At 68.7% G+C, this 57,671-nt stretch carries 49 protein-coding genes, 2 tRNA genes, 1 other RNA gene and 1 pseudogene; 27 read left to right on the forward strand and 26 right to left on the reverse strand.

Annotation, left to right across the window (positions count from 1 at the left end; all coding sequences use genetic code 11):
• Positions 1 to 124: 124 nt before the first annotated feature.
• Positions 125 to 1,279 (reverse strand): hypothetical protein, encoded by a 1,155-nt coding sequence (locus tag KGA66_RS06690; RefSeq protein ID WP_211465711.1) that lies wholly within the window; start codon positions 1,277 to 1,279, stop codon positions 125 to 127.
• A gap of 32 nt (positions 1,280 to 1,311) precedes the next feature.
• Entirely contained in the window at positions 1,312 to 1,863 is a 552-nt protein-coding gene (locus KGA66_RS06695; RefSeq protein WP_211465713.1) for a DUF4365 domain-containing protein, read from the reverse strand.
• Positions 1,864 to 2,631: 768 nt separating this feature from the next.
• On the opposite strand from KGA66_RS06695, the gene KGA66_RS06700 reads away from it, so the two are divergent.
• Positions 2,632 to 3,942, forward strand: coding sequence for an ISAs1 family transposase (locus tag KGA66_RS06700; RefSeq protein ID WP_211465715.1), 1,311 nt, complete (start codon positions 2,632 to 2,634; stop codon positions 3,940 to 3,942).
• Between the two features lie 158 nt (positions 3,943 to 4,100).
• Here the strand turns inward: KGA66_RS06700 and KGA66_RS06705 are convergent, their stop codons facing one another.
• The 3 genes from KGA66_RS06705 to KGA66_RS06715 form a co-directional block, all read right to left on the reverse strand.
• On the reverse strand, positions 4,101 to 4,856 hold the full coding sequence (locus KGA66_RS06705) for a LytR C-terminal domain-containing protein (protein WP_211465717.1): 756 nt from the start codon (positions 4,854 to 4,856) through the stop codon (positions 4,101 to 4,103).
• 37 nt (positions 4,857 to 4,893) lie between these two features.
• The gene (locus KGA66_RS06710) at positions 4,894 to 5,187 is read right to left on the reverse strand and encodes a type II toxin-antitoxin system VapB family antitoxin (protein WP_211465719.1); all 294 of its coding nucleotides are present in this window, start codon (positions 5,185 to 5,187) and stop codon (positions 4,894 to 4,896) included.
• A gap of 441 nt (positions 5,188 to 5,628) precedes the next feature.
• Positions 5,629 to 5,713, reverse strand: a tRNA-Ser gene (locus tag KGA66_RS06715).
• A gap of 83 nt (positions 5,714 to 5,796) precedes the next feature.
• Here KGA66_RS06715 and ffs point away from each other — a divergent pair.
• The 13 genes and pseudogenes from ffs (at position 5,797) to KGA66_RS06780 (ending at position 21,305) form a co-directional block, all read left to right on the forward strand.
• Positions 5,797 to 5,893, forward strand: an RNA gene (ffs, locus tag KGA66_RS06720) — signal recognition particle sRNA small type.
• Positions 5,894 to 6,045: 152 nt separating this feature from the next.
• Positions 6,046 to 8,241: a DNA polymerase III subunit gamma and tau gene (locus KGA66_RS06725; RefSeq protein WP_211465721.1), complete on the forward strand. Its 2,196-nt coding sequence runs from the start codon at positions 6,046 to 6,048 to the stop codon at positions 8,239 to 8,241.
• 179 nt (positions 8,242 to 8,420) lie between these two features.
• The gene (locus KGA66_RS06730; RefSeq protein ID WP_211465851.1) at positions 8,421 to 8,747 is read left to right on the forward strand and encodes a YbaB/EbfC family nucleoid-associated protein; all 327 of its coding nucleotides are present in this window, start codon (positions 8,421 to 8,423) and stop codon (positions 8,745 to 8,747) included.
• 151 nt (positions 8,748 to 8,898) lie between these two features.
• The gene (gene recR / locus KGA66_RS06735) at positions 8,899 to 9,510 is read left to right on the forward strand and encodes a recombination mediator RecR (protein WP_211465853.1); all 612 of its coding nucleotides are present in this window, start codon (positions 8,899 to 8,901) and stop codon (positions 9,508 to 9,510) included.
• Positions 9,503 to 10,081 (forward strand): annotated as a pseudogene (locus tag KGA66_RS06740) (DUF5063 domain-containing protein); the annotation flags it as partial. The gene recR and the pseudogene KGA66_RS06740, both read left to right, overlap by 8 nt.
• Before the next feature lie 176 nt (positions 10,082 to 10,257).
• Positions 10,258 to 11,523 (forward strand): aspartate kinase, encoded by a 1,266-nt coding sequence (locus KGA66_RS06745; protein ID WP_211465725.1) that lies wholly within the window; start codon positions 10,258 to 10,260, stop codon positions 11,521 to 11,523.
• On the forward strand, positions 11,520 to 12,629 hold the full coding sequence (locus KGA66_RS06750; protein WP_211465733.1) for an aspartate-semialdehyde dehydrogenase: 1,110 nt from the start codon (positions 11,520 to 11,522) through the stop codon (positions 12,627 to 12,629). Before KGA66_RS06745 ends, KGA66_RS06750 begins: the two co-directional genes overlap by 4 nt.
• Positions 12,630 to 12,988: 359 nt before the next feature.
• Positions 12,989 to 13,522, forward strand: coding sequence for a SigE family RNA polymerase sigma factor (locus tag KGA66_RS06755; RefSeq protein WP_211465854.1), 534 nt, complete (start codon positions 12,989 to 12,991; stop codon positions 13,520 to 13,522).
• Positions 13,519 to 14,877, forward strand: coding sequence for a hypothetical protein (locus KGA66_RS06760; protein WP_211465735.1), 1,359 nt, complete (start codon positions 13,519 to 13,521; stop codon positions 14,875 to 14,877). Before KGA66_RS06755 ends, KGA66_RS06760 begins: the two co-directional genes overlap by 4 nt.
• Positions 14,878 to 15,032: 155 nt before the next feature.
• Positions 15,033 to 16,409, forward strand: coding sequence for a glycoside hydrolase family 125 protein (locus KGA66_RS06765; RefSeq protein ID WP_211465737.1), 1,377 nt, complete (start codon positions 15,033 to 15,035; stop codon positions 16,407 to 16,409).
• A gap of 145 nt (positions 16,410 to 16,554) precedes the next feature.
• Complete coding sequence (locus KGA66_RS06770) at positions 16,555 to 17,124, forward strand: hypothetical protein (protein WP_211465739.1); 570 nt, start codon at positions 16,555 to 16,557, stop codon at positions 17,122 to 17,124.
• Positions 17,125 to 17,378: 254 nt separating this feature from the next.
• A complete protein-coding gene (locus KGA66_RS06775) occupies positions 17,379 to 19,643 on the forward strand; it encodes a cellulose binding domain-containing protein (RefSeq protein WP_211465742.1) in 2,265 nt (754 codons plus the stop codon).
• A 390-nt stretch (positions 19,644 to 20,033) separates the two neighbouring features.
• Entirely contained in the window at positions 20,034 to 21,305 is a 1,272-nt protein-coding gene (locus tag KGA66_RS06780; RefSeq protein WP_211465744.1) for a glycoside hydrolase domain-containing protein, read from the forward strand.
• A gap of 97 nt (positions 21,306 to 21,402) precedes the next feature.
• On the opposite strand, the gene KGA66_RS06785 is transcribed toward KGA66_RS06780, so the two are convergent.
• From KGA66_RS06785 to KGA66_RS06830, 10 genes are all read right to left on the reverse strand, one after another.
• Entirely contained in the window at positions 21,403 to 22,824 is a 1,422-nt protein-coding gene (locus KGA66_RS06785) for a class I adenylate-forming enzyme family protein (RefSeq protein WP_211465746.1), read from the reverse strand.
• Positions 22,825 to 22,941: 117 nt separating this feature from the next.
• A complete protein-coding gene (locus KGA66_RS06790) occupies positions 22,942 to 24,240 on the reverse strand; it encodes a sensor histidine kinase (protein ID WP_211465748.1) in 1,299 nt (432 codons plus the stop codon).
• A 10-nt stretch (positions 24,241 to 24,250) separates the two neighbouring features.
• Complete coding sequence (locus KGA66_RS06795) at positions 24,251 to 24,931, reverse strand: response regulator transcription factor (protein WP_211465750.1); 681 nt, start codon at positions 24,929 to 24,931, stop codon at positions 24,251 to 24,253.
• 36 nt (positions 24,932 to 24,967) lie between these two features.
• Entirely contained in the window at positions 24,968 to 25,264 is a 297-nt protein-coding gene (locus KGA66_RS32435; protein WP_211465752.1) for a cation:proton antiporter, read from the reverse strand.
• Positions 25,261 to 26,649: a cytochrome P450 gene (locus KGA66_RS06805; RefSeq protein WP_211465754.1), complete on the reverse strand. Its 1,389-nt coding sequence runs from the start codon at positions 26,647 to 26,649 to the stop codon at positions 25,261 to 25,263. The genes KGA66_RS32435 and KGA66_RS06805 overlap by 4 nt, the downstream gene beginning before the upstream one ends.
• Entirely contained in the window at positions 26,646 to 27,725 is a 1,080-nt protein-coding gene (locus KGA66_RS06810; protein ID WP_246507139.1) for an alpha-hydroxy acid oxidase, read from the reverse strand. Before KGA66_RS06810 ends, KGA66_RS06805 begins: the two co-directional genes overlap by 4 nt.
• Positions 27,726 to 27,787: 62 nt before the next feature.
• A complete protein-coding gene (locus KGA66_RS06815) occupies positions 27,788 to 29,383 on the reverse strand; it encodes an NAD(P)-binding domain-containing protein (protein ID WP_211465756.1) in 1,596 nt (531 codons plus the stop codon).
• A gap of 462 nt (positions 29,384 to 29,845) precedes the next feature.
• Positions 29,846 to 30,025: a hypothetical protein gene (locus KGA66_RS06820; RefSeq protein WP_211465758.1), complete on the reverse strand. Its 180-nt coding sequence runs from the start codon at positions 30,023 to 30,025 to the stop codon at positions 29,846 to 29,848.
• A gap of 280 nt (positions 30,026 to 30,305) precedes the next feature.
• Positions 30,306 to 30,379, reverse strand: a tRNA-Pro gene (locus KGA66_RS06825).
• A gap of 84 nt (positions 30,380 to 30,463) precedes the next feature.
• Positions 30,464 to 31,528, reverse strand: coding sequence for a metallophosphoesterase (locus tag KGA66_RS06830; protein ID WP_312886789.1), 1,065 nt, complete (start codon positions 31,526 to 31,528; stop codon positions 30,464 to 30,466).
• 111 nt (positions 31,529 to 31,639) lie between these two features.
• On the opposite strand from KGA66_RS06830, the gene KGA66_RS06835 reads away from it, so the two are divergent.
• Positions 31,640 to 32,095, forward strand: a complete 456-nt coding sequence (locus KGA66_RS06835) for a GatB/YqeY domain-containing protein (RefSeq protein ID WP_211465760.1) — start codon at positions 31,640 to 31,642, stop codon at positions 32,093 to 32,095.
• Positions 32,096 to 32,210: 115 nt separating this feature from the next.
• On the opposite strand, the gene KGA66_RS06840 is transcribed toward KGA66_RS06835, so the two are convergent.
• Entirely contained in the window at positions 32,211 to 34,472 is a 2,262-nt protein-coding gene (locus tag KGA66_RS06840) for a transglycosylase domain-containing protein (RefSeq protein ID WP_211465762.1), read from the reverse strand.
• Between the two features lie 465 nt (positions 34,473 to 34,937).
• Here KGA66_RS06840 and KGA66_RS06845 point away from each other — a divergent pair, with 465 nt between their 5' ends.
• A complete protein-coding gene (locus KGA66_RS06845; protein ID WP_211465764.1) occupies positions 34,938 to 35,273 on the forward strand; it encodes a WhiB family transcriptional regulator in 336 nt (111 codons plus the stop codon).
• 144 nt (positions 35,274 to 35,417) lie between these two features.
• Here KGA66_RS06845 and bagB read toward each other — a convergent pair whose 3' ends face one another.
• Both bagB and KGA66_RS06855 read right to left on the reverse strand, forming a co-directional pair.
• Positions 35,418 to 36,728, reverse strand: coding sequence for an ArsA family ATPase (gene bagB, locus KGA66_RS06850; RefSeq protein ID WP_312886790.1), 1,311 nt, complete (start codon positions 36,726 to 36,728; stop codon positions 35,418 to 35,420).
• Complete coding sequence (locus KGA66_RS06855) at positions 36,725 to 37,837, reverse strand: ArsA-related P-loop ATPase (protein WP_211465766.1); 1,113 nt, start codon at positions 37,835 to 37,837, stop codon at positions 36,725 to 36,727. Before KGA66_RS06855 ends, bagB begins: the two co-directional genes overlap by 4 nt.
• 69 nt (positions 37,838 to 37,906) lie before the next feature.
• Here KGA66_RS06855 and sp36 point away from each other — a divergent pair, with 69 nt between their 5' ends.
• From sp36 to KGA66_RS06870, 3 genes are read left to right on the forward strand one after another with little or no spacing between them, the layout of a single operon-like run.
• The gene (sp36, locus tag KGA66_RS06860; RefSeq protein WP_211465767.1) at positions 37,907 to 38,062 is read left to right on the forward strand and encodes a Sp36 family protein; all 156 of its coding nucleotides are present in this window, start codon (positions 37,907 to 37,909) and stop codon (positions 38,060 to 38,062) included.
• On the forward strand, positions 38,062 to 38,583 hold the full coding sequence (locus KGA66_RS06865; protein ID WP_211465769.1) for a RidA family protein: 522 nt from the start codon (positions 38,062 to 38,064) through the stop codon (positions 38,581 to 38,583). The genes sp36 and KGA66_RS06865 overlap by 1 nt, the downstream gene beginning before the upstream one ends.
• A gap of 41 nt (positions 38,584 to 38,624) precedes the next feature.
• Complete coding sequence (locus KGA66_RS06870; RefSeq protein ID WP_312886791.1) at positions 38,625 to 39,398, forward strand: MBL fold metallo-hydrolase; 774 nt, start codon at positions 38,625 to 38,627, stop codon at positions 39,396 to 39,398.
• 27 nt (positions 39,399 to 39,425) lie between these two features.
• Here the strand turns inward: KGA66_RS06870 and KGA66_RS06875 are convergent, their stop codons facing one another.
• On the reverse strand, positions 39,426 to 40,109 hold the full coding sequence (locus KGA66_RS06875; protein ID WP_211465864.1) for a Crp/Fnr family transcriptional regulator: 684 nt from the start codon (positions 40,107 to 40,109) through the stop codon (positions 39,426 to 39,428).
• A gap of 214 nt (positions 40,110 to 40,323) precedes the next feature.
• Between KGA66_RS06875 and nth the strand changes: the two genes are divergently transcribed.
• The 4 genes from nth to KGA66_RS30845 all read left to right on the forward strand — a co-directional run bounded on the left by nth (position 40,324) and on the right by KGA66_RS30845 (position 44,019).
• Positions 40,324 to 41,100: an endonuclease III gene (nth, locus tag KGA66_RS06880; RefSeq protein ID WP_211465771.1), complete on the forward strand. Its 777-nt coding sequence runs from the start codon at positions 40,324 to 40,326 to the stop codon at positions 41,098 to 41,100.
• 77 nt (positions 41,101 to 41,177) lie between these two features.
• On the forward strand, positions 41,178 to 41,999 hold the full coding sequence (locus KGA66_RS06885; protein WP_211465866.1) for an NUDIX hydrolase: 822 nt from the start codon (positions 41,178 to 41,180) through the stop codon (positions 41,997 to 41,999).
• 10 nt (positions 42,000 to 42,009) lie between these two features.
• Complete coding sequence (locus KGA66_RS06890; protein ID WP_211465773.1) at positions 42,010 to 43,200, forward strand: MarP family serine protease; 1,191 nt, start codon at positions 42,010 to 42,012, stop codon at positions 43,198 to 43,200.
• 120 nt (positions 43,201 to 43,320) lie between these two features.
• Positions 43,321 to 44,019, forward strand: coding sequence for a metal-dependent hydrolase (locus KGA66_RS30845; RefSeq protein ID WP_211465775.1), 699 nt, complete (start codon positions 43,321 to 43,323; stop codon positions 44,017 to 44,019).
• A gap of 55 nt (positions 44,020 to 44,074) precedes the next feature.
• Here the strand turns inward: KGA66_RS30845 and KGA66_RS06900 are convergent, their stop codons facing one another.
• Both KGA66_RS06900 and KGA66_RS06905 read right to left on the reverse strand, forming a co-directional pair.
• Complete coding sequence (locus tag KGA66_RS06900) at positions 44,075 to 44,992, reverse strand: alpha/beta fold hydrolase (protein WP_211465795.1); 918 nt, start codon at positions 44,990 to 44,992, stop codon at positions 44,075 to 44,077.
• Positions 44,993 to 45,233: 241 nt separating this feature from the next.
• Positions 45,234 to 45,650, reverse strand: a complete 417-nt coding sequence (locus tag KGA66_RS06905) for a phage holin family protein (protein WP_211465797.1) — start codon at positions 45,648 to 45,650, stop codon at positions 45,234 to 45,236.
• Between the two features lie 305 nt (positions 45,651 to 45,955).
• Here KGA66_RS06905 and KGA66_RS06910 point away from each other — a divergent pair, with 305 nt between their 5' ends.
• Positions 45,956 to 47,197, forward strand: coding sequence for a GNAT family N-acetyltransferase (locus KGA66_RS06910; protein ID WP_211465799.1), 1,242 nt, complete (start codon positions 45,956 to 45,958; stop codon positions 47,195 to 47,197).
• Between the two features lie 93 nt (positions 47,198 to 47,290).
• On the opposite strand, the gene acs is transcribed toward KGA66_RS06910, so the two are convergent.
• From acs to KGA66_RS31455, 4 genes are all read right to left on the reverse strand, one after another.
• On the reverse strand, positions 47,291 to 49,249 hold the full coding sequence (gene acs, locus KGA66_RS06915; RefSeq protein ID WP_211465801.1) for an acetate--CoA ligase: 1,959 nt from the start codon (positions 49,247 to 49,249) through the stop codon (positions 47,291 to 47,293).
• Between the two features lie 247 nt (positions 49,250 to 49,496).
• Positions 49,497 to 50,099, reverse strand: coding sequence for an acetate uptake transporter (locus tag KGA66_RS06920; RefSeq protein ID WP_312886793.1), 603 nt, complete (start codon positions 50,097 to 50,099; stop codon positions 49,497 to 49,499).
• A gap of 270 nt (positions 50,100 to 50,369) precedes the next feature.
• Entirely contained in the window at positions 50,370 to 51,125 is a 756-nt protein-coding gene (locus KGA66_RS06925; protein ID WP_211465803.1) for a LytR/AlgR family response regulator transcription factor, read from the reverse strand.
• A complete protein-coding gene (locus tag KGA66_RS31455) occupies positions 51,122 to 52,315 on the reverse strand; it encodes a sensor histidine kinase (protein WP_211465805.1) in 1,194 nt (397 codons plus the stop codon). Before KGA66_RS31455 ends, KGA66_RS06925 begins: the two co-directional genes overlap by 4 nt.
• A 127-nt stretch (positions 52,316 to 52,442) precedes the next feature.
• On the opposite strand from KGA66_RS31455, the gene KGA66_RS06935 reads away from it, so the two are divergent.
• Positions 52,443 to 53,264, forward strand: coding sequence for a Fic family protein (locus tag KGA66_RS06935; RefSeq protein ID WP_211465807.1), 822 nt, complete (start codon positions 52,443 to 52,445; stop codon positions 53,262 to 53,264).
• Between the two features lie 467 nt (positions 53,265 to 53,731).
• On the opposite strand, the gene KGA66_RS06940 is transcribed toward KGA66_RS06935, so the two are convergent.
• Positions 53,732 to 54,523, reverse strand: a complete 792-nt coding sequence (locus KGA66_RS06940) for an HAD family hydrolase (RefSeq protein ID WP_211465809.1) — start codon at positions 54,521 to 54,523, stop codon at positions 53,732 to 53,734.
• 774 nt (positions 54,524 to 55,297) lie between these two features.
• Between KGA66_RS06940 and KGA66_RS06945 the strand changes: the two genes are divergently transcribed.
• Complete coding sequence (locus KGA66_RS06945; protein WP_211465811.1) at positions 55,298 to 56,155, forward strand: CpaE-like family protein; 858 nt, start codon at positions 55,298 to 55,300, stop codon at positions 56,153 to 56,155.
• A complete protein-coding gene (locus KGA66_RS06950) occupies positions 56,152 to 57,474 on the forward strand; it encodes a TadA family conjugal transfer-associated ATPase (protein WP_211465813.1) in 1,323 nt (440 codons plus the stop codon). Before KGA66_RS06945 ends, KGA66_RS06950 begins: the two co-directional genes overlap by 4 nt.
• The last annotated feature ends 197 nt before the right edge of the window (positions 57,475 to 57,671 follow it).

Consider the following 57,671-nt stretch of genomic DNA (forward strand, 5'->3'; position numbering starts at 1 on the left):
CTGCCCGCCCCCTGCCCGCCGTGTCGTTGTCCGGCGTGAGCGTGCCCCGCTGCGGGTGCGCGCAGTGGTCACGCAGGCGGTGACCAAACGTCTGGGCGCTCGCAGTATGGCGTTCTAAAACACCTTAATCGTCAATCCCTGGGATTACATGAAAATAGGCAAGATTATGCAATGACAGATGGTTTCCGCGAGCCACAAGGTCTCCCTCGGCGGTTACCTGAAGCCCCTCTTTATGTGCGCGAACTGCCTCGTTATAGTCAGTTTCGAAAAGCTCTACTTGGAAACGCCTAGTTGAGTCGGTGTAATCATCTGTTCCCTGGATAACTGCTTTCCCAGGCCCGCTGTTGCTGTTTCTCGAAAGACGTACAACCAAGCCGATGATTGTGACAGCTGATCGCGGCTGTTTCGTACGTAAGAATTCGGCGGCCTCAGCGAATAGGCGCTGCTGTCCAGGTGTGATGGAAAGAAGCCTCGATTCATGAGATCCACCGATCAGAGGCGACTTGGCAATACGCATCTGATACAGGCTACGCTCAGATCCGCCGAGCGCAGCTAGGGCTGCAAGTTCGGTTGCGTTGGGCGCTACCGATGATGTCTTGCCAAAGGCGCTAATAGGTGCAGAGCCAGCATTTACTTCATCTGCTAGAGCTTGTGCAGCTGACGCTGCCGCAATGACTCGGTTAGTAACGCGTCGACCGAACGGATCTGCGGTGGGCATATCTGAGCGGCGAATGAGAGCATTTTCGTCGTCGCCTGGCGAGGACAGATCTTCGTCGAAAACATCAAAGAGTGGCAGTGAAAGACTTAGAATAAAGCTACCGGACAGCGTCGAAAAGCGCGCCTGTTTTGCATAAGCTTCGGCACGTGCAGGTCTATGTAGTGGAAGTACTAGCGTGTTTACTTCTAGTGCAGCAGTCGAAGCGATCAGGAGTGAATGCAGTGCATCAATTGCGGCACGTGCGAGCTCCAGTGGTGCCTCGCCCGGCGGTGCGTCCGGTGTTAGCCGCACCGCTACCGTATCGGCGCCTCCATAGTTCATGTCCCCGATAATCTCATCTGGCAGACGACGTTCCACAAAGGAAAGAGCATTTAGCGCAGCCTGAATCCGATCTGCAAAATCCAGATAATCTTGTCGCGCTGGAAGCACAACTCGGATATCCTCGGATGTGCTATCACGCAGCAGGTATTGCCACAACGAGCTTCTGTCGTCTTCGTCGACGCGCTGCCAACCAGACAGGCGCAGGTATTCTGCGAAGGCGTCGATGGTGGGCAGCGGCATAGCTCTATCACCGCGCGTCGCCGTCAATGGAGTCACGCCTCCCCCCACGGGTCATACGCCGGCACTGGAGTACTCGTCCGGACTCCGAACGTGTGGATCATCTCCCGAAGTCCATCCGGGTCTAGGGTGCTGCTGGCGGGCAGGGTCACGGCCTGACTCGTCAGATTCGACGAAGCTGCAGATCCCTCAAGAGATGCCCATCGTCCATGGCCAACAAGTAGCGTTCCCTCGCGGTGAAGTCTGACACGCTGTCCGCTCGGTGCAACCTCGATTACAGCGAGGATCCGCCGGATAGAATGATCATCTCTGCGCAGGACCTCGTACGTCGCCATGTCAAGATCGTAAGAGAAGTCGCCGTTGTCGAGCCGGCGCAGCTTGTCAGTAGTCTTGACCTGCACCTTCACTGTTGGGTTGTACGTCCCGTTGAACTCACCTCGAATGGTGAGTTCGACGTCGGCCTTCTCAAGATCGAGTGTATGAGGTCTGCCATGCAGGATGTCGCATCCTGCCGCGACGGCTTCTAGCCACATCTCGCCGAAGTCCCCTTGGAGCGGGTTCTGCGCAGCGCCACCCCTGCCACTCATGACGACCCAGGATGCCGTCTACGCAGGAGCCTGTAAATTTGATCATTGCTGAGGGTTTCGACTTAACTACGACGCGCGATGGATCTGCTCCCAGTCTCGCGACATCCTACCGGCATTGTCAGCGCCTGAATGGTTTTGACATGTCGCCTTGGCTGACCGTCTCAATTTCCGTCTCAGTTCGCCCCCGTCCGCCATGCTGCGGGAGCTGCCCGAGCCGCACCGCTGACAACCCTGTTGCAGGTCAAGCCGCCCACGCCAATCGCCGAACGGCCGTGCGGCGACCTCGAAAGCGTTTGTGGTGCAAGCCACCCGGGGTTCAAATCCCCGCGTCACCGCAGGTGAAGGGCGGTAGCCGAGCAAACGGCCGCCGCCCTTCGGCATTCCCTTCCCGCTTCCCGTATTCGCTGGTGCCGCGTGCCGACTGTCGCGCCAGCCGGGCGGCAGGGCAGGGCTTGGCGCAAAGTCGTCTCTGCTGGTCGTGGCGTGTTTCTTGGATCTCGAAGGTCTGTGGTGTCGCAGTGGGCTGCGCTCGGAGCCGGTACCCGCGTGGGTGGCCGGGCGACGGCTGGTGGTCACCGTCGGTAGCCGGTGGCGGGGCCGTTGATCAGGGTTCTGGGGTGACCGTCGGTAAGCGGGATCGCCTGGTGGTCTGGGGATCTGCCGGGGCGTCACAGGTTGGTCGCAACCGGAACGCGGGGTGGATCAAGCAACGCAAGTCCCTGTAGGACTGTGGTTGCTGAAGACACACGATCCGCCAGGAGACTTGCGTTGTTCGTTTATTCTGGCATGCCCGCCCCTGCCGGGGTGGACCTGGTGCGGGCCGGGGCCGAGCGGTCGGTTGCGGCGCTGGTGGGCTCGGGTCCGGAGGGCGGGGCGGGGTTGCTCGAATACTTCGCCCGGGTTCCCGATCCGCGAAGTCGGCGCGGGATCCGCCACCGGCTGGCGAGCGTGCTGGGCCTGTGTCAGGGCGCGGTGTTGGCCGGGTGCGTGTCGCTGGAGGAGATCATCGACTGGATCAGCCACGCTGACCAGGAGGTTTTGAGCGCGATGGGCGTTTGGCGCGCCGCGTCGGGGTTGTGCGTGGCGCCGCATCCGGACACCGTGGAACGGCTGCTTGCCGCCCTGGACGCGCAGCAGCTGGCCGATGTGGCCGGTGCCGTGTCGGCCGAGGGGGCCGGTCTCGGCGCGGTGGCGTACCCGGTGGCCGGCCCGGTGCTCCAGGACGCGATCGCGGCCGACGGCAAGGCGGTGCGCGGCGCGGTCGGGGCGGACGGGATGATTCCGTATCTGCTGGCCGCCGCGACGCACGGCGAGTCGGTGGTGATCGCCGAGCGGCTGATCGGGCCCAAGACGAACGAGGTGCCGGAACTGCTGCCGCTGCTGCGCGACCTGAACACCCGGGTGCCGCTGGCCGGCCGGGTGATCACCGTGGACGCGGGATTGACGGCCCGCTCGATCGCGCAGGGCATCGCGGGCGAGCTCGGCGCCCACTACGTCATGGCGATCAAGGCGAACTCGAAGAGGCTGTACGCCGAGGTCTGCGCCCTGGACTTCGACACCCGGTCGGTCGACGCGCAGACCGGCGACGTCGGGCACGGGCGCCGGGAGAAGCGCACGATCAAGGTGATGGACGCCCCCGAGCACATCAAGGCCCTTTATCCGCACGTGCGCCAGGTGTTCCTGATCGACCGGTACGTCACCCGGAAGGTGCGCAAGCGGCGCAAGAACAGCCGCAAGCACACCACCGTCGTGATCAACAGCTACATCTCCCAGGTCGGGGTCACCTCGATGACCGCGCGCGAAGCAGGACCCGAACAGCTGATGGCGTACGTACGAGGGCATTGGGGCATCGAAAACAAGATCCACTGGGTGCGGGACGTGACGTTCCGTGAGGACGCCTCCCAAGTCCGGACCCGGGCAAGACCCAGGATCATGGCCACGCTACGTAACCTCGCCATCGGACTCATCCGACAATCCGGACATGCGAAGATCGCGGCAACCATCAGAGCCCTCAAACACGACCACGGCCTCCTCCTCCACGTCCTCGGCCTCGGGCCCAGCCCCCAAACCACCACCTGATCAGCACAAACGACTTTGCGCGAAGCCCTGGCGGCAGGGGCCAGGCGGGCGCGTCTGCCGGCCGCGCCGGAACCGCTGACGAGCGCGCGGCGGCGCGCCGCGCGTGAACGGGCGCGGATTGCCGAGCATCGGCCTCTCGTTACTCCGCTGCACACGCCTCAGCCCGCACACGCCCCGGTGGCCTTCGGCTGCGCGGCTGTCGCGGCCTTGAGGGCTGCCGACACTTGTTCAGGTGTCGCGAGCGTCGTGAACCCGGTACCGAGAACGAGATCGACGGTTCCGTCGGTGCGGTTGTCGGATAGCTCTTGAGAGCCGCCCACCTCGGCCGCGACGACTCGCATCGAGGGCGCACTGGCGACCCCGCCACGAATCTGCGCGGGAATCGCCAGCTTGGCCTTCAACGGGTCATTGGTGACCTTCGCGATGGTGAAGCCGCGCTGCTTCAGCTCTGCGGCGGTCGCGGCAGCGAGCCCGCGCCGGTCGGTCGAGTTGTATACGTTCAACTTGATCTGAGCGGCAGTCGGCAACTGGGTACCGACTTTCCGCGCGGCCGCTGCCGCATTCGACGGCGCGGGACAACCGCTTGCCGCACGAGTCTTCGTCGAAGGACGCATTAGCGATACCACGCCGTAACCACCGGCGGCGAGTAGAAGCGCCGCGACGATGCTTGTGACGATCAGACGGTGTCTGCGCTTCGTGCGATTGCGGAACGGCACGTAATCGTCTCCCGCGCCGACCCGGAACTTCTTCCCCCCGATCTCCTTGCCAGTCCGCTTCGCGGTCGTGTGGCTGAGCGTCACCACGGCCCCGGGGTCGCGCGCGGAAGCGGCGGCTGGATCAGTGGTCGGGGTCGGCGGCCGGGTCTCGGCGGGCTCTTCCTCGGACGAGCTTGGTTGAGAAGGCGTCAGATCCATGTCCTGACGGTACCCGGGCCCTCACCGAGGGTAATCTTCAATCGAGGTCGAGTACGCGCGCATGGAGTACAGTCCGCTGCTGCAACGCGGCCCGGACCGCCCGGTGCAGCCCGTCTTCAAGGAACAGCTCGCCCTGCCACTTCACCACATGCGCGAACAGGTCCCCGTAGAAGGTCGAGTCCTCTGACAACAGGGCGTCGAGATCCAGCTGGCGCCTGGTCGTGACCAGCTGGTCCAGCCGGACCTGCCGTGGCGGGACCTGCGCCCAACCGCGGGACGAACGCCCGTGGTCGGGATACGGTCGTCCGTCCCCAATCCGCTTGAAGATCACCCAAATAGCCTACCGGTTTGCGGCCTCATGCTCCCGGTCGACGGCGCTCTCAGTTCCGCAACGTGTCGCCTGCGCGCCGCCCTGGCGGCCGCTCCCCGCCGCGCGCGGGCCGGCACCGCCTTGCCGGATGCGCGAGGCGAGGCCCGGGACGGATGCTGCACATATATCGCCCTGCCCGCATGGACCGGGCGGCGGTGCAGTTGCGCTGAAGGGTGCTCAAGGATGGTCAAGGATCATCCTCGTCGGCTGAGCCTCGCCCGCAGGAGTTCCCGTGTTGAGCAACGCGACGAACTTCCGTCCAGTCGGGCGGAGCACGGGCGGCACCCGGCAGCGGCCGGGTTTTGGAGTCGGGATGAGCCCCGCGATCATCGTGCCTCGACTGGCCGAGATGCAAAGGAGCCCCCGACCATGCCTTGCTCTGGTCAGAGGCTCCTATCGCGGCGGAGGATACGAGATTTGAACTCGTGAGGGGTTGCCCCCAACACGCTTTCCAAGCGTGCGCCCTAGGCCACTAGGCGAATCCTCCGCGGGCAAGCTTACCGGACAGGTGTGGGTGCTCCGCACCTCGATTCGCGGAACAGCCGTCGCTCCGGATGGGCTATCCTTTTCGCGGACCCCTCGTGTGGCGTCACCCCGCTGAACCCCCCCAGGGCCGGAAGGCAGCAAGGGTAGGCAGGCTCTGGCGGGTGCGCGAGGGGTCTTCGCCTGCCCGCTTCGATGCGCGCCGCTGCTCGCGGGCAGCAGGCGGCGCACGCCCCCATGGCCGCGGTGCGCGTGAGAGCGACGTGCCGACGGGGTTATCCACAGGCTGGCGCAAGGCGGCGGTTCGTGTGGGTGGGACCGGCTACGCTCAAAGGCGTGTCACTCGCGCTCTATCGTCGGTACCGGCCCGAGACCTTCGAAGAGGTCATCGGGCAGGAACACGTGACCCAGCCGCTTCAGCGGGCGCTGAGCAACCAGCGGGTGAACCACGCCTACCTGTTCAGCGGGCCGCGCGGCTGTGGGAAAACCACCAGCGCGCGGATCCTGGCCCGCTGCCTGAACTGCGATCAGGGGCCGACGCCGACGCCGTGCGGGACCTGCAAGTCGTGTACGGACCTGGCGCGCGGCGGCCCCGGCTCGATCGACGTCATCGAAATCGACGCCGCCTCGCACGGCGGCGTGGACGATGCCCGTGACCTGCGCGAGCGGGCGTTCTTCGCCCCGGTCTCCGCCCGATACAAGATCTACATCCTGGACGAGGCGCACATGGTCTCCCCGGCCGGGTTCAACGCGCTGCTCAAAGTGGTCGAGGAGCCGCCGCCGCATCTGAAGTTCATCTTCGCCACCACCGAGCCGGAGAAGGTCATCGGGACCATCCGCTCGCGAACCCACCATTACCCGTTCCGCCTGGTGCCGCCCGGAGTCCTGCGCGACTACCTCGCTGAGGTCTGCGAGCGCGAGTCCGTCCCGGTGGATCCGGATGTGCTTCCGCTGGTCGTGCGCGCCGGCGCCGGCTCCGTGCGTGACTCGATGTCCGTACTCGACCAGCTCCTGGCCGGCGCGGGAGAGGACGGAGTCACCTACCGCATGGCGGTCGGACTGCTCGGGTACACCGACGCGGCGCTGCTGGACGAGGCGGTGACCGCCTTCGCGGCGCGTGACGGAGCGGCCGCGTTCCAGGCCGTGGACCACGTCGTCGAGGGCGGGCACGATCCGCGCCGGTTCCTGGCCGACCTGCTGGAACGGCTACGGGACCTGGTGATCCTGGCCGCGGTGCCGGACGCCGCGGACAAGGGGTTGATCTCGGCGCCCGGGGACCAGTTGGCGCGGATGCGTGAACAGGCGGCAGCCTTCGGCCCCGCCGAGCTGTCCCGCGCCGCCGACCTGGTCAACGCGGGGCTGTTGGAGATGCGTGGGGCCACCGCCGCGCGGCTGCTGCTGGAGCTGGTCTGCGCCCGCGTGCTGCTGCCGAGCGCGGACGACTCGGTACGCGGAGTCGCCGCCCGGCTCGACCGGCTGGAACGCGGGGCCACTCTCAGCGGGTTCAACGACGTCTCGGCTGTCGTTGCGCAGCGGGGTGGCATGCCGGCCGATCGGCCGCGGACCGCGGAACCGCAGGGCCCGTCGATGCCCGCGGTACCTCCGGCGATGGCTGCTGGCGCGGTTGACCTCGGGACCGGAAACACCGCGACCGCAGGCCAAGCACACGCATATGACGCTCCCGTAGGCCAACCGCAGCAGGCCGCGGTCACGCAGGAGGCGACGCTCACCCCGCCCTGGCGGAAGAACGGCATGGCTGCGGCTGCGGCTACAGCTGCCGCGGGGGAGGGCGACGGGCCATCGCAGGCAGAAACATCGCGCGGCGCACCGCAGCAGGGTACGGCGTCCCGGGGAGTGATGACGCAGAACCCTGTGTCAGGGCAGACAAGGCCGGCAACCGGGGCACGACCGCAGTCGAGCGCCGGCTTGACCGAGGCGGCATCCGTGCGTCAGCTCTGGCCGCAGGTCCTGGAAGCAGTGGCGAGGCGCAGCAAAGTCGCCTGGGTGATGCTGCAAAGCGTGCACGTGGTCGGGGTCGAGGGCAGGTTGCTCCAGCTCGGTTTCAGCAATCCCGGATTGCGCGACAACTTCCACGGCTCCAACCGCGAGGAGACTCTGCGCGAAGCGCTGCGTGAGCTCACCGGCATCGAATGGAAGATCGACGCACTGGTGGATCCGTCGGCCGGAACCAGCATGGCTGGTGCTGGTGCTGGTGCTGGTGCTGGTGTCGGTCCGCTGCCTAGCGCCGCACTTCCGCCGGCCGCCGTTCCGCAGGCCTCTGCACCGGTTAGTGCGGGCCAGCAGGCGACACCGCCGGGCCGAGCCCCCGGGCCCGGTGCTGACCAGAGCGCGCCGAACGTCGCCGCGTTCGCCGCGGCGCCCCCGCCGTTCGCCCAACCCGCCACCGCACCGGAGGACGACGAGCCGGGACCCGATGACGAGGACGTGGATGATGCCGGTCCGACCGCGCGGGACCTGCTGATGCGCGAACTGGGCGCGACCGTGCTCGAAGAGAGGTCCGACGCGGACTGAACCGTGCCGAGCGCTCCCCAAGCGGCCGCGCGCCGGCGCGCGGCTCTTCGCGAATCGGGCAGCGCGTGGGCTCCTTCCAGAGCTCGGAGAGCATAGGCTCGTCCCGATAGCGAAGACCGCCGTCGCCTCGACAACCTCAAGCCGACAAGGAGTCCAAGGTGTTTCCGGACGGGTTCGACATGGGATCGCTCCTCCAACAGGCGCAGCAGATGCAGCAGCAGATGGAGGAGGCACAGCGCGCGCTCAGCGAGCAGAAGGTGAGCGGCGCCGCCGGCGGCGGCCTGGTCACCGCCACCGTGACCGGCCTCGGTGAACTTGTCGACCTGAAGATCTCCCCGGAGGCGGCCGACCCGCAGGACACCGAGACGCTCGCCGACCTGGTGATCGCCGCGGTGCACGCCGCGAACGAAGAGGCCGAACGGCTGCAGAAGGAGAAGCTCGGCCCGCTCGGCGCCCTCGGTTCCGGCGGTCTGGGCGGCCTCGGCGGCGGCCTGCCGGGGTTCTGATCGCTCGGCGCGTGGTAAGCACAGGTGGGACGCGGAGCCCGGAATGGATCGGACATGGCTGAGGGATGAGTAAGACGAGGACGGCGGAGACGCAGCCGGCCGCGCTGAGCGCGACGTGGGCCGCGATGCGGCGCGGGGGGCGGTGCTCGCCGTGTACGAAGGCGTCGTCCAGGATCTGATCGACGAGCTCGGCCGCCTGCCGAACATCGGGCCGAAGAGCGCGCAACGTATCGCCTTCCACCTGTTGCAAGCAGATCCGGTGGACGTGCGCCGGTTGGCCGACGTGCTGGTGCGGGTCAAGGAGACGGTGCGTTTCTGCGAGCTCTGCGGCAACGTCGCCTCTGCCGCGCGCTGCCGCGTCTGCCTCGACCCGCGCCGCGACCCGACCGTGCTGTGCGTGGTCGAAGAATCCAAGGACGTGGTCGCCATCGAGCGCACCCGCGAATTCCGCGGCCGTTACCACGTGCTCGGCGGGGCGATCTCGCCGATCGACGGCGTCGGCCCGGACGACCTTCGCATCCGGGAACTGATGACACGCCTCGCGGACGGCAGCGTGACGGAACTGATCCTGGCCACCGACCCCAACCTGGAGGGCGAGGCCACCGCGACCTATCTCGCCCGCCTGGTCAAGCCTCTCACCGCGGACGGCGCGCTGCGCATCACCCGGCTCGCCTCGGGCCTGCCCGTCGGGGGCGACCTGGAATACGCCGACGAGGTCACCCTCGGCCGGGCCTTCGAAGGGAGAAGATCACTTGATGTCTGACCGCTCGCTCTCCACCGCCGACGCCGCGGCGCCGGCCGATCAGCCGCCCGCCGTGCTCGACAGCGCGGCGGAACTGGCCGAGTTCGCCGACCAGATCTCGGACCAGATCGAGTCCTTCCTGGTGGTGGTGCGGGCCGTGGCCCGCGGCGACGCGACCGACTCGGCGGTCCCGATGCTGCTGCTCGAGGTCTCCCAGTTGCTGCTGGCCGGCGGCCGGCTCGGCGCGGTGCACGACGTGGTACCGGAGGAACGCTTCGAGGAGGACCCGGGCCCCGACCCCGACCTGGACGAGTTGCGCGAGAAGCTGGCCGCCCTGCTCGAACCCTGCGACAACTACCGTGAGGTGTTCGACCCGCTGGCTTCGCAGCCGGAACTGGAGACAAGGCGGATCTCCGACGACATCGCCACGGCCGTCGCCGACCTCGCGCACGGCCTGGCCCATTACCGCGCCGGCCGCACCCTGGAAGCACTGTGGTGGTGGCAGTTCTCCTACCTCACGGATTGGGGACCCGCCGCCTCGGCCGCGGTGCGCGCGCTGCAGTCGATCGTGGCCCGCTCCCGTCTTCAGGAGTGAACGCCGCAGAAATCACGGCCGCAGCGGCCCTTCGCCGCAGAATTCGAGACGCCGTCTCGGGATGTGAATAGCGGCAGGATGCCGCGGCCTGCTCGGTAAACTGGGCGTCGATCCATGCCAACGCGCTGGTTCGTCTCTCGTCCGACGCCAACTCTCAAGTCAGGAGCGCTAACGTGGGCCTGGTCGTGCAGAAGTACGGTGGCTCCTCCGTCGCCGACGCCGACTGCATCAAACGGGTCGCCAAGCGCATCGTCGACACCAAACGCGCCGGAAACGAGGTCGTGGTCGTCGTCTCCGCGATGGGCGACACCACCGACGAACTGATCGACCTGGCCCAGCAGGTCTCTCCGCTGCCCGAGGGCCGCGAGTTGGACATGCTGCTGACCGCCGGAGAACGGATCTCCATGGCCCTGCTCGCCATGGCCATAGGCACCCTCGGCTACGAGGCGCGTTCCTTCACCGGCAGCCAGGCCGGGGTGATCACCGACCGGGTGCACAACAAGGCCCGCATCATCGACGTGACTCCGGGCCGTATCCGCACCGCCCTCGACGAGGGCGCGATCGCCATCGTGGCCGGCTTCCAGGGCGTGTCCCAGGACACGAAGGACATCACCACCCTCGGCCGCGGTGGATCGGACACCACCGCGGTGGCCCTCGCCGCCGCCCTCGAAGCCGGGGTCTGCGAGATCTACACGGACGTGGACGGCGTCTACACCGCCGACCCGCGGCTCGTGCCCACCGCGCGCAAGCAGAACAACGTGCGGTATGAGGAGATGCTCGAACTGGCCGCCAGCGGCGCGAAGATCCTGCACCTGCGCTGCGTCGAGTACGCTCGCCGGTTCGACGTACCCATCCACGTGCGCTCCTCCTTCTCAGCTCTGGAGGGCACCTGGATCCGCAACAGCCTGGAAGGGGCCGAGATGGAGCAGGCGATCATCGCCGGAGTCGCGCACGACACCACCGAGGCGAAGGTCACCGTGGTGGGCGTCCCGGACAAGCCGGGCGAGGCCGCCCGGATCTTCCGGGCGGTGGCCGACGCGGAGATCAACATCGACATGGTGGTGCAGAACGTCTCCGCCGCCGCGACCGGCCTGACCGACATCTCCTTCACACTGCCCAAGAACGACGGCGCCAAGGCGGTCGCGGCGCTGTCCAAGGTCAAGCCGCTGATCGGCTTCGACTCGCTGGCCTATGACGACCAGATCGCCAAGGTCTCGCTGATCGGTGCCGGAATGAAGAGCCACCCGGGGGTCACGGCGGTGTTCTTCGAGGCGCTTTCCGAGGCCGGAGTCAACGCGGAGATGATCTCCACCAGTGAGATCCGCATCTCGGTGGTCTGCCGGGCCGACGCGGTCAAGCCGGCGGTTCAGGCCATCCACACCGCCTTCGACCTCGACGCGGACGGCGAGGCCGTGGTCTACGGAGGGACCGGACGATGAGCGCGGCGAACACCTCCGGTGCCTCCGGCGCGGGACGCAACCCCTATGCCGCCAAGCTGCCGACCCTCGCGGTGGTCGGTGCGACCGGCGCGGTCGGCACGGTCATGCTCGACCTGCTGTCCACCCGCGAGAACGTGTGGGGCGAGATCCGGTTGATCGCCTCGGCGCGTTCCGCCGGCAAGCGGCTCACCGTGCGCGGCGAGCAGGTCGAGGTCGTGGCACTGAGCGAGGACGCCTTCGACGGCGTCGACGTCGCCATGTTCGACGTACCCGACGAGGTCTCGGCCGAATGGGGACCGATCGCGGCGGCCAAGGGCGTCGTGGTGGTCGACAACTCCGGGGCGTTCCGGATGGACCCCGAGGTGCCGCTGGTGGTGCCCGAGGTCAACCCGGGCCAGGTGCGCAACCGGCCCAAGGGCATCATCTCGAACCCGAACTGCACGACCCTGTCGATGATCGTCGCGATGGGTGCGCTGCACGCCGAATTCGGCCTCACCTCCCTGATCGTCGCCTCATACCAGGCGGCCTCCGGCGCCGGGCAGGCCGGCATCGACACCCTGCGCGGGCAGCTCGCCAAGGTGGCCGGCTCGCCGACGCTCGGCTCGCAGCCCGGCGACCTGCGCAGGTCGGTCGGCGACCTCGGCCCGTTTCCCGCTCCGCTGGCGCTGAACGTGGTGCCGTGGGCCGGCTCGCTCAAGGACGGCGGCTGGTCCTCGGAGGAGTTGAAGGTCCGCAACGAGTCGCGCAAGATCCTCGGCCTGCCGAACCTGAAGGTCTCGGCGACCTGCGTGCGCGTCCCGGTGATCACCACACATTCGCTGGCGGTGCACGCCGTCTTCGAGCGTGAGATCGCGGTCGCGCAGGCCCGTGAGGTGCTGCGTGACGCGCCGGGGATCGTGCTGTGCGACGACCCGGCGAACGGCGAGTTCCCGACGCCCAACGACGTGGTCGGCACCGATCCGACCTGGGTCGGCCGGATCCGCTCCAGCCTCGACGATCCGCGCGAGATCGAGCTGTTCGTGTGCGGTGACAACCTGCGCAAGGGCGCGGCTCTGAACACGGCGCAGATCGCCGAACTGGTCGCCCGCGAATTCTCGGCACGCTGACGGCGGTCGACTTCACCCGCGCGGGTGCTTTTCGCCCGGAAGGCACGCGCGGGGGCGATTCGGGATGGGATCCTGCCCCTCGTGAAAACCGACCCCCGGTACCCCGTCCACAGATCCACTCGGATGGGGTACAACGCTGGAGGGGGTTCGAATGTCTAACCGTCGTGATCGCCACCATGACCGACCGGAGCCTAGGCATAGCGGACCGGCGTACGGATGCCGGTCCGCTCTCTGCGCAGCGCCGATCGATCGAGGATGGCATGCCGGAAGCCACGTCCGGTCCGCTCGTGCCTGCCGAGGTGACGTCCGCCGCAAACGCGGCGTCCGACGCGAGCACGGTCGAGCCTGGCAAGGCAGACATGGCGCCGGATGCCGTGGGGGGCGCGGTGGCGACTGACGTCGATGTGACGGCCGATCTGCTGACGGAGACGTATCAGACGCACTACACGTCGCTGCTGCGGTTGGCCGCCCTGCTCCTCGACGATCTGGGGTCCTGCGAGGACGTCGTTCAAGAGGCATTCATCCGGGTGCACGCCGCGCGCGGCCGCGTCAGGGAGCCGGAGAAACTGCTGGCCTACCTGCGCCAGACGGTGGTGAATCTGTCCCGTTCGACCCTGCGGCGGCGGCTGATCGGCCTGCGCCTGCTGCCCAAGCCGCTGCCGGACGCCGCGAGCGCGGAGGAGGGTGCATACGACGCACTGGAGCGTGACGCGCTGATCCAGGCGCTGCGCGGTTTGCAACGCCGCCAACGGGAGGTGCTGGTGCTGCGCTACTACGCGGATCTGACGGAAGCTCAGGTCGCCACAGCGCTCGGAGTGTCGATCGGTTCGGTGAAGGCTTACGGCTCGCGCGGCATCGAGGCGCTGCGCGCCCGCATGGAGGAGCATCGATGAGCAAGGACGGCGTCGTCCCGCCGCAAGGCGGGCCATCACGCCGCCCGGGCGGGGGGCCTGCGAATCATTCGGGGACCGGCAGACCCCTCGGGCCCGCGGCGCGGCGGTACGGAGCGCAGGGCCACGCGGTCCCGCAGCCCCCTGCGCAGTGGTCTGACTCGCCGGACGGGGAAGAGCACGACGCCGGGGGCGCATGGCACGGCCCGGCTCAGACGGCTGGCAGGCCCACGGACGAGTCGGAGCAGGTGCGCTCGGCGCTGCGCGAAGGGCTGCTCTCCGCGGCCGAACTGGATCTGGCCCGGGCGCTGCGGGTCCGGGTGGCCGCGGTCGGGACCGGCGGTCCACCCGAGGGGAGCCTGGTCCGCATCCAGCGCAAGGCGCACGCTCGTCGCCGCAACCGGATGGTGTTGGCCGGCAGTGCCGGGGTGCTCATGCTCGCCATGGCCGTGACCCTGGCCACCGGGGACCGCTTCGACCTGGTGCCGACGCTCACCAGCGCGGTCGGTCTCGGCGGGGATTCCGGGACGCCGGACCGAAGCGGCAGCGGTTCCGGGCAGGCCACGACGGCCGGCGAAAGCGGCCAGACCGTGTGGTCGACCGGCGGTGACGGCGCAGTGGGCCTGGCGATCGGTCCGGAGGCTCCGGTGACGGCGACCCCCTCGGCGGCGGCCGCGGCGAAGGTGCCGATGTGCACCGCGGACTCGCTCAAGACGACCACCACACTGGGCCCGACCGTGAACGGCGTCGAGTACGGGCACGTAGACGCGGTCGCGCAGAGTCCCTGCGTCGTGGTCGGACCCCCGGTGCTCACCGTCGCCAACGCCGCCGGGACCGCCGATTCCTCCGTGGTGATTCTCCGGGAGGACCCGGCTGGCGCCGCGCTGCTGCCGGCCGTGCCGAGTTGGGGCGCGACGATGGTCCTCAACCCGGGGCAGGCGTATCAGTTCCAGTTCGCGTGGGCGTCGAGCGGTTGCCCGCAGGCTTCCGCGTCCCCGACGCCGAGCGCGCGCCCGACCCCCAACTCCACCTACTACCTCGGCTACGCGGTCACGGGCACGACGCCGACGGCCGTGGTGACGCTTACGGCGAGCTGCGGTGCGCGGGTCTATGTGACGGACATCTACGCGCCGGGGGCTTTCCCTCTGCCGAAGGCCCCTGAGCCGCCGCCCGCCACGTCGGCGTCCTCTGCCATGCCGCCGACCAGTCCGGCGCCGCCGCCGAGCACGTCGGTCTCCACGCCGCCGGACACCTCCAGCCCGGCGCCGACCGCTTCCACCGCGGCGCCCAACCCGGGTGCAGGGACCGGCAGCGGCAGCGGCGGGTCCGGCAGCGTGAGCGCCGGGTCACCGAGCTGAACGGGGCGGCCCGGCGAGGGTGTCCGAGGGCGCCCCGCCGTCTTGCGGTCTCACGCGCCATCCGGCGCTTCTCAAACACGGAGCAGCTCTGGACCAGCTGTGGACCAGCTCTCCAGCGGGCGGCGTGACGACGAACCTGTCCCGAGAGGTGCTCGATGGCCGACGCGAACAACGACGATCTCGCCGCCGTCGGCCGTCGCGTGAACGCCGTGGTCCGCAGCGAGCAGGCGACGCTCATCGTCGCCCGCTTCTTCGCCGAGCTTCAGGGCCGCGCCGCCCGGCACCTCGCGGACGGCACCGTGTTCCTGGTCACCGGCGACATCCCGGCGATGTGGCTGCGCGACTCTGCGGCGCAACTCATGCCGCTGCTGCGGGTGGGCGGCGGCCCGCAGGCCGAGCAGTTCGCGGTCGCCGTGCTGCGCCGCCAGCTGGAGTACATCCGGCTGGACCCCTACGCCAACGCCTTCAACCCGCGGCCGAACGGCGCCGGGCATCACAGGGACCTGACGGAGCCGTCCTGTCCTCGACACCGCGCGTGGGTGTGGGAGCGCAAATACGAGGTCGACTCGCTCTGCTATCCGCTGCTGGTGGCTTACCGGATCTGGCGGCGTTACGGACGCGCCGACATCTTCGACCCGCGGTTCTGGGGCGCGGTCGAGCGCATCCTGCACACCTGGGAAACGGAACAGGATCACGAGCGCCTTTCGGCGTACCGGTTCCGCCGACCGCGCGTCCCTGTGCCGGGCGCGCGGTCAGGCGCGTTGCCGAGTGTGTTCGCCGGGCTGCTGCCCGGAGTCCTGGGTGGACCACTCGCCCGCGGCGGCCGCGGGCCCGAGGTGGCGGTCACCGGCATGACCTGGAGCGGTTTCCGTCCGAGTGACGATCCCGTGCGTTACGGCTACAACGTGCCGGGCAACCTGTTCGCCTCCGCGGTACTCGGGCGCCTCGCCGAGATCGCCGTGGCCGTCCGCCCGCCGCGGGCGGCCGAACTGCTCACCCGGATCCGGCGGTTGCGCGGCGCGATCGACACGGGTGTCGCCCGCTACGCACTCGTAGACGATCCGCGCACCGGGCAGCGCTGGGCCTACGAGGTCGACGGACGCGGCGGCGCTCTGGAAATGGACGACGCGAATCTCCCGAGCCTGCTCGCGCTGCCCCTGCTCGGCTGCTGCCGGCCCGACGATCCGGTTTACACGGCCACCCGGGAGTTCGTCCTGAGCGAGCGCAATCCGTACTACTTTCGAGGGCCGGCGGCCCGCGGCGTCGGCAGCCCGCACACCCCGCGCCGACACGTCTGGCCGCTCGCCATCGCGGCCGCCGCGCTCACCAGCACCGATCCCGCAGACCGGCGCGCCGCGATCGACACTCTGCTGAACACCCACGCGGGCACGACCCGCATCCACGAGTCCTTCCACGCCGACCGGCCCGCGACGTGGACCCGGGCGTGGTTCTCCTGGGCGGAGGCGATGTTCTGTGAGCTGGTACTCGACCACTGCGGTTACCGGCACTCGGACGCGCCCTCATCCGGCTGACCTTACGTGCCGTGGTCCGGCCCGGCCCGGCCTGGCCGCAGCGCTCGGCGCATTCGGCGCTGCGCGGACGTCGCTGCGGTGCATCTTCGGCGTGATCGTGCCGAAGCCGGGCGGGTCGGCGCGCGGCGCGTGGTCTACTGCCACCGTGGACCTGGCGGTGCAAGTCTTCATCGACCGCGAAGACGGCCGACGCGACCTGTTCGATCCGCCCACCGAGGCGGCGGGATCGGCCGGCTTCGACTCGTGGCGTGAGACCGTGTGGGGTTCCCCGCGAGCGCGCAGCCTCGGTGCGCGGCTGTTGCCGCGGCTCGCCGAAGCGGATCTACTCGTCGAACCAGCGCGACTGCATGACCTGCTGGAGGAGTGCGCGCTCTTGCGCGACCGGCTGGAGACGCTCATCCCCGGTATGGACGCTCTCGATCCGCACGCGCCCGGATACTACGTCAACACGGGCTCGCACGTCCGGATCGAATCCGCGGAAGCGGTGGCTCATTTCCGTCACACCGTGGCGCAGCGGCTTGCGAACATCGAGTCCGCAGCGATGTATGCGCTGGTCGTCGGCGGAGGCGTCGCGATCTCCACTGCGGCTCGCGCGGCTGAGCCGGCCCCGGACGCTCCGGTTGAGCCGACGGTGCCCTCGCCATGCGCGCCGTGTGCGTGCGCACCGGGTAGTTGCGCCGATCCTCAACCTGACGCGGACGACACAGAGCCCTGACGAACTGCGGCCCGCGTGGAGTGTGCGGGCAGGCCGCTGCGCGACGCGCTTGCGGCCCTCCTGCGCGGTCTGCCACGCACGCGGACGGCGTGCGCGATCAAGCGAAACTTTCCGGGGGGCGACGGGCCTGCGCTGCGCGTTGATCTCGGCGGTCGCCTTCGTGTTGACTCCCGGCTGCGATGCGATCGATCCTCCCATTTCGGACGGGGCACCCCGGCAAGAGCCAGACATCCGATGAGCGGAGAGATCATTCGATGATCACATCAGGAGCGTCAACCGCGCGGGCGAGAACGCGCGCCCGCAGCGCACCGGAGGGTCGCGGCGCGACCCGCGCGCGCCGCTGGGCTCCGGCGGCGGCGCTCGTTCCGGCGGCCGCCGCGCTTGCGGCCGCGGCCGCGCTGGCGGCTCCGGCGGCGACGGCACAGGCCGCCGTGACGCCGAACTCCACCCCGAGCGCCGTGACCGTCAACGTCGACGCGGGCCAGTCGCTCGGCACCGTGCCCGCGACGGCGATCGGCACGAACGGATCCGTGTACGACGCGGATCTGACCGACGCGGCGGTACCGGGGCTACTCAAGAACGCCGGCGTCGGGCTGGTCCGCTTCCCGGGCGGCACCGAGTCGGACGAGTACAACTGGAAGAACAACACCGACGTGATCTCCGGTGTGGCCCAGGCCGTGAACTTCGACCAGTACGCCGCGATGTTGAGCCAGGCCGGCGCGCAGGGCATGATCACGGTCAACTACGGTACCGGTGACGCGGTCGGTGCATCGCAGAGCCCTGTCGAGACCGGCGCACAGGTGGCCGCCGACTGGGTGCGCTACGCCAATGTCACGCACCACTACGGCATCAAGTACTGGGAGATCGGCAACGAGATCTACGGCAACGGCACCTACGGCGGCACCGGCTGGGAACCGGACCGGCACTGCTCCTCAAGCAGCAGCCCGACCAACTGCGGGCCGGCCGTCTACGCGCAGAACGTCAAGGCGTATATCAGTGCCATGAAGGCGGTCGACCCCGGCATCGTGATCGGCGTGGTGCTGACCGCCCCGGGCAACTGGCCCGACGGGGTGACCAACAGCGCGAGCCCGCAGCCGTGGAACCAGACCGTGCTTTCGGCGCTGGGCAACCAGATCGGCTTCGCGGACGTGCACTGGTATCCGCAGAACCCGAGCACCATCACCCCGCCCGGACCGACCGACGCCGGCCTGCTCGGCGCCAGCGCCCAGATCCCGACCATGGTCTCCGGACTGCGTTCGCTGCTGAGCCAGTACAGCGGCAGCGCGAACGTGCCGATCATGATCACCGAGACGAACTCGGTGTCGTCGAATCCCGGTAAGCAGACCCTCAGCGTGGTCAACGCGCTCTACCTGGAGCAGGACTACCTCGGCTGGCTGCGCAGCGGCGTCTCCAGCGTCGACTGGTGGCAGATCCACAACGGCATCGTCACCACGGGCGACAACGGCTCCTCGCTCTACGGCACCGCGACCTACGGCGACTACGGCGTGCTGTCGGACGCCAGTTGTGCGACGATCAACGGCGCGCAGGTATGCGAACCGGCTGCCGACACCCCGTTCCCCGCCTACTACGGGATGAAGTTGCTCGGCCAGTTCATCCACCCCGGCGACACGCTGGTGTCCGCGTCCTCCAGCCAGTCGCTGGTCCAGTCGTACGCGGTCAAGGCCGCCGACGGTTCGCTACGCGTGATGCTGGTCAACGACGACCCCGCTAACAGCTACCAGGTCCTGCTCGGCTACAGCGGCTTCTCACCGGCCTCCGGCGCGCCGAGCGTGTCCACGCTCGCGCCGCCCGGAAACTCGATCGGCACGGCGGCGACGGGCAGTGCGACCTCGCAGGTCATCGCGCCGTACACGGCGAGCGTCGTCACTCTGCAACCCGGTGGCACGGCCGCCGCGCCGACGACTCCCGGCACGCCCGTCGCTTCCGCCGTCACCTCCACCTCGGTGAACCTGAGCTGGACCGCCTCCACGAGCAGCCTCGGCATCGCCGGTTACCAAGTGGTCAGCGTGAACGGCGGAACGCAGAGCGTGGTCGCGTCGCCGAGCACCAACTCCGCGACCATCAGCGGTCTGACCCCCTCGACCGCTTACACCTTCGCCGTCTATGCGACGGACACCGCGGGGACCAAGTCCGCGCGTTCCGGCACGGTCACCGTGACCACCGGCGCGTCGTCGTCGTCCGGTGGATGTAAGGTCACCTACACGCCGAACGCGTGGACCGGCGGCTTCACCGCGAACATCATCCTGGCGAACACCGGCAGCGCGGCCTGGACCGGCTGGAATGTCACCTGGGCCTGGCCGGGCGACCAGAAGATCACCAACGCCTGGAACGCCCAGGTCACCCAGAACGGCAGCAGCGTCACCGCGACGAACGTCAGCTACAACGGCAGCGTGCCGGCGGGCGGCTCGACCTCGTTCGGCTTCCAGGGCACATGGAACAGCAGCAACGCCTCCCCGACCGCGTTCAGCGTGAACGGGAACGCGTGCACCGTGGGCTGATATAAGAGGTTTCGCTCAGATGCCGTGCCCGGGGCCGATGCGCACAGCGCGGCCCCGGGCCCGACCCGGGAGCCGGTTGCCGGGCAGCCGAGCGCCCCCGGCGCTGGACGGCACCACGCCCCGCTAATGAGTACCCTGCTACGATCGACCGGTTGCTGTGAGATCTCGGCACGGACGACGGGGAATCCTGTGCATATTCGGAAACGGTCTGGGCTCTGGTATTCGGGGCTTACCGGGGTGATCCTCCTCGCGACAGCGGGCACCGCGTTGGCGGCCAACGAGACCGGGGACGCGGGAGCGGGCGGGCGAACGGCGGCGCAGCCCGGTGCCCGAACCCTGACCGGTCCCACGCCTGCTCTCCCGGCTTCGTCATCGCTGTCTGATTCGAGGATGGACTCCGCGGGCTCGGCGCGGCCGGTGGCCCCGGATCCGCGCGGCTCTGCTTCGTCGGCCGACGTCTCCGGTGTGGCCCGAGCGGTCTCCTTCCACGGCCACGAGTTCTCCGTTCCGGCCGGATGGCGCTTGGTCGATCTCACAAGGAATCCGACCGCGTGCGTCCGCTTCGACGCGCACGCCGTCTACTTCGGAACGCCGTCGGGCGACCAGCGTTGCCCGGCGGCGAACGGCACCGTGGTCACGGGTGCGGTGCTCGTCGAACCTTCCTCCGCCGCGACGGCAGCGAGCGCCGTCGACAACACGCTGGACCAGCGAATCAGCGCCACACTGCCGGGAGTGGCGATCGTCGCCTCCTACGGCACCGACCGCAAGTCTGTCGTCGGCCTCCTTGCCGCGGCACATGTGCCGGCGCCCACCGTGGCCTATCCGAGCACGTCGACGGCCGCCGTCGCGGCGCGCGCCACGGCGAAACTCAGCTCGATCCAGGGTTCTGTCACGCCGGCCACGGTCGCGTCGTTCACACAGGTCTACACGGGTCTTGGATTCGACGCGTGCACTGCCCCGAGCACTGCGCAGATGACGGCGTGGGCCGGATCGCCGTTCGGAGCGGTAGGGGTTTACATCGGCGGGGCCGGCCGCGCGTGCACCCAGCCGAACCTGACCGCGTCGTGGGTGGCCGCGGAAACGGGTGCGGGATGGCGCCTGCTGCCGGTCTACGTCGGTCCGCAGATCGTGTTCAACAAGGTCACCGACGCCGTGACGCAGGGCACGGCGAGCGCCGACGACGCCGTGACCCAGGCTTCCGCCCTCGGCATCGGTGAGGGCGCGGTGCTGTATTACGACATGGAGGGCGGCGGCTACACCGCGACGCAGACCACCACGGCGCAGCAGTTCCTCGCCGCCTGGACCACGGAACTGCACGCGCTGCGCTACCGCGCGGCGGTCTACGGCAGCGAGACGGGTGCGCTCGGCGCGGTGATGTCGGGCTGGGGCACCGTGACCGAACCGGACGTCATCGACGTCGCCAACTGGAACGGTCAGTCCGACGACGATCCCGGCGCCGACCCGGCCGGTCACTGGCGCGGGCACCGCGTGCATCAGTTCATCAGCAGCACGGACGCGACATACGGTGGCGTCACGATCAACATCGATGAGGACTTCTTCGCGCTCGCCGGTCCGTGCGGCCCCGCGCTGCCGGGCACGCCCGTGCAACCGCGGTACATGATCAACTGCGCGGTCTCCCCGGCTGCTGCCCCGTCGCCCTGATCGCTGCGGCGGTCCGCAGCCGCGCGCGACGCCCGATCTGCTCGGTCGGCCGCGCCGTACTCCGCTGCTCAACAGGTACGCAAGAGGCCCGTGACCATCAATCGGTTTGCCGGCCTCGGAGCAGGCCGAGCAGGGCGGCCTTGTCCGGTTTCCCGCTGACGGCCACCGGGACCTCGGACAGTTCGGTGACGGTCTCCGGCACGCTGAGCTCGCCGAGTTCGGCCCGAACCGCTTGGCGCAGGCCGGCGTGGTCCAGGCGGCGTCCCGGGCGCGGGACCACGAAGGCGTGCACCGCCTCGCCGCGCCGGTCGTCGGGGGCGCCGACCACGTATGCCTGGTCCACATCCTCCTGTGCCGCCAGGAGGCGCTCGATCGGGCCCGCGTACACCGGCAGGGCGTCCACGATGATCACTTCGCGGGCGCGACCGGTCAGATACACGTAGCCGCCCTCCAGCCTCCCGAGATCGCGGGTGCGGACCCAGCCGTCCGGCGTCAAGGTCTCGGCGGTCAACTCCGGCTCGTCGAAGTATCCGCACATCTGGTAGGGCGTGCGTACGTAGATCTCGCCGTCTCGGACGTCTGCGTCCACGGAGGGCAGCGGCCGTCCCACCGACGCGAGCACGCCGTGGGCGATGTCCGTCGGAGTCAACGCGGTGAGCCCGCCGGTCTCGGTCAGACCGTACGAGGAGTAGACCACCGGGCCGAGCAGTTCGACCGCTTCGGCCAGCCGGTGTGCGGGCAGCGGCGACCCGGCGACCATGATCGCCGCCACGGTGGACAAGCCGAACCGCGCATCCCGCAGCGAATCCAGCATCTGGTACAGCCGTGGCACGCTCATGATCGTCGCGGTGGCGCGCAGCCGCTCGAACACGCCGGGGAACAGCGGGCCTTCACCGGGTGCGGGAAGTCGCGGGATCACGGCGGTGCCGCCGGACAGCAGGCACAGCGCCAGGTAGTCCTGTACCACCGCGCTGGAAAGCGTGCCGAAGAGCAGATATCGACCGGTCTTCCGGGCCAGTTCGACGGTATCGGCGCACCAGGTCTCCGCACCCCACGACCAGTGAGCCGACAGTGCCTTGTAGGTCTGCATGCAGCCCTTCGGCAGGCCGGTGCTGCCGCTGGTGTACGCCACCCGCGCCACGTCGTCCGGCCGAGCCAGCACCACAGGGTCGGCCGCCGGGCCGCGTAGCAGGCCGGCCACCCGATCGCCGGTGAGCACCGTGTCCACGCCGCGCGTGAGCACGTGCCGACGCTGGGGTGCCGAATAACCCGGGTGCACGCCGACCACCCGGCAGCCCAGCGTGTAACCCGCGAGGTATGCGGCTACTGATTCGGCGCTGACGTCCAAGTCCATGGCTACTGCGCTGCCCGGGCCGATGCCGCTTGAGCGCAGCCCGCGGGCAACGGTGCCGATCATGGAAAGCAGTTCGGCGCCGGTCACGGCGTGGCCGCCGTCCTCCACGGCGACGTGTTCCGGCCGCGCCGCCAATGCGTGGAGAACCGAGTCCGGAAATACCATGCGCTCTCGCTCCTGTGAATGAGAATGCTTTTTGGGTTGAGCTGCCACGTGCGCCAGTGCGCCCGCACGGCCGTCGAGGACGTCGATCGGTGGATGAGGCTGCGTCGTGATCTTCCGCTAGGAAGAAGCCTGAGTGACAGGGGTGGGCTCCACGGCGGCTTTCGCGGCGGGAAGGCGGACCGTGAAGATGGCGCCCCTGCCGGGTCGGCTTTCGGCGCGGATGGTGCCGGCGTGGTCGGCCGCGATCTCGCGGGCCAGCGCGAGACCGAGGCCGAAGCGGTGCGGCCCGGGGTGGCCGCTCTGCGCGAACCGCTCGAAGATCCGCTCGCTGTCGGCCTGATCGAAGCCGGTTCCGTCGTCGGTGACTTCGAGTTCGACCAGGCCCCGGTCGGCTGAGCGGATGCGCAGCCTGATGCGGCCGCTCGCTTCGGTGTGGCCGATGGCGTTGTCCAGAAGAGTCGCGATCATCCGGCGCAGCGGCGAGTCTGCCCCGTTGACCAGGAAGGCGCAGGCGGCGTCCGCGGCGGCCTCGCAGTCGCCGATCTCCACCTCCAGGGTGCGGCCGTTGAGCCGCGGGCGTTCCGCCTCCGCCGCCTCGAGCGCAAGCGCTGCCAGGTCGACGATGCGCGAGCGTTCCGGGTCGTTGTGCAGCGCGGCCGAGACGAGCAGGTCTTCGATCAGTTCGTTCAGTTCCCCCGCGGCCCGAACCAGTGCGCCGAGTTCCTTGGCCAACGGCTCGGGTACCTGTTCGGCGGGTTTGCGAAGCAGCAGTTGGGCGCGGGTATGCAGTCGGGTGAGCGGAGTGCGCAGCTCATGGCTCGCATCGGCGACGAACCGGCGCTGCTTTGCCAATGCGTCACCGAGCGGCGCGATGGACCGCCGGCCGACCTCGGCTCCCACGATCGTCGCGGCTCCAACGCCGAGTAGTCCCACCAGGACCAGGGCTCGTACCAGATGGTCGAGGTCGGCCTGCTGATACCAGGTGTCCAGGACGGCTTGGCGCACGACGTCGCCGTGTCGCACGGTGAGCACGTCGTAGACCGCGCCGTGCGAGGCCCAGCTGGTCCGCTTGGGCGGCGCGCCGTCGCGCGCGGCGGCCACGGCGGAGGCGAGCGGGAGACCTTCCGGCGCCGCCCGGCCCCTCGGCGTCTGCCCGTCCACGATCTCGAACAGCCACAGGCAGGGCGTCGTCTGATCCGGGTTTCCGAAAGCGAGCTCGAACTCGAGCTGCTGGCGGGCCTGGTTGTGCTGTTCGGTCAGCACGACGCGGTAGATGCTGAAGCCGAGCAACGTGAGCGCGGCGAGGAAGCCGGCGGCGATCCGGCAGGCGAGGACCGCGGTGGCGCGGGCGAGCATCCGCCGCTCCGGCGTGACGGCGGAGCGGCGCCGGCCGAGCGTCATCGCCGTCCTGCTCACGTGGGCCCGCTCACAGCAGTCCGATCCGGTAACCGAGGCCGTAGACGGTCTGCACGACCTGCCGGCCGAGCTTGCGTCTCAGGTAGTAGACGTAGGTGTCGACGACGGATTGCGCAGTCGTGTCGGGGAAGACCCGCGCCCGCAACTGGGCTCGGGTGTACACGGCCCGCGGCCGGACGGCGAGGGCGAACAGCAGGCCGAACTCGCGCGCGGAGAGCGGCACGCGGCGCCCGTCGCAGAGCACGACGTCCTGGGCCTGCCGGTCCAGGTAGCCCGTGCCGAGCGGGAGCAGGTCGGCGCCGTCGGCGAAGCGCCGGTCCAGCGCCCGGATCCGGGCGAGCAGCTCGTCGAGGTCGAACGGCTTGGAGAGGTAGTCGTCCGCGCCGCTGTCGAGTCCGCGCACCCGCTCGGGGTGCGAGCCGAGCGCGGTCAGGATCAGCACGCGCGCGGTCACCGAGCGCCGGCGCAGGCGGGCGAGCAGGTCCAGTCCGTCCATGCCGGGCAGCCGCCGGTCGATCACCATCACGCGGTACGCCCGGCTGAGTCCGAGATGCAGGCCGCGTTGTCCATTGTAGGCGACGTCCACGCTGTAGCCTTCGCCCGCGATCAGCGGTTCGAGCAGCGCGGCGAGCTCCACATCGTCCTCGACGAGGAGCAGCCGCGGTGTCTCGTCGGTGCCCGACCCGATCATCGTTCCGCATTATGGCACACTCTCTCAGAGTTCTTCTTAACAGGTTTGTTCGGTCGGGGGCGGGTTCCAGAGCGTGTTTGAGAAGCAGCGTCGGACGGGGCCGCGGCGTCTGGCGCGTGCGATCGCAAGGCGGCGCAGCGCGGGGAACGGCTCGTTCTCGGCGTCCGAGGCGACGGCGCCGAGCAGCGAAGGGCCGAGCAGCACACCGGCGATCATCTCGCCGACGACCGGCGGCTGGCCGGCCCGGCCGATCGCCCAGGACACCAGGCGGCACACCAGCAGGATCACGACCACGGCGATGAAGAAGCGCGGGGAAAGGACACTGACGCTCATCGGCTGCCGTCCTGGGAGGCGAAGTGGGTGGTACACAGGCGCAGCCGCCGGGCGTCCCAGACCATGTAGGTGCCCAGGACCAACTGCACGAGGCTGCGCCACACGTCCTCCCAGCGGTCGCGCAGCCGCTGGCGGGCGAGGCGGAGCGCGGGCGGGCGCTGGGCGTCGGGGTCGGCGCCCAGCGGCAACAGCAGGCACGGTCCCCGGTTGGGCAGCGACCGGCTGTGGTCGGCCGCGGTGGCCAGCGCGTATCGGCGCAGCACGCGGCGGGCTGCCACCCGCATGGTCAGCGGGGCGACCGCGCGGGCCGGGCAGGGCCGGTTCGCGCCGACCCCGAACGGGATGTGGCGCAACTGCTCGGCATGGTCGCGCCCCCAGCGGTCCGGATCGAACGCGGCCGCGTCGGGCGCGCCGGAATGGTGGAAGGCGGGATAGTTGAACAGCAGTACCGAACCGGCCGGGATCGCGGCCTCGCCGAGCGCGATGTCGGCCGAGGTGATCCGGTGCGCGACGCCGAAGAGCGGGTAGACCCGGAGGGTCTCGTCGATCACCCGGTCGATCAGTCCGGTCTCCTCCGGTTCCTCGCGCAGCCGGCGCTGCAGGTCGGGCCGGGCGGCGAGGGCGAGCAGCAGGTGCGCCATCGCCTCGGACATCTGCACGACGGCCGTGTTGAAGTACGTGCCCTGCAGGTAGTAGACCTGTTCCGCGTCGTCGAGCGCCGCGGGCAGCGCGTGCGGGACGGCACCTGAGGCCAGCCTGGCCCGAAGATAGCGGGTGAGCCGGTCGCGCCGGCCCATGTGGCGCAGCCCCGTGCATTTCAGGGCACTGACGACATCGTCGGCGTTCGTGACGATCAGGTCCCTGGCTTCATCCGGGCACGGCTCGTCGAAGACGACCTCGTAGTAGACCGCGGCCCACAGCGGCATCATCGCGTCGCGCAGCCGTACCTCCCGGGCTCGGCCGGGACGCTTGTGGGCGGCGAGCCGGTCGAGCTCGCGGTCGGCGCAGCGGGCGACCAGTTCGGCCCATTCGTCCCGGCGCAGTCTCGTCAGGGTGCTGCGGGTGGTGCGGGCGACGTCGTCATAGCGCGGTCCTGGTTCCAGATGCTCCTGGTGCACTTCGGGGCCTGGAGCCAGCCAGTACCAGAACAGGTCGGACAGCGCGGCGCCACGGCTGCGGCCGTTCGCCGCGGGATCGGTGTAGAGCCGTTTGAAGTCCTCGACGCCGACGCGGTCGCCCGGCACCGCGATCCCCTCGTCGCCGTTGATGAGCACGAATATGCGTACTCTGAGTGCCACGACCACTCCCGGCAGCCAGTAGGGCAGGCTCGCCACGGCGGACACGGCCGCCAACGCCGCGATCCAGGTCAAGCCGGCCGACGTCATCGCGCGCCCGCCTGAGCCGACCGGACCAGGTCGGGTGTCAGATCCTTCACGCCGCGGGCTCCGCACAGCGCGAGGGTGTGATCGAGCTCCGCGCGCAGCAGTTCGAGCACTCGCAGCGCGCCTTCTTCGCCCGCCACGGCCAGGCCCCACACCAGCGGCCGGCCGATGCCCACCGCGGTCGCTCCGAGTGCGAGTGCCTTGACGACGTCGGTGCCGCGCCGCACTCCGCCGTCGAGCAGCACGGGGACCTTCCGGCCGGCGACCGCGGCGAACTCGGGCAGCAGTTCGATCGTGGCCGGGACGGTGTCGAGCTGGCGGCCGCCGTGATTGGACAGCAGCAGGCCGTCCACGCCCCGATCCACCGCGATCCGCGCGTCCTCGGGATGCAGCACGCCCTTGAGCAGCACAGGCAGCTTCGTGTGCGCACGCAACCGGTCCACGTCGTCCCAGTTCAGCTCCGGCGACATACCGATCCGGCGCACCGTGTCCGGCTCATCGCCGCGCAGGTTGCGCAGGTTCTCGCAGGCGAGGCCGGGCGGCAGGTCGTGGAACCGGTTGCGCACGTTGCGCTCGTTCACGCCCAGCACGGGCGAGTCCACGGTGACGACGAGGGCGGTGCAGCCGGCCGCGGCGGCCCGCCGGACCAGGGCGAGGGTGTCCTGCGGATCAGGCTGGAGATACAACTGGAACCACAGGGCCGGGTCTCGGTCGGTCGCGGCCGCACGGGCGGCGGCCGCGACCTCGCGGATGGCGACGGTGCTCGCCATGCTGGCGATCAGGATCGTGTCCGCGCGAGCCGCCGCGCGTCCGGTCGCGATCTCGCCTTCGGCGCACACCAGACGGTGGAACGCGGTCGGCGAGACCAGCACCGGCATCGAGGCGCGGGTGCCGAGGATGCTGACCGCCGAATCGCGCTCGGCGGTGCCGCCGAGCACCCGTGGCAGGAGGCTGAGCCGGGCGAAACCTGCCTCGTTGGCGCGCACGGTCACCTCGTCGCGCGCGCCGCCGGCGATGTAGTCGTAGTGGACCGGGTCGAGGATCCGGCGGGCCCGGGCCTCGAACTCGCGCACCGTCAGGAGGTCCTCGAGCGCGCCCGGGGGCTCTTCGGTCCGGGGAGTCGTCGTGCGCCGGGGAGCGCTCACCAGGCCACCGCCTTCTCGAGGAAGGCCACGAGCGGAGCGCGGTGCGTGCGCTCGTCGTCCCACTGGTTTTCCAGGTTCTCGGCGAGGTGGTGTTCGGCCGCAACGTCGCCGTCGCGGTAGACGCGTACGACCGGGTGCAGGTAGGCGGCGTCGTGCGCCTGCCCGGCGTCGTTCTGTGCGGCGCGGCGCAGCGTGATGTCGAAGGGGTCGACGCGGTCGTGGTCGGGACCGTATTCCAGGGTGACAGCGACCATCAGGGATTCGGCGGGCAGCCCGTTGCCGGGTTCGCCGAGGCCGCCGTCGAGCGCATAGCCGACCGGCACCTCCTCCAGGTAGTACGCGTCGCCGTCCTGCGGGATCAGCAGCATGTCCGACATCACGCCGAACTGCTGCCAGAGCGCGGAACTGCGGTTGACCCGCGCGAGTACCGCGTCGGCCAGCGCCGCCGGCTCGGGCGGCAGGACCCGGTGCGGCCAGGCAGCGCCGTACCCGCGCTGCTCGAGGATCCGGGCCAGGGCCCGCACGGTGTAGCGGAAGCCGTGGATGAAACCCGAGGTGGCCTTCTTGAAGTCGCGCTGCTGCATCAGCGTGCCGGCGAAGTACAGGCCTGGCACGTTCACCGACTCGTACGCGGAGGTCAGCTCGGCGAACCGGTCGTTGATCACGAGCTTCGGCAGGCACCCGTCGGCGAAGGGCGCGGCGTCGAGCCGGAAGCCGGTGCAGCACACGATCCGGTCGTAATACAGCTCCTTGACGACCTCGTCGGCCCGGGCGAAGGAGAAGCGGACCTGGAACCCGCCTTCGGGGCGCGCGACGATGCTCTGGACCGAGCCGTCCAGGATCGCGTTCTGCGACTTGAGCTGGTAGGTGTCGAGGAAGTTGTTGTTGACCGCGCGCAGGTGGCCGACGTAGTGGCTCTGCCAGGCCAGCCGGAGCGAGTGCGGGCCGGCGACGTGGATGACCGCGGCCTTCTCGATGAGGTTGTCGGCGGTCTCGAAGGCGGAGTTGCCCTTGCCCAGGATGAGCACTCGCTGATCGGTGAACCCGGCCGGGTCGACCGGCATCGTCGCGTACTGCTCGGCGTGCTCGATGCCGGGGATCGGCGGGATGTAGGGCGCGCTGACGCCGCTGGCGACGATGACGACGCCGGCGCGGTAGCGGGTACCGTCGGCGGCCGTCACGACGAACTCGCCGCCCGGTTCCGGCCGCTCGACGCGCACCGCGCGGGTGTTGTAGCGCACCCGCAGACCGAGCGCCGCGGCGAAGTCCGCGAGATAGCGGCGGAAGTCGTCGGCGGGCGGGAAATAGCGCTCGCTGTAGCGGGTGAACAGGAGTTCGGGATCCGGGCTGAGCAGGGAGTTCCAGTCCATCCGGAGGTTTAGCTCGGGATCTTGGGTGCCGGTGTGCCGCTTGTTGTTGGAGATCATGGTGCGGTGGCGGGGGAACGTGGCGAAGAATTCCCCGGGCGCGGGTCCGGCCTCCAGCACCGCGTAGTCGCGGCCCGCCTCATGCAGATGGCCGGCGAGTTGCAGGCCCGCCGGGCCCGCGCCGATGACGAGGTGGCTGTAGTCGGCCGCTGTGGGTGCGGTCATGCTGACCTCCGGAGTGGGCAGTCGAGGTGGGTGGAGCCTCGGTCCACTCCTGAGGATCGCGCGGGAAAATCAGACCTTTCTTAGAACGCTGCGGTAGGCCGGGAGCCCATCTGCGGACCGGCCGCGGCTGGAGTGGTCGGCGTCGGCGGGCGCGAAAAGCAATCCGATGAACGAAGCTCTGTGGCCGTTGCTCTGATCAGGCCTCTTACCGTGCGGCAGCGGACACCAGCCTCGACAGCCCTCGACGCAAGACCACGGGAGGGAACGACCTATGGATCCGCTCAAGCACTCCGCCGCACGGCTGAGATAGTGGCCGGTGTTCTGGCTGCCGCGGTCGCGCCCTTGGCCGGGCTTCCCGCCGCGCCTGCGGACGCCGCCCCCGATCACGGTCAGCTTCGATCATCTTGAAGCGCTGTTGGTCGGCCCGGTCGTTGTACTGCGCTGCTGTAATCCCGATGTCACCTACGGGTGCGGCGCGATCGCGAGCACCGTGATGACCGCAACTTCCCTGCCGTTCGCCGTCTCGTTCGGCCCGTACATCCAGAAGATGCGCCACGCGCTCGGCGTCTTGTTTCCGACGTATGAGTCCCAGGCCTTTGCCTTAGGGAGGCCGGGGAAGTTGTCGTACTGGTGGGAGTGCAAGCCCGGGTACCGTGGTTCCTGCTCCAGTAGGGCTAGCGCTCCCTGTACCTTCTATTCTCGCTCAGGAGCGTGCGCGTCCTGCTTCCGGTGTTCGCCCCGTCGCGGGCCGAGACGTCGACGGGGCGAAGACAGGAGGAGACGGTTCGGGCGGCGACGGGCTGCACCCGGCCGAAGGTCGGGTGCCTTGATGCTGGCAACGTGTAGCGACTGCTGTACTTCGCTGCTGTACGGACAAGAAAGAGGCCGGTAACCACCAACTGGTTACCGGCCTCTAACAGCGTCGGGGTGGCGGGATTTGAACCCACGACCTCTTCGTCCCGAACGAAGCGCGCTGCCAAGCTGCGCTACACCCCGGAAGTGCTTGCCCAGTCTAGCCGAGTTGAGGCGGATCGTGGAAATCCTTTGGCGGGCGGTCTGCTTCGATGACGGAACGGCTGGTCAGCCGGCGCGTGGGAGCAGCGTAATCAGCGATGCCTCGGGGGGGCAGGCGAAGCGTACCGGGGCGTACCGGGACGCTCCGCAGCCGGCGGAGACGTGCAGATGGGCCGTATTACCGCCGACCGCGTGGGTGTGCAGGCCCTTCGCTCGGGCACGGTCGAGGTCGCAGTTCGTCACGAGGGCGCCGTAGAACGGGACGCACAGTTGGCCGCCGTGGGTATGGCCGGCGAGGATGAGCGGGACGCCTTCGGTGGTCATCGCGTCGAGAACGCGCAGGTAAGGAGCGTGAGTGACGCCGATCGTCAGATCCCTGCCCGCCCCGCCGCTCGTCGTCCTCGTACGTCCTGCGCTGTGGCCGATGCCTTGGCGTCCGGCGCCCTCGTCTTGGCCCTCGTGCGTAGCGCTGTCCTGTCCGACGCTGCGCCGGTCGCCGCTATGCGGCACCGGCTGCTCCTCATGGGCATCGCCATCCGGCCCCGCCTTGGCGGGGTAGCGGTCGCGACGCACGTGGGGGTCGTCGACCCCGACGAAGTCGAGGCTGAGGCCGCGGCCAGGCAGGTCGAGCGTGCTGCGGGCGTTGGTCAGGTCGAGCCAGCCCGCCTTGGTGAACGCGGCCTGCAACGCCGGCCAGTCGTTCTCGGCGCGCTTGCGGCGCGGGGCGTGCGAGCGGTCGCCGTGGCGTAGGTACTTGGCCGGGTTGAGACGGCTGGCCTGGTAGTAGTCGTTAGAGCCGAGCACGAACACGCCGGGTAGCGCAGTGAGCGGTTCCAAGGTGTCGATGACCTCGGGGACCGCGTCCGGATGAGACAGATTGTCTCCCGTGTTGACCACCAGGTCCGGCTGCAACTCGGCCAGGGACCGCAGCCAGGCCTGCTTCCGTCGCTGACCGGGAACCATGTGGATGTCCGAGACCTGCAGAATGCGCAGCGGCTGCTCGCCCGGGTCGAGCAGCGGAATACTGAAGCGCCGCAGCCGGTAGAGGTTCACCTCGACGCCCGCCGCGTAGGCGACTGCGGCGGTTCCGGCGGCCATGATGCCCAGCGGGATGGAGAACGATCGGCGCACCCGCTGAGTCTACCGGCGGCGCCGGGGCCCCAGGCCGGTATGTGCGCCGAATGATCCGCGGGAGGCATAACCGTCGTGCGCGGCGGCGGGGCTCCGTGCCACCCTAGGGCCATGACCACGACGCTCAAGGACCAGCTGCGCGCAGACCTGACCACCGCCATCAAGGGCCGCGACGAGTTGCGGACCGCGGCACTGCGGATGGCGCTGACCGCGATCACGAACGAAGAGGTCGCCGGGGTCGCGGCGCGCGCGCTCTCGGACACCGAGACGGTCACGGTGCTCACGCGCGAGGTGAAGAAGCGGCGCGAGGCCGCGGAAGCTTTCGAGGGGGCGGGACGGGCCGAGCAGGCTTCGCGCGAGCGAGCCGAGGGCGAGGTGCTTTCCTCCTATCTGCCTGCGCAGCTCTCGGACGAGGAAGTGAACGCCATCGTCGCGGAAGCGATCGCGCAGACCGGTGCGGTCGGCCCGAAGTCGATGGGCGTCGTGATGAAGGTCGTCACGCCGAAGATCGCCGGGCGGGCCGACGGCAGGCGGGTCGCGGCCGCGGTCAAGGCCGCGCTCGGGTAGCGCACTGCCGGAGTAGAAGCCACCGAGCTGAACGTTGCTTGACCGAAAACGGCGGCGGGGAGCGGATCCGACTGGACCCGCTCCCCGCCGCCGCGTCCGTACGGTGATTACCCGGTCAGTGGCCCTTGCCGCCTCCGCCGCCTCCGCCGAAGATCCCGCCGAGGAAACCGCCGCCTCCGCCGCCCGGGCCGTTACCGTTTCCTCCGCCGCCCGCGCCACCCGGATTGGGGTTGGCGTTGAAGCCGGTCGGCGCGGTGAACGGCACCACCTGCGTCCCTGCGAGGGCTCCGGTCATCGCGTCGTTGAAGGTCGGCGCGGAGATCGAGGAACCGAAGACCTGGCCCGGGTAGTACGTCGGGCCGATCTTGATGTTCTCCAGCTTCGTCTTGCTGTCCCAGTTGATGAAACCGGTCCAGGTCGCCGCGGCCAGCTGCGGGGTGTAGCCGTCGAACCACGTCGCGATGCTGGAGTCGGTAGTGCCGGTCTTGCCCGCGATCGGGCGGCTGTCGCTGAGCGGGACCGCTCCTGCGGCGGTTCCGTTCTGCACGACGCCTTGCAGCATCGAGGTGATCTCGTTGGCGATGTTCGGGTCCAGTACCTGCCGGCAGCTCTTGTTCTGTCCGCCGTAGTTCTTACCGGACACATCGGTCACCTGCGTGATGACGTAAGGCACGCAGTAGGTGCCCTGTGCCGCGAGGGTGGCGTAGGCGCTGGCCATCTCGATCGGGGTGATCGGGTTTGTGCCGAGAGTGAACGACGGGATCTGCATCAGCGACTGGCCCTTGCCCGTGTCGTTGTCCTGCGTCACACCCATCGACTCGGCGACCTGCGCCGGCTTGCACAGGCCGGTCTGCTCCTCCATGCGGAGGAAGTAGGTGTTGATGGACTGCGCGAACGCGTTGGGCATTGCCGTCTTGTGGTCCGCCATATCGTCGTTCGACGGCGTGTACTTTCCCTTGGCCGGCACGTCCGGTGGCCACACGACCTGCGTTTGGCTTCCAGCGCAGGCGGCGAACTGAGTCCCGGCGTCGTCGATCGTGCCCGGGGCGTCAATCGGCTGATTCGGATCGATGCCCTGCTCCAGAGCTGCGATGCCGACGAAGATCTTGAACGAGGAACCCGCCTGGAATCCGTTGGTCCCGTTGTGGTTCCTGTCCGCGGAGAGATTGATGAACGTCTGGCCGGAACCGTTGCCCATCGGGATGGACTGCGCCATCGCCTTGATCTGCCCGCTGCCGGGATCGACCATGACGAGGGCCGACGCGATGTCGTGCTTCTGGAAGTCGGTGGCGTAGACCCGCTTGGCGATGGCGGCGTCCGCCGACTGCTCGTCCTTGACGCTCATCGTGGTCTGAATGGTCAGCCCGCCGCGCAGCCACAGCGCTTCGCGATCGGCCATGGTCTTGCCATACGCGCTGTCGCGGATGAAGGTGTTGTAGACGTAGTTGCAGAAGTAAGCGGCCGAGCCCTTCGCGGTGATGCAACCGTCTCGCAGCGAGGTCGGGCTCAGGCTCAGCGGCATCTTCTCGTACTGCGCCGCCTGCGCCGCCGTGATGTAGTTCAGCGTCGGGTTCGCCATGTCCTGCAGCACGATGTTGCGCCGCTTCAACGCGTCCGCGGGGTGCGCGAAGGGGTCGAACTCGGTGGGGCTGTTGACGATCGCCGCGAGCAGCGCGGCCTGCGGAACCGTCAGTTTGGCCGACGTGGTCGAGAAATAGCGCTCCGCCGCCGCCTCGACACCGTATGCGCCGTTGCCGAAATACACCAGGTTCAGGTAACGCTCCAGGATCTGGTCCTTACTGAGCGTCTTCTCCACGGCTATCGCGTACTTGAGTTCGGTTATCTTACGAGAGAACGTGTCGGCCGTCGCGGCCTGCTGCCTGGTCTTGTCAGTACCCGCTTCCAACAGCAGCACGTTCTTCACGTACTGCTGCGTGATGGACGAGCCGCCCTGCGTGTTACCGCCGGCCGAGTCGTTCACGAGGGCCCGCAGAGTTCCCTTGAGGTCGATTCCGCCGTGCTGGTAGTACCGGACGTCCTCAATGGAGACCAGGGCGTGCGGCATGTTCGGGCTTATCTGCGCCATCGGGACCACCACCCGGTTGCCGAAGTCGCCCCACGTGTACGCGATCACTGAGCCGTCGTCGGCCAGGATCCTCGTGCGTTGTGGCAGCACCGGGGTCTCGAAGTCGTCGGGCAGATCCTCGAAGTGGTCGGACGCGGCCTTCGCGGTCAGACCGAAACTGCCCACGAAGGGCAGGGTCAGACCGGCCAGGAGGACCCCGGCCAGGGCGCTGACCATCACGAACGTGCCGAGGTGCGATATCAGCCGCCCGACTCCGCTCGCGCCGGAGTAACCAGTACGTCCCGTCACCATGGCGACCACAGTACGGGTCGAGTCGGACAGCACGGTGGGGAGAGGCTGCTGCCGGCGAATCTGTGGCCCAGTTGCTACACGGGAGGTAGTCCGGACGGGCCATACCAGATTGACCAGTTCGGGGACTGTCGAGTGCTGATGGTTATCCGTAATGTCGTGCTAGCTGAAGAGATCTCTCCGCGTACGGATCCGAGACGTGCGGTAACGCCGCGGGAGTTTCATCAGGTGGAGAACAGCCGGGGAGTCTGGGCCGTCGGCTGGAATCGGTAAGGCTAGTGCGACAAGTGCGGATGTCGTGTCGGTCATATCGATCGGGGCGCTGGTCTCGTGTGTTGCGTAAGTCCATTACGCAAGCGGGCCGTCGCCGCGGTCGGATGTGCCGGCCGCCGTTGGGGGAGCCTCGATGCTGAGAGGACGGCACCGGAGATGGCAGGGTCGGAGAACGAAGTGCCGATGATGAGGGCGATGGCCGCTGACGAGAGCGCGGTCAGGAGTTGGGTGGAGGACTGGACGATAGCGGCGGCGTGCCGGGGTATGGACCCGGATGAGCTGTTCGTCCAGGGAGCCGCCCAGAACAGGGCGAAGACGGTGTGCGCGGCTTGCCCGGTGCGCACCGAGTGCCTCGCGGACGCGCTCGACAACAGAGTCGAGTTCGGAGTGTGGGGAGGCATGACCGAGCGCGAACGGCGGGCACTGCTGCGGCGGCGACCGGATGTGCGCTCATGGCGCAAAGTCCTGGAGGGCAAGCGGGAGGCATACCTGCTGCGCCAGCGCGCCGCGATGGTGACCGCCGGCAGCTGACCAGCGGCTCGCAGACTCCGGCGGACCCGGAACGCGCCCGCGCTGTCGTCAGGACGGCGGATCTGGACTCGAAGTGCGACGACGGCTCATGGATGATCCTTCACGAGCCTTCCCGGTCGGCTGCGGAACGCCGCCGCGGCCCCGTCAGGCCGAACGCGCGATGATCTCGCGCAGGCCGTCCAGATCGTGAATGTCCTCCGCCTGCGCGGGCAGTTCCAGCATCGCGATTCCCGGGTGACTGGCCAGGAAGCGACCGGTCAGCCGCTGCTCCCGCCGCGACTGAACCACGCGTTCCGCATGAAGCCGCAGCAGCGCGGCGGCCAGTTGCGCGGACTGCGCCGCCTCGAACGAGGACTGCTCCTCGGACCAGTCCGGCTCGGCCCACGTCTGCTTTGCGGATCGTGCGGCTCCGGAAGGGTCCGTAGAACGAACGGACGCCGACCCGTTCTTGCGCGCGGCACGTCGCCCGGCCTTGCCGTTGGCCAACTGCTCGGCGGCGGCCAAGGCCCGCTCGGCGGTGATGTCGGCCTGCGGCCGGTGTACGCGGTTGAGTACGAGCCCTGCCAGGGGCATCTTGTCCGTGGCGAGCCGCTCGGTGAAATAGGAGGCTTCGCGTAACGCGTCCGGCTCCGGGGCGGCGACCACCACGAAGGCGGTGCCCTCGGTCTGCAGCAACCGGTAAGTGCGCTCGGCGCGCTCACGGAAGCCGCCGAACATGGTGTCCAGGGCGGCGACGAAGGACTGCACCTCGCTCAGCAGCGAGGAGCCGAGCACCTTGCCCAGCGCGCCGGTGACCAGACCCACCCCACCGGTCAGCAGTTTGAACGCGCCCAGGCCGCCGACCTTCGCGGGAGCCGACAGGATCCTGATGAGCCGCCCGTCGAGGAACGACCCGAGCCGCTCCGGGGCGTCGAGGAAGTCCAGCGCGGAACGGCTCGGCGGGGTGTCGACCACGATCAAGTCCCACCGGCCGTGCGCCCGCAACTGCCCGAGCTTCTCCATCGCCATGTACTCCTGCGTTCCGGCGAAGCTCGCGGACAGCGACTGGTAGAAGGGGTTCGCCAGGATCTGCTCCGCTCGCTGCGGATCCGCGTGATCGAGCACGATCTCGTCGAAGGTGCGCTTCATGTCGAGCATCATGGCGTGCAGCCGCCCGCCCTTGGACCGGTCGATACCGGCGACCTCGCGCGGGGTGTTGTCCAGTGCGCTCAGACCGAGGGACTGCGCAAGGCGCCGTGCCGGATCGATGGTGAGCACCACGACGTCCCGGCCCCGCTCCGCCGCGTGCAGGGCGAAGGCCGCGGCCGTGGTGGTCTTGCCGACCCCGCCGGAGCCGCAGCACACCACGATCCTCGTCTGCGGACTGTCCAGCAGCCGGTCCAGGTCCAGGTGCTTGGCGCCTCGCTCGGGGCCCCTGCCGGCCAGGTCCGGTCCCGCCGTCCCGGTCTCGTTCACGCCGCCCCCTGATCGCGCAGCCGCTGTGCAAGCAGATCTAGTCCGACCCGGTCGACCCCGTCGGTGAGCAGCGGCAGCTCATAGAGCGGCGCCTCGGTCGCGGTCAGTTCCTCGCGTTGGGCGGCTTCCAGCAGCACCCGCTGCGCGTGTTCGGTGGCCAACTCGGCGAGCGCCGAGACGAGGTCCGTGTCCGCGAGACCCACCGGCGCGAGCCCGGCCTCCAGTTCCGCGAAGTCGAGGCCGCCGGGTTGCGCCGCCTTCTTGAGCCGGTCCTCGGGCAGCACGACCGGCCGCGCCTGGTTCACGATCACGCCGCCGGTCGGCAGGCTGGCGGCGCGCAGTTCGGCGATGCCGTCCAGAGTCTCCTGCACCGGCATCTCCTCCAACAGCGTCACGAAGTGCACCGCGGTCTGAGCGCTGGTCAGCACGCGCATTACCGCGTCGGCCTGGTTACGGATCGGGCCGACCCGGGCCAGCCCGGAGACCTCGGAGTTGACGTTCAGGAAGCGGGTGATCCGGCCGGTCGGAGGTGCGTCCATGACGACCGCGTCGTAGTCGAAGACCCGGTCCTGCGTCTTGCCGCGCCCCTGCGTGTGTCCGCTGTGCGTGTGTCCGCTGTGCGTGTGTCCGCTGTGCGTATGTGTGCTGTGCGTATGACCAGCGCGGCGGCGTACCGCTTCGCACGTCTTGCCGGTGAGCAGAACGTCCCGGATACCGGGGGCGACCGTGGTCGCGAAGTCGATAGCGCCGAACCTGCGCAGAGCGCGGGCCGCCGGACCGAGCTTGTAGAACAGGTCGAGGTACTCGAGCAGAGCCTGTTCGGCGTCGAGGGCTTGCGCCCATACCTCGCCACCGTCCGGCGTGACCGCGACCCGGCGCTCCTCGTATACCACCGGTCCGGCGTCGAAGAGCTGGGAGAGTCCCTGCCGACCTTCCACCTCGACCAGCAGCACGCGACGGTCTCCGGGCCGCTCGCCGCCCGCCGCCAGGGCCAGCGCCAGCGCGGCCGCGACGGTCGTCTTGCCCGTGCCACCCTTGCCGGTGACCACGTGCAGGCGAACGGCGGACCAGTCCGCCTTCGCGCGCCGCGCCTCGACTGCATTCGTCACAGGAATGAGCCTAACCTCCTGTCGAGTACCGGGGCGCCCACCCGTCACGTACCCGTTAGGCTCTGGGGCATGACCAAGTGGGAGTACGTAACCGTGCCCTTGCTCGTGCACGCGACGAAGCAGATCCTGGACAACTGGGGCCAGGACGGCTGGGAACTGGTCCAGGTGGTGCCGGGGCCGAACCCCGAACAGCTGGTGGCTTACATGAAGCGGGAGAAGCAGTAGTGACCGAGGGCGGCGGACCCCAGGGCGCCACCCCCGAGCAGCGGCTGGCCGAACTGGGACTCGAGATCCCGTCCGTGGCGAAGCCCGTGGCCGCCTATGTCCCGGCCACGCGGTCCGGTTCCCTGGTCTTCACCTCCGGCCAGTTGCCCACGGTCGACGGGCGGCTGGCGAAGACGGGCAAGGTCGGTGCCGAGGTCAGCGCCGAGGAAGCCAAACAGCTTGCCGAGCGGTGCGCCCTGAACGCGCTGGCCGCGGTCAAGGCCGAGATCGGCGAGCTGTCCCGGGTGCGGCGGGTGGTCAAGGTGGTCGGGTTCGTCGCCTCCGCCCCGGACTTCACCGGCCAGCCCGGTGTGGTCAACGGTGCGAGCGAGCTGCTGGCCGAGATCTTCGGCGAGGCCGGGGCGCACGCCCGCTCGGCCGTGGGGGTCGCGGTGCTGCCCTTGGACGCCCCGGTCGAGGTGGAGCTGACCGTCGAGATCGACAGCTTCCAGGTCGACTCGGCGCCGCTCGAGGTGGCCTGATTCCCGGGGCCGGTTCGCGGCAGCCGGTCGCCTCGGGCCCGGTGACTGCGCGTGCCACGCTGGTGCTGGCCCCGAACCCGTCCGCGATGACGCTCGACGGCACCAACACGTGGGTGCTGATCGAGCCCGGCTCGCACGAGGCACTGGTGGTCGATCCGGGACCGCTGCACGAGGGCCATCTGGCGGCCGTGCTTGAGCACGTGGACGCGGCCGGGGCGCGCGTGACCTCGATCGCTTTGACACATGGCCACCCCGATCACGCCGAGGCCGCACGACGCTTCGCCGAACTGACCCGCGCCCCCGTGCGCGCGCTCGACCCGGCGTACTGCCTGGGCTCGGCGGCTCTGGGCGGGGGCGACGTTCTGATGATCGGTGGCCTCGAAGTCCGTGTCGTCTCGACCCGGGGGCACACCGGCGACTCGCTGTCCTTTTTGATTCCCGCCGACCGGGCCCTGCTGACCGGCGACACGGTGCTCGGCCGCGGCACGACGGTCGTCGCGCATCCGGACGGTCGCCTCGCAGATTACTTCGACTCGCTCAGGCTGATCCGCCGGATGACCGAGACGCAGGCAGTTGGCGTGATTCTTCCCGGGCACGGTCCGGTGGTGACGGAGCCGAAGGCCGCGGTCGAGTTCTACCTCACCCACCGTGCAGCGCGCCTCGCCCAGGTGGAAGCGGCGCTGGAGGCTGGAGATCGCACGGCGGACCAGATCGTGCGACGCGTTTACGCTGACATCGACCCCAGACTCTGGCCCGCCGCCGAGCTGTCGGTTCTCGCCCAGCTTGAATATCTGAACCGCAGGCGCAACACCTGACTCGCCGCGCCTGACGGCCTGTGAGTGCTACCGCGCGCGGCGTGCCAGACGCTCCGTGTCAAGAAGGACGACCGCACGCGCTTCCAGCTTGATCCAGCCGCGCTGCGCGAAGTCGGCAAGCGCCTTGTTAACGGTCTCCCGAGACGCGCCGACCAGCTGTGCCAGCTCCTCCTGAGTGAGGTCGTGCGAGACCTTGATCCCCTCCTGCTCGTCCCCGGCAGGCTGCCCGAACCGGGTCGACAGGTCCAGCAGCGCCTTCGCCACCCGGCCGGGTACGTCCGAGAACACCAGATCCGCCAGCGTCTCGTTGGTGCGCCGCAGCCGACGCGCCATCGCCCGCAGCAGCGCGCGGGCAACTTCGGGGCGCGTCGACAGCCACGGCTGGAGTTCGCTGTGCCCGAGCGCGAGCAGTCGAGTGGAGGTGAGTGCGGTGGCGGTTGACGTACGCGGCCCCGGGTCGAACAGCGACAGCTCGCCGAACATGTCGCCCGGTCCCAGCACCGCGGTCAGGTTCTCCCGGCCGTCGCCGGAGGAGCGGCCGAGCTTGATCTTCCCCTCGACGACGACGTACAGCGCATCGCCCGGATCGCCCTCGTGGAACAGGGCGTCCCCACGGCTCAGCGCGATCTCGGTCATCGACTTGAGCAGCGAGTTCGACGCCTCTTCATCCAGCGCGGCGAACAACGGGCTCCGGCGCAGCACGTCCTCCACTGTCGAACCCTCCATCGGCCTTCTGGCCGTTCTCCTGCGGTGCCGGTCGCCGGTCGTCCGGTAAGACTCGACGCCACGCCGCAATCTGTTATGCCTCTGCATCGAACAGTGTGGCCTACCACACGGTAATTCACATACTCAGGAACGCCACACCCCAACCCTGCCCGGCACGGTTCGTCGCCGCGCAGCCTCCCGGACCATCTACGCTTACCGAATGAGCATGGCCGGTGAGACGACTGAACGCGCGCCCGCGACGAACGAGAGTCCGCTGGCGCTCACCAGGCGGGCGCGGCGGATCAACCGGGTTCTCGCCGAGATCTATCCCGATGCTCACTGCGAGCTCGACTTCGGCTCCGCCTTCCAGCTGCTGTGCTCAGTCGTGCTGTCCGCGCAGACCACAGACGTGCGGGTCAATCTGACCACCCCGGCGCTCTTCGCCCGTTACCCCGCCGCCGAGGACATGGCCGCAGCCGATCCGGTCGAACTGGAGCAGCTGATCAAGCCCACCGGGTTCTACCGCAACAAGGCCAAGTCGCTGCTCGGGCTCGCCGCGGCGGTGTGCGACCGGTTCGGCGGAGAGGTGCCGCGGACGTTGGAGGAGCTGATCACTCTGCCCGGTGTCGGCCGCAAGACCGCGAATGTCGTGCTCGGCAACGCGTTCGGCGTGCCAGGGATCACCGTGGACACACACTTCGGCCGGCTGGCCCGCCGCTTCGGCTGGACTCGGCAGGAGGACCCGGTCAAGGTCGAGTCCGAGGTCGGCGCGCTGTTCCCCAGGGCCGAATGGACGATGTTGTCACACCGGCTGATCTTCCACGGCCGACGCGTGTGCCACTCGCGCAGGCCCGCCTGCGGCGCCTGCCCGGTCGCGCCGCTGTGCCCTTCGCGTGGCATCGGCGAGCAGGACCTGGTCAAGGCGGAGGCGCTGTTACGTCCAGCCTCGGCGCGTGAGGCCGCGTTGTTGGCTGCCGCCCGCAAGGCGGTTTCGTGAACGACGCGGTCGGCTTGGAAGCCGCCGGCGGTGGCGGCGGTGAAGGAGACATGGCCACGCTGCGTATCGGCGAACCGATGGCCGTCCCGGAACAACTGCCGGTTTGGCTGCGACCGCTCGCCCGGGCGCTGCGCGAGCTGAGCCCGGACTGGCTCGGCTTCCGGCCCAGGAGGCGGACACTGCCCGGGGAGCCGCGCCGTTCCGCTGTGCTGATCCTTCTCGGCGAAAGCGGCCCGGCCGGTGGCCCGGAGCCCGACATCCTGATCACCGAGCGCGCCGCGACACTGCGGGCGCACGCCGGGCAGCCGGCCTTCCCCGGCGGTCGGATCGACCCGGAGGACCACGGTCCGGTGCAGGCCGCGCTGCGCGAGGCACAGGAGGAGACCGGCGTCGATCCCGGCTCGGTGGCCGTGTTCGGCCGCCTGCCCGAGATCTACCTGCAACCGAGTGATTTCATGGTCGCGTCCGTTCTCGGGTGGTGGCACACTCCGTCGCCGCCACGCATCGTCAGCCCGCTGGAGGTGGCCGCAGTGCACCGAGTGCCTGTGGCCCAGCTTGCCGACCCCGCGAACCGGGTGCGCGTGCGCCACCCGTCCGGATACGTCGGCCCGGCCTTCCACGCGGGCGGCATGCTGGTCTGGGGTTTCACCGCCGGGCTGCTCGACGCGGTCTTGCGGCTCGGTGGCTGGGAGCGGCCGTGGGACCGTGACCGGTTCGAGGACTTGCCCGAAGAGGTCAGCGCCCTCGCCGTGCGGTCCAGTTCAACCCGCCCCGCCGATCAGCGCCCGTTCGCCGCGGGCACCGACGCGGATTCCACCGGGAGCGATCCGGCACAGAGCTTTTCGGCGGGGAACGGTTCGGACAGAGCGAGCGGCCTGGCCGGCTGCGACGGCGAGTGAGGGTGTACCCGTGGACCTGCTCGATCTGATCCTGATCATCATCGCTATCGCTTTCGCGGTGTCGGGATACCGTCAGGGCTTCGTGGTCGGCGTGTTGTCCTTCTTCGGCTTCGTCGGCGGTCTGCTCCTCGGCCTGTGGCTCGTGCCCATGGTGATACAGCGCTTCACTTCCAACACCTCGCTGGTGGTCTCCACGGTCTCGCTGTGCGCGGTCCTGGCGCTGGCCGTGCTCGGACAGGTGTTGGCCACGGCGCTCGGCGGGCGTGTCCGGGGAGAGATCACCTGGCGTCCGGTGCAGGCGGTCGACCAGAGCGCGGGCGCGGCGGTGTCCGTGATCTCGGTGATGCTGGTCGCCTGGTTCCTGGGGCTGGCGCTGGTGAACTCGACCATGCCGGTGGTCTCGCAGCAGGTACGCGGCTCCGCTCTGCTCAACGGCATGAAGCAGGTACTGCCCGCGAACGCGCAGAACTGGTTTCACTCGTTCGCGAGTGTGCTTGACCGCAGCGGTTTCCCGCAGGTGTTCGCGCCCTTCACACACGAGCAGATCGCCAATGTGCCACCGCCCGATCCCGCGGTGCTGAACGAGGCGGGCGTGGTCAAGGCGCGCAATTCGATCGTCAAGATCGTCGGAAACGCGCCAAGTTGCGGCAAGCAGATCGAGGGTTCCGGTTTCGTCTTCGCGTCGCAGCACGTGATGACCAACGCGCACGTGGTGGGCGGCGTATCGCATCCCACGGTGCAGGTAGGCGGCGAGGGGCGGCTATACCGAGCGACGGTGGTCCTGTTCGATCCGACAAGCGACATCGCAGTGCTGTACGTCCCCGGTCTGCACTCCGCGCCACTCGCCTTCGACACGACGGGCGCGAGCGGCGACAACGCCGTGGTGGCCGGCTTCCCGGAGGACGGACCGTTCACGCCGGTCGCCGCTCGCGTCCGCCAGGAGATCAACGCCCAAGGGCAGGACATCTATCAGCGCGGCTCGGCCACGCGTGACATCTTCTCGCTCTACGCTCAGGTCCTTCAGGGCAACTCCGGCGGGCCTTTGCTCACCCGGACCGGGGAGGTGTACGGCGTCGTGTTCGCCAAGTCATTGGAGGACGCGTCCACGGGTTACGCGCTGACCGCCAATCAGGTCGGGCCGGATGCACAGCGCGGAGCGAGTGAGACGGCTGCGGTGGACACGCAGGGTTGCGCCATCTAACGCTTCGGTGCGCTGCACGAAGGGGCGCAGCTTTGCATGGCAGTGATCCAGATTATTGCTACTGTCTGATCTACACTCGGCGGGGTTCGGCCCGCGGTCGCGACTGTGGGGGGATCATCCGTGCTCGGACACTCGCATTCGACCAGCGGCGCCCTCGCCTGGGCCGCCGCCGCGGCCTGGGTTCCGGCCGCGGTGTGGCCGGCCCGGCTGGACACCAAGGGCATCCTGCTGGGCACGTTCATCACGGCCGGCTCGGCGCTGCTACCGGACCTGGACCACCCCGACGGTACGATCGCGCACTTCCTCGGCCCGATATCGCACGCCTTCTGCCGCTTCGTCGAGTGGATCTCCGGCGGCCACAGGCACGCGACCCATTCGTTCCTGTTCGTGGCTGCGGCCACTGCGGGAACCTGGGCCGGCGCTCACTATCTCGGGCGCCCGTTCACGCTCGGGTTGGTCTACCTTCTGCTATCGCTCGCCATCCGGGCACTGCATCTGTGCCCTCCCGGGAAGGGCATTCACTCCTGGGGCGTGGTGCTCCTCCTCGCGGTCGGCGGGACGTTCCTGATGTACCGTTGGATCGGCCCGGATCCCAGTTGGCTGCCCGTCGCCGTGGGGCTGGGTGCGCTCACCCATCTCGCCGGAGACTGCCTGACCGAACGCGGGTGCCCGCTGCTGTGGCCGATACCCGCCCGCCTGGGCATACCGCTGATCAAACACACGGGCGAGAAGTTGGAGACCGCGCTGCTCACCCCACTCATGGCCATCGGCGCGATCGTATCGCTCTACTTCGCGACAACGCCCCTTACCCACAAGTGAGAGATGAGGGAACAGGGCGTCCGCTGCCGGCATAAATGCGAAGGACGCGTTCAGTTCAGCGGTCTGGTTCGTCGTCCGCGAGCCAGTTCAACACCTCCGTGTTGAACAGCTTCGGCGCCTCCTCCTGCGGGAAGTGGCCGACTCCCTCAAGCAGCCGCCAGCGATAGGGCGCGTTGACGTGCCGACCGGAGCCACGGGCCGTACTCGTCAGCACCGCGCGGTCCAGCGCTCCGTGCAGGTGCAGCGTCGGCACCTCGGTCGGAGTGCGCATGCGCTGCTGATACTGGAGCCCGTCCGGTCGCGGCAGCGAGCGCACCCACCAGCGGAAATACTCCAACGAGCAATGTGCCACGCCGGGGATCGCGATCGCCTGCTCATAGCGCTGCGCGACTTCGGGCGGTGGCCAGTCCGGGCCGCTCCACTCGCTCAACATGCGTCCGACGGAGGCGCCTGCGTCGCGCAGCAGCGATCGCTCGGCGGCCAGCGGCCGTTGAGCGGCGAAGACATGCTTGCTCGCACCGATCTGCGCCGGGTCGGTCAACAGCGCCGCACGCTGACGCCTCGGATGACCTGCGCCGACGACGACCAGCCGCCGAACGGTCTTCGCACGCACGGTCGCGGCCGTCCAGCCGAGCGTGGCTCCCCAGCCGTGTCCGATGACTGCAGCGTTAGCCTCGCCGAGAGCGCGAATGACGCCCGTGACGTCCATCGTCAGTGTTATCGGATCGTACCCTCGCGGCGTCTTGTCGCTCCCGCCGAAGCCCCGAAGGTCCATCGCGGCGGCGCGGTAACCGGCCTCGGCGAAGGCGGTCAGCTGGTCTCGCCAGGTCCACCAGAATTGCGGAAAACCGTGCACGAACAGTACCAGCGGGCCCTCGCCGAGCTCGACGACGTGGAAGCGGGCGCCGTTGGCGGACACTTCGCGGTGTGTCCAGGCGCCTTCCACGTACACCGGTGACAGGTCTGAAGGCATGGGCGCCAGCATTGCACAGATGGCTGACCGTACGGTGTCGTCGAGGCGTGCGTTGGGCGACTCGAAGCACAGAATGGGCGGTCACGGACCTGCGGCGTGGTGGTGGAAGTGACCTGGCCGCACTTGCCGCTCCGGGCCCGCCTGGCGATCGCACGCGCCAGGCGCCGCGGCCTGATCCGAAGCTACTTCTCAAACTCGGGGTAGCGCGGGCCCAACAACTTGCCCAACAACAGTTGCTGCTCTACCGCGGGGTTCGCTTGAGTACGGCGAGCGATTCGTTGGTCGTGCGTTTGGTCGCGTCGACGCCGCGGATCGCCTTGAACCGCACCAACCCGACGCCGCCACACACCGCGCCGAGCAAGAGGTAACCGCCTCCGACGATGAGCCAGGCCCAGGCCAGCCCGATCCCGGCGGCGTGGATGCCGTAGGCGATCGCGAAGGAGCACATGATCAGGGCGAACAACAGCAGCATGCCCGCGACCGCGAACAGTCCGCCGCCCGTGGCCGCCTGCTTGAAGTCTCGGCGCAACTCCGCTTTGGCCAGCGCGATCTCGTCGCGCACCAGGGCGGACATGTCCTTGGTCGCAGACATGACCAGGGCGGAGAGTTTCTGGTCCGTCTCGGCGTGCTCGGACGGGGAACCGATGGTCACGGCCACGGGTACCTCCACAGGGCGGACTTGATCGGCGGGCAGGTCCCGGCCCAAGTACCCCGGGAGTCGTCGGATTATGCGGTCATTGGGCTGAACGCGCAGGCTGGAATCGGCGAGGGGTGCGCTTCCCCGTGCGGACTCGCATCCGCGGAGGGCGCGGGCCAGCCGGTGAATAGCTACAAGTTGATCAGTCGCTTTATCGATATATCGCTTTATCGCCCTTGGGTGGATTCTGGAACCGGCGCCGGTCGGCGGCCGAACCGGCGGAAAAACCGTTCGCGACCTGCGGCCGCGCGTGTTACGCATTACCCATGCCGACAGAGCCGTCCGCGCCGCGCGCGCTTACTGAAAGCGAGTTGGAGCACTTCTACCGACTCGACGAACTGGCCTTCGGGGAGGAACCGGCAAGCCAGCAAGCCGCGGAGGTCAGCAGGCGGCTCCTGGAACGCGACCGGACCATCGGCGTGTTCGACGGCCCGCAGTTGGTCGGCGGCGCTTCGATCTTCACCCTTGAGATGACCGTGCCGGGTGGGCGGATCCCGCTCGCCGGCGTCAGCTGGGTCAGCGTGATGCCCACTCACCGGCGCCGCGGCATTCTCAGCTCGATGATGCGCTGTCAGCTGCACGGTCTCCACGAGTCGGGCGGCGAGGCCGTGGCCGGCTTGACCGCCAGCGAGCCGCCGATCTACGGACGCTTCGGCTACGGGTCGGCCTCGCGCGCCGCTGCGTTGACGATCCAGCGCCCGTACAGCGCGTTGCGTATTCCCGAGGGCGTGGACTCCATCGCTCTCCGATTCGTACCGACCGACGAATCCTACGAGGTCTGCGAAGAGATCTACGCGCGCCAGGTACCCGAACGGCCCGGCATGCTCGTGCGCACGCCGAGTTGGGCGATGGCGTACTTCACGGACGTTGACCAGTGGCGGGCCGGCCGTTCCCGTCTCCGGACGGTACTGGCGGAACGCGACGGTAAAGCAGTCGGCTATACGCGTTATCGCACCAAATATCGTGAAAGCGACGGCAGACCTGCTGGTGAAGTGAGTGTGACTGAACTCTATGCGGACGATGCCGCGTCATACGCGGCATTGCTGCGGTATCTCACCGAAATCGATCTCATGACGATCACCCGTCTGGACGGCATCCCGCTCGACGGCCATGCAATGCATCTCCTTCAGAACGTGCGCGCTGCCAATGTGCATGTCAAAGACGCGCTCTACATCCGGCTGGTCGACATAGATCGAGCGCTGGCGTCACGTAGCTACGCCGCGCCGATCGACCTCGTCCTTGACGTGGCCGACGCGCTGTGCCCCTGGAACGCCGGCCGCTGGCGATTGACCGGCGATGAAGCAGGCGCGTGCTGCGAACCCACCGCCGCCGCCGCCGCCGATCTCGCGCTCGACGTGCGGGAACTCGGCGCGGCTTACCTCGGAGGCACCTCGCTGGCCGCGCTCGGGGCGGCCGGGCTGGTGAAGGAACACCGCCGCGGCGCCCTGGCCGCCGCGGCCCGCGCTTTCGCCGCAGATCTGGAACCGTGGATTCCGTTCGGCTTCTGACCGAGGGCCGCAACCGGCCGGCCGTGAGGTCGAACGCACCGGCGGCATGCACCCGATGAGTGATCGGGTGCATGCCGCCGGGTGGCGAACCGCTCAGTCCTCGCCTGCGTGCGGCAGCTTGGATGCGATCAGGTCCATGACAGAGGCATCGGTGAGCGTCGTGGTGTCGCCCAGCGCGCGGTCCTCGGCCACGTCCTTGAGCAGCCGTCGCATGATCTTTCCGGAGCGGGTCTTGGGCAACTCGGCCACGAACTGGATCTGCTTCGGCTTGGCGATCGGGCCGATCTCCTTGGACACGTGGTCCTTGAGCGCCGAGTCGAGCGCGGCGTCCTCGACCTGGCCGCCGCGCAGGATCACGAAGGCGACGATCCGCTGGCCGGTCGTCTCGTCCTTGGCGCCCACCACAGCGGCTTCCGCCACCGCCGGGTGCGAGACCAGAGCGGACTCGACCTCGGTGGTGGAGATGTTGTGCCCGGCCACCAGCATGATGTCGTCCACTCGGCCGAGCAGCCACAGGTCGCCGTCGTTGTCCTTCTTCGCGCCGTCGCCGGCGAAGTAGTAACCCTGCTCGGCGAATCGTGACCAGTACGTGTCCCGGTAGCGGTCCGCATCGCCCCAGATGCCGCGCAGCATCGACGGCCAGGGTTTGTCCAGCACCAGGAAGCCGCCACCGCCGTTCGGGACGATATCGCCGTCCTTGTCGACGACGTTCGCCGAGATGCCCGGGAGAGGGCGCATCGCCGAGCCCGGCTTGGTGGTGGTCACGCCCGGCAGCGGCGAGATCATGATGCCGCCGGTCTCGGTCTGCCACCAGGTGTCGACGATCGGAGTGCGCCCGGCGCCGATGTTCTGCCGGTACCAGATCCATGCCTCGGGGTTGATCGGCTCACCCACCGAACCGAGCAGGCGCAGCGAGGACAGGTCGAACTTCGCGGGGATGTCGTCGCCCCACTTCATGAACATCCGGATCGCGGTGGGCGCCGTGTACAGGATGGAAACCTTGTACTTCTGGATGTTCTCCCAGAACCGGCCCTGATGCGGCGTGTCCGGCGTGCCCTCGTACATCACCTGCGTCGCACGGTTGGCCAGTGGGCCGTAGACGATGTACGAGTGTCCGGTCACCCAGCCGACATCGGCCGTGCACCAGAAGACGTCGGTCTCAGGCTTGAGGTCGAAGACCGCATGGTGTGTGTAGGCCACTTGGGTGAGGTAGCCACCTGTCGTGTGGAGAATGCCTTTCGGCTTACCGGTGGTACCCGAGGTGTACAGGATGAAGAGCGGGTGTTCGGCGTCGAAGGCTTCCGGGGTGTGCTGGTCGGACTGGCGGTCCACCAGTTCGTGCCACCACACGTCGCGGTCTGCGTTCCACGGCACCTCGTGCCCGGTACGGCGCACCACGAGTACTTTCTCGATCGTGGTCGCTCCGTCCGCCGCCGCGTCCGCGTTCGGCTTCAGGTTCGCCACCGCGCCGCGCCGGTTGTAGCCGTCCACGGTGATCAGGAGCTTGGCGCTGGCGTCCTCGATCCGCGTGCGCAGCGCCTCCGCCGAGAAGGCGGCGAAGCACACCGAGTGCGGCGCGCCGATCCGGGCGCAGGCCAGCATCGCGAACACGGTCTCCGGGACCATCGGCATGTAGATGGCGACCCGGTCGCCGGTCCGCACACCCAGCTCCGTCAGTGCGTTTGCCGCCTTGGACACCTCACGCTGAAGGTCCGCGTACGTGATAGTGCGCGTGTCTCCGGGCTCGCCCTCGAAGTGGATGGCGACCTGGTCGCCGTACCCGGCCTCCACGTGCCGGTCGACGCAGTTGTAGGCGGCGTTCAGTTTCCCGCCGGTGAACCATTTGGCGAAGGGCGGGTTCGACCAGTCCAACACCTCGTTCCACGGCTGTGCCCAGGACAGCCGGTTCGCCTGGGCCTCCCAGAAGGCCAGGCGGTCCTCGTCGGCCCGCGCGTAGGCATCGGCCGTCACGTTCGCCGCCGCCGCCAGCTGGGCCGGCGGCTCGAACCGCCTCTCCTCGTTCAATAGATTCGACAGCGTTTCGTTGGACACACGAGCTCCTCGTCAGACGTCCGTTTGCGGGCCGGACGGAGGCACGGCGCAGCGCCGCGCCGCCGTGGTCGGTGTGAGCTTCTCTCAGCCCAACAGCAGACCAGTACTCATGCTGTTACGCAAGGGTTTCCGGCCAATATAGGTCTAGACCACACCGCCGGCGAGGTCGCGCCTCGCCGGCGGTGCGGTGCAATTGGGCGTCGGCCGGGGCGCGGCTTCGGCCCGATGGTGCCTCTTGGCCGTCTGCTCAGCGCGGCAGGGTCGGCAGCACGTCCCGCCGGTGCGTTGCGTTGATGACCGTGGCTGCCGCCGCGTACCAGGCGGCGACACCAGTGGCGATGCCGAGCCATCCGCCGATCTTGGTCATCGTGTCCGGAGCGGGTGTGCCGTTCTGGAACGCGCCGATGGCGAGGAACAGGAAGGCGAGCGTCAGGAGCACGAAGACGACTAGCACGGCCAGCGAGGTGCGTAGCGCCGCGACGGTCATAAACGCGGTGAAGATCGCCCAGAGCAGTAGATAGAGGCCGATCGCCTGGTGCACATCGCCGCTGGCTGCGGTCAGGTGGGTGTTGATGTACCAGAAGGACAGCCAGAACGCGCCGAACGAGCTGAACGCGGTGGCGCCGAACGTGTTGCCGCGCCTGAATTCCCACATGCCGGCCAGCAGTTGGGCGATACCGCCGTAGAAGGTGGCGAGGCCCAGCACGATGGTGATCGCGCCGGTCTCCTTGATGAGGTTGGCGTTGCCGAAGGAGAGCGCCAGCGTGGTCATCGCGAACCCGGCGAGACCGAGTGGCGCGGGATCGGCGACGGTCACCGGGGTGCTAGTCGTGGGTGCTTCGTTGCTCACGACCGTGATCCTTTCGACCAGACATGAGGCCCGCTCCGCGCCCCGGTCGGCGTTCGCTCGTCCGGTGTCCGGGTTGGGCCAGTGGTTGTCAGCCCCTGAACTGGGACCTGCTCCGGTCGTCCCCAGCTTTCGGTGTTCTCATGACGGGACAGGGCTTCGTTGCGCCGAGTGGCCTAACGAGCGCGCCGACCGGTTCGACGTATTTCGAAACAGCCTGGAGCTGCGGCTTTCCGGTCGCGTCACGCCCGGAGGGGTTCCCCCCGCGGTAGCTCAGCGCTGTCGATTGGCGTCTCCGAGCAACCGATCCCGCAGTTCGCGGGCATGACGCCGACTGACCGCGAGTGTCTTGTCACCGACCTTCACAGTCGTATGCCCGGCGTCCCAGCGGACCTCCTGAATATGCCGCAGCGCGACGAGGTACGAGCGGTGGATTCGGGCGAACCCGTATGGGGTCCAGCGCTCCTCGAGCGTCGCCAGCGATATCCGCACCAAGTGCGACCCGGCGGCTGTATGCAACCGTGCGTAGTCACCGTGCGCCTCGACGTACCGGATCTGCGACCGGGTCAGGAACCGGGTGACGCCGGCGAGTTCGACCGGCACGACTTCGTCGTCGCTAGGGGCTGAACGGGTGCGTGCGTGCAGGCGTTCATGCACCCTCCGGACTGCTTCGGCGAGCCGATCCTGTCGCACCGGCTTGAGCACGTAGTCCACGGCATGCAGCTCGAACGCCCCGACCGCGAAGTCCTCGTGCGCGGTGATGAACACGATCTGTGGGCTGTCCGCTCGGCGCGCCAGGGTGCGTGCGATGTCCAAGCCCGTCGCGCCGGGCATTCGGATGTCCAGGAAGAGCGCGTCGATCCGCTGTTCGCTGGTCAGTACGCGGATGGCCTCGGCGCCTGACGAGGCGGTCCGGATACTGCCGATCCGGGTGTCCGCGCTGAGCAGGTAGGTCAGCTCCTCCAGAGCGGGCCGCTCGTCATCGACGGCCAACACGGCCAGGCCGGGGCGGTCCAACGGCTGGGTCATTCGCTCTCCCGTCGGGTGATCGGCCTTCTGCGCGACACCGGCTTGGGGATGCGGATGGTGACGGTGGTTCCCTCGCCCGGTGCGCTGTCCAATTGAAGCCCATGGTCCGAACCGAAGGCCGCCAGAAGCCGTTCTTGGATGTTGGCCACGGCGTGAGCGTCTGACGTGCTCTTTCCGCTTAGTGCCGCGCCTGCCGTGGAAGGGTCCATCCCGATACCGTCATCCGAGATCGTGATCACGTACTCCTGGTCCGTGTGAGCAGCGGAGACCGTAACCGTTCCCTTGCCTGACTTACCTCGAAGGCCGTGTCGCACCGCATTCTCCACCAACGGCTGCAAGCACAGGAACGGCAGCTCCAAGCCCAGGGTCTCCGGCGCGACCCGCACCACGAGTTCCAACTGATCGCCGAAACGCGCCTGTTCCAGCTGGAAGTAGCAGTCGATGCACCGCAGTTCTTCGGCGAGGGTGGTCATCGAGCCGCCACGCCGGAACGAGTACCGGGTGAAGTCGGCGAACTCGAGGAGCAGTTCGCGCGCTCGGGGCGGATCGGTACGCACGAACGATGCGATCGCGGTCAGCGAGTTGTAGATGAAGTGCGGCGAGATCTGCGCGCGCAGCGCCCGGATCTCCGCCTCCATCGCGCGCGTGCGTGACTGATCGAGCTGCGCCAGCTCCAGCTGTGACGAGACCCAGCGGGCCACCTCGCACACCGCTCGGGTGAGGGCGACCGACGCCGTCGCGTTGTAGGCGGCAAGCGCGCCGACGACTTGGCCGTCGACGATCAAGGGGGCGATGACCGCGTCGCGGATGGGGCACTCTTCGCTACCGCAGGTGACCCAGTCCAGCAGTTTGACGCGCCCGGTCGCGATGACGTTCTTGGCGTGGACGAGCGCGTCTTCGGCGTGCCGATCGCCTTCGCCGTCCCAGGCCAGGAGACGCTCGGCGTCTGTGATCGCGACGGCAGCAGTTCCGAGCAGCCGGCGCAGATGACGCGCGGATTTACGCGCGGAGTCGGGGGAGAGACCTTCGCGCAGGACGGGCGCCGCGAGGGAAACCGTGTGCATCGCTTCGTAAGCGGCACGCTCTGTCGGGGTCCCGTAGACGTGGTGTCGTCTGGCCGCCCGAACCGCTGCGCCGACCGGGACGGCCAGCACTCCCGCGACCGCGATCATCGTTGCCGTGGAATCCACCTACATGACGGTACGTTACGCACAAGATCATGGCCAGGGTGATTGCTCCAGGACCCGACCATAGGCTGACAACCCTGACTGGGTGCGGTGCGATAGCTCTGCCGGGCGTGGCTTAAGTTTGTCGGTTGTGACGACCACTTCCGCTGATCCGCTCGCCGCGCTCGGTTCCCTGCCCGGAGTCGCCGAGGCGGTCGATGAAGCTCGCGCCGCCGTGGACAGGCTCCGTGCGCACAAGGTGCTGCGGAGTCGCGCTGCAGACGTCAGCGCCGAGTCCGCGTTGCGCGGGGCCCGGGCATCGGCCGCTGTCGCCGGCGCCGACTGGCCGCTTGAGGAGCTGAGGCGGCGCACTGGTCTGGGTGACGAGCCGGATGCCGGCCTCGTGCGCGGGGCCGTGCGTATCTGCGGCGAACTGCCCGAGTTGCTGGTGGTGCTGCGGCAGGCGCCGGCTCAGGCACTGACGAGGATGCACATGCTCGCCGCGGCCGGCCAGATCGAGCCTGATCGGATCGGGCGACCGCGTGTTGGTGGCGAGCCTGTGACCATCGAGCCGGGCGGTCCATCCACACCGGTGGCAGCGGATGAGGCGGCCGCGCGGCTGACCGCCCTCGCCGGGTTGATCGCGGCGCCCAGCAAGGCGCCTGCGCTGGTGGTGGCCGCCGTCGCGCAGGGCGAACTGCTCGCCGCCACTCCCTTCGGGTGGGGTGACGGACTGCTTGGCCGCGCGGTGTTCCGGCTGCTGCTGGTCGCCCGTGGGCTCGACCCGCAGTCGCTGGTGGTGCCTGAGGTCGGATTCCTGGACTTGGGGCTCGAAGCGCGGCGCGCGGCACTTGACGCATACCGAAGCGGCACCGCAGAGGGGCTCGGCTCGTGGATCGCCCACTGCGGGGCTGCGGTCGTGGGGGGCGCTCAGGAAGCGTTGGCCGTGTGTGAAGCGCTCATGCGTGGCTAAAGGCATCGGCTGGGCCACGGCTGGGCTGCTGGCGAAGCACCCACATACGACCCGGTATGACGGTGCACCCCTTCCGCCTCCCGGACCCATAGCCCATTCGGGTGATGTGCGCTCCAGGCGCCCGCGGTCGGCCTTTCAAACGCTGCGGGCCCGGCCTACAAAGGAAGTAACGGCCCGTGAGACCGCTTCTTGAGGAGGCTGGGAAGTAGAAGTCAACTGGCCCGCGGACCGTGTACGGAAGCCCGGAAACCCACGCGCGACCGACCCGCGTTAGGGCCCGCCGAGACAGACACAGCGGCTTGAGCCCGTGAGTGGACTGATCTGGCGAATACAAGCGGTGCACGCCTGGTATCTCGGACCACCCGTACTAACCGGACGGCGCCCCCAAGTTGACTCGGGGCGCCGTCGCCCTGTGTATCCGAGCCCTGTGTGTCCGACGCCCAGCGTGTCCGCGCTTCGGCCGTCGCTTACGAGCGCTTCTTGCGGGCGTACCACATGATTCCGGCGGCCGCCGCCGTGCCCACGCCGAGCGCCGTGGCTGCGATGACCGGCTTGGCCGGAATACTCAGGTTCGCCATCTTGGCCCGCAGCGAGACAGGGTTCGCGAACACCTCGATCTGCCAGTCCCGAGCCGCCGCTTCCTTGCGCAGCGTTCGGTCCGGGTTGACCGCGCACGGGTGCCCGACAAGCTCGAGCATCGGCAGGTCGGTGATCGAGTCGCTGTAGGCATAGCAGCCGTCGAGGTCGTAACCTTCGGCCTCCGCCAAGGCCTTTATCGCGCCGGCCTTGTTGTCGCCATAGGCGTAGAACTCGACCTCGCCCGTGTAGCGGCCGTCGCAGACCACCATCCGAGTCGCGACGACCTTGTCCGCACCGATCAACTCGCCGATCGGCTCCACCACCTCCGCGCCTGACGACGAGACGATGATGACGTCCCTACCCGCGCTCTTGTGCTCGGCGATCAGGTCGGCGGCCTCCTGGTAGATCAGCGGGTCGATCAGGTCGTGCAGGGTCTCGGCGACGATCTCCTTGACCTGACCGACGTCCCAGCCGGTGCACAGCGCGGAGAGGTATTGCCGCATCCGCTCCATCTGATCGTGGTCCGCCCCACCGACGAGGTAGACGAACTGCGCGTAGGCGGTCTTCAGGACGGCGCGCCGATTGATCAGCCCGCCCTGGTAAAACGACCGGCCGAACGCCAGTGTCGAGGACTTGGCGATGATCGTCTTGTCGAGATCGAAGAACGCGGCGGTGCCCATCGGCGGTGGCTCCCTCAGCTTCTTTCGCCGTTGTACGAAGTGCTAAGCAGTGATGGCAGCCTACGCGTTGCAGTAGCCCGAGCGGTAAGCAATCGCGGGTGGTTGGTGAATTCTCCAAGCCCATCGAACGTCTGCGCTCCTTTCGTGCCACGGGTTGCTTCACGAGCGCCCCCGCTGCGTCTGACGGCCGGCTGTCTGAGATCGGCTCGGCGGTCGATTACACAGCGTGACCGCCTCTGGGATCCGCCCGTGCCGTCTCTCGCGGGTGTGCAAGCGTTCGGATTGCCTCTTGCATCGGTGTCACGCCAGCTCAGGAGGTCTTCTTTCATCGTTTGGCGTAATGCCGGAGGGGTCAGTTTGCCTTCTGAGCGGTTCGGGTACACCATGGAAGTCACGGATCGTTCGCGACCGTGCTGCCTTGGCCCGGCTCCTCCCCCCCCGAGCCGCGCCAAGGTGACGACCCCCGCTCTCCCCCCCGGCGGGGGTCGTCTCTTTTCCCGGGAAATCCCAGCCCATCGCCCTCAGCGAGCGAACTCGGCCGGTCGCCGGACGCGCGAGTCGATCATCCCGCAAACGATTCGCTACCTGTGGGTAACGGCGCGCCCCGGCGTTTGATCACCCTGTGTGATCAAAGCTCTGAAACAGGCCCGTGAGCCGGAGTTATCCACAGGGGTTATCCACAGATTTCAAAGAGTGCTGGCCAAGATCCCCTCTTATGTCCCACCGTGATTGAGTGAACACTTTGAGCAATCATCGGGACTTGAGAGGGAACCCATGTCCACCACCACGGCCTCGAACGCAAGCCACCGCAACGGCGAAGCATCCACCGCAGCCAGGCTCGACCGCGTCAAGTCGCGTCAACGCGCGAACTCGTCCGTCCCGCTGATCGCCGTGATCGGCGGCTGCGGGGGAGCGGGCGCCTCGACGCTCGCCGCCTCAGTCGCGGTCGCCGCGCTCAGGATGCGTCGGCAGGTCATTCTGTTCGACGCGGATTCGCTCGGCGGCGGTCTGGCACCGCTCGTCGCCCTCGGCACCTTGTTGTGCGGCCGCGAGGAGAGAGCGGAACAGCCCTGGCCACACGGCATCGACCCGCCTGACGGGGAGCCGCTGCCGCAGCGTGATGGTACTGAGCCGGACCTCGCGCTGGTCACCTGGGGTGGTGAAGACGGCGACAGGATCCCTGTCGCAGCTATGCGTAACGCGCTACGCACCCTGCGCGGCTCAGCGGACATCGTCGTAGTCGACCTGCCGAGGTGCATCGATGACTCGACTCAACTGGTGCTGGCCGAGGCGACGCACACGCTCGTGATCGCACCGGTGTCGGAGCGCGCGGCGGTCGCGACCGGACGGTTGTTGCCAAGGCTGGCGCTGCTCGGTCCTCCTCCGCTGCTCGTCGCCCGGCTGCCCGGCCGCGACGAACTGACCGCCCGGCAGTTCGCGCAGGCCCTCGGCGTGCCCCTGGCCGGAGTCATCAAGCCGCGCCGCGGCTCGCTGCCGCGTGGCGGACAGGCCGGGCAACTCGGTGGCCGCTATGCCCCCTCCTTGGATCGGTTCAGCCGAAGACTCATCGAGCGCTGTGGGATCGCGAGCGCGGCCGAAGAGCGCGCCACTGGAACTCAGGTGATCGTATGAACCCGCCGAACAACCCGGTCGGCACGGTGGCCTCCAGCGTCGTCAGCTCGGAGTACTCGCCGCAGTACGAAGGCGTGCTGCGCACCATCAGCAACGAGCTCGCCGCGGGCGTTCTCGCGCCCGAAGTGCCCGACGTCATCGCGGCACTGCGCGCCCGACGCTGCCTGCTCGGCCGTGACGCGCTTCAGGCGATCGCCGAATCGCTGTGCGAGCAAGCGCTTGCCGCCGATCCGGTGGCCGGTCTGATCGCCGATCCCGACGTGACCGACGTACTGGTGAACGGGCCGACGGAGATCTGGGTCGAACGAGCCAACCGGCTGGAACGGGTGGATGCCGGCTTCCCGGACGAGGCCGCCGTGCGGAAGTTCGCCCAGCGTCTTGCCGTGCAGGCGGGCCGCCGCTTCGACGACGCATCACCCTTCGTGGACGCCCGCTTGCCCGACGGCACTCGACTGCACGCCGTGCTTCCACCCGTCGCAGTCAACGGCACCACGGTGTCGCTGCGCATTCCCCGGCGTCGGCTCTACTCACTCGAAGAGCTGACCGAACTCGGCGCACTCAACGCCACCGCGGCGGCCATCCTCGAGGAGATCGTGCGCAAGCGGGTGCCGTTCCTGGTCACAGGAGGCGCAGGCACCGGAAAGACGACGCTGCTCTCAACCCTCCTTTCCCTGTGCGCACCGGACGAGCGCCTCGTGCTCGTGGAGGACTGCGCGGAGCTGATGCCCGATCATCCGCACGTCGTGCGCCTGGAAAGCAGACCGGCCAACCAGGAGGGCCGCGGTCAGGTGACCATCCGAGACCTGATCAAACAGGCGCTGCGGATGCGTCCGACGAGGATCGTGCTCGGCGAGGCCAGAGGCGCGGAAATCATGGACCTCTTCAATGCTCTCAATACCGGACACGAGGGTGGCTGCGGCACGCTGCACGCCAATCGGCCGCACGACATCCCGGCCCGCATCGAGGCGCTCGCCCTGCTCGCCGGGGTGTCCCGCGAGGCGGTGCACAGCCAGGCTTCCGCGGCGCTGCGCATCGCGATCCACCTCGACCGTAACGAGTTCGGCCGACGGTACCTCCAGTCGATCGCGGTCGTACGTCGCCGTAACGCCGTCGGGCCGGTGCAGGCGACGCTGGCGGTCAGCTTCGACCAGGGCGGACAGATGCGCGAATGGCCGGGTCTGCCGCAGTTGCTCGACGAACTGGGTCGTCCGGCCCGACCGGACGCCGCTCTCGTGCCCAGGGGTTTCGAAGCGGAGTTGACGCGTGAGTTCCCGGCCACCGCGACGCTGCGAGAACACGAGACACGGGAGCAGCTGTGACCGTACGCAGCGACCGGATCTGCGGCGCCATCGCTCCCGCGTTGTCGAAGCAGGCTCAATCGGCGGTCGGCCACGATCAACCGTTGCCGGTGGTTCCATTCGTGATCTGTGCTCTGCTGGCCGGCGCCTTGCTTTCGCTCATCGCGCACTCGCCGATCCCACTGGTGCCGGCCCTGTTCGGCGGCCTGCTCCTGCGT

The organism is Actinocrinis puniceicyclus, from assembly GCF_018283645.1.
Lineage (GTDB): Bacteria > Actinomycetota > Actinomycetes > Streptomycetales > Catenulisporaceae > Actinocrinis > Actinocrinis puniceicyclus.

What these genes read in the sequence shown, in the direction of transcription:
- KGA66_RS06940 (WP_211465809.1), bottom strand. Translation starts at nt 54,523, where the DNA reads ATGGGCACCGCCGCGTTCTTCGATCTCGACAAGACGATCATCGCCAAG.
- KGA66_RS06695 (WP_211465713.1), bottom strand. Translation starts at nt 1,863, where the DNA reads ATGAGTGGCAGGGGTGGCGCTGCGCAGAACCCGCTCCAAGGGGACTTC.
- KGA66_RS06765 (WP_211465737.1), top strand. Translation starts at nt 15,033, where the DNA reads ATGGCCGACGCGAACAACGACGATCTCGCCGCCGTCGGCCGTCGCGTG.
- KGA66_RS06845 (WP_211465764.1), top strand. Translation starts at nt 34,938, where the DNA reads ATGGCCGCTGACGAGAGCGCGGTCAGGAGTTGGGTGGAGGACTGGACG.
- KGA66_RS06815 (WP_211465756.1), bottom strand. Translation starts at nt 29,383, where the DNA reads ATGACCGCACCCACAGCGGCCGACTACAGCCACCTCGTCATCGGCGCG.
- KGA66_RS06805 (WP_211465754.1), bottom strand. Translation starts at nt 26,649, where the DNA reads ATGACGTCGGCCGGCTTGACCTGGATCGCGGCGTTGGCGGCCGTGTCC.
- KGA66_RS06755 (WP_211465854.1), top strand. Translation starts at nt 12,989, where the DNA reads ATGGCGCCGGATGCCGTGGGGGGCGCGGTGGCGACTGACGTCGATGTG.
- KGA66_RS06945 (WP_211465811.1), top strand. Translation starts at nt 55,298, where the DNA reads ATGTCCACCACCACGGCCTCGAACGCAAGCCACCGCAACGGCGAAGCA.
- KGA66_RS06950 (WP_211465813.1), top strand. Translation starts at nt 56,152, where the DNA reads ATGAACCCGCCGAACAACCCGGTCGGCACGGTGGCCTCCAGCGTCGTC.
- KGA66_RS06780 (WP_211465744.1), top strand. Translation starts at nt 20,034, where the DNA reads ATGGACTCCGCGGGCTCGGCGCGGCCGGTGGCCCCGGATCCGCGCGGC.
- KGA66_RS32435 (WP_211465752.1), bottom strand. Translation starts at nt 25,264, where the DNA reads ATGAGCGTCAGTGTCCTTTCCCCGCGCTTCTTCATCGCCGTGGTCGTG.
- KGA66_RS06785 (WP_211465746.1), bottom strand. Translation starts at nt 22,824, where the DNA reads ATGGTATTTCCGGACTCGGTTCTCCACGCATTGGCGGCGCGGCCGGAA.
- KGA66_RS06835 (WP_211465760.1), top strand. Translation starts at nt 31,640, where the DNA reads ATGACCACGACGCTCAAGGACCAGCTGCGCGCAGACCTGACCACCGCC.
- KGA66_RS06705 (WP_211465717.1), bottom strand. Translation starts at nt 4,856, where the DNA reads ATGGATCTGACGCCTTCTCAACCAAGCTCGTCCGAGGAAGAGCCCGCC.
- KGA66_RS06750 (WP_211465733.1), top strand. Translation starts at nt 11,520, where the DNA reads ATGAGCGCGGCGAACACCTCCGGTGCCTCCGGCGCGGGACGCAACCCC.
- KGA66_RS06730 (WP_211465851.1), top strand. Translation starts at nt 8,421, where the DNA reads ATGGGATCGCTCCTCCAACAGGCGCAGCAGATGCAGCAGCAGATGGAG.
- KGA66_RS06900 (WP_211465795.1), bottom strand. Translation starts at nt 44,992, where the DNA reads ATGCCTTCAGACCTGTCACCGGTGTACGTGGAAGGCGCCTGGACACAC.
- KGA66_RS06910 (WP_211465799.1), top strand. Translation starts at nt 45,956, where the DNA reads ATGCCGACAGAGCCGTCCGCGCCGCGCGCGCTTACTGAAAGCGAGTTG.
- KGA66_RS06840 (WP_211465762.1), bottom strand. Translation starts at nt 34,472, where the DNA reads ATGGTGACGGGACGTACTGGTTACTCCGGCGCGAGCGGAGTCGGGCGG.
- KGA66_RS06795 (WP_211465750.1), bottom strand. Translation starts at nt 24,931, where the DNA reads ATGATCGGGTCGGGCACCGACGAGACACCGCGGCTGCTCCTCGTCGAG.
- KGA66_RS06885 (WP_211465866.1), top strand. Translation starts at nt 41,178, where the DNA reads ATGGCCGTCCCGGAACAACTGCCGGTTTGGCTGCGACCGCTCGCCCGG.
- sp36 (WP_211465767.1), top strand. Translation starts at nt 37,907, where the DNA reads ATGACCAAGTGGGAGTACGTAACCGTGCCCTTGCTCGTGCACGCGACG.
- KGA66_RS06775 (WP_211465742.1), top strand. Translation starts at nt 17,379, where the DNA reads ATGATCACATCAGGAGCGTCAACCGCGCGGGCGAGAACGCGCGCCCGC.
- KGA66_RS06690 (WP_211465711.1), bottom strand. Translation starts at nt 1,279, where the DNA reads ATGCCGCTGCCCACCATCGACGCCTTCGCAGAATACCTGCGCCTGTCT.
- KGA66_RS06925 (WP_211465803.1), bottom strand. Translation starts at nt 51,125, where the DNA reads ATGACCCAGCCGTTGGACCGCCCCGGCCTGGCCGTGTTGGCCGTCGAT.
- nth (WP_211465771.1), top strand. Translation starts at nt 40,324, where the DNA reads ATGAGCATGGCCGGTGAGACGACTGAACGCGCGCCCGCGACGAACGAG.
- KGA66_RS06760 (WP_211465735.1), top strand. Translation starts at nt 13,519, where the DNA reads ATGAGCAAGGACGGCGTCGTCCCGCCGCAAGGCGGGCCATCACGCCGC.